At 42.3% G+C, this 56,174-nt stretch carries 60 protein-coding genes, 1 tRNA gene and 1 pseudogene (2 of these 62 running past the window's edge); 40 read left to right on the top strand and 22 right to left on the bottom strand.

The window, feature by feature from the left end:
* From FAI41_01145 to FAI41_01135, 3 genes are all read right to left on the bottom strand, one after another.
* A protein-coding gene (locus tag FAI41_01145; GenBank protein ID QCE32300.1) for a DNA helicase II crosses the window boundary here: on the bottom strand, positions 1-45 show its 5' end (the start). The gene continues 2,142 nt to the left of window position 1, outside the view; only the first 45 of its 2,187 coding nucleotides appear in the window; the start codon lies at positions 43-45; the stop codon falls past the left edge of the window.
* A gap of 101 nt (positions 46-146) precedes the next feature.
* On the bottom strand, positions 147-731 hold the full coding sequence (locus FAI41_01140) for a DUF1013 domain-containing protein (GenBank protein QCE32299.1): 585 nt from the start codon (positions 729-731) through the stop codon (positions 147-149).
* A gap of 33 nt (positions 732-764) precedes the next feature.
* Positions 765-995, bottom strand: coding sequence for a 50S ribosomal protein L31 (locus FAI41_01135; protein ID QCE32298.1), 231 nt, complete (start codon positions 993-995; stop codon positions 765-767).
* 188 nt (positions 996-1,183) lie between these two features.
* Between FAI41_01135 and FAI41_01130 the strand changes: the two genes are divergently transcribed.
* Entirely contained in the window at positions 1,184-1,516 is a 333-nt protein-coding gene (locus FAI41_01130; protein QCE32297.1) for a hypothetical protein, read from the top strand.
* A gap of 70 nt (positions 1,517-1,586) precedes the next feature.
* Here FAI41_01130 and secF read toward each other — a convergent pair whose 3' ends face one another.
* Positions 1,587-2,513: a protein translocase subunit SecF gene (gene secF / locus FAI41_01125; protein QCE32296.1), complete on the bottom strand. Its 927-nt coding sequence runs from the start codon at positions 2,511-2,513 to the stop codon at positions 1,587-1,589.
* 8 nt (positions 2,514-2,521) lie between these two features.
* Positions 2,522-4,060, bottom strand: a complete 1,539-nt coding sequence (gene secD / locus FAI41_01120) for a protein translocase subunit SecD (GenBank protein ID QCE32295.1) — start codon at positions 4,058-4,060, stop codon at positions 2,522-2,524.
* Positions 4,061-4,236: 176 nt separating this feature from the next.
* Here secD and FAI41_01115 point away from each other — a divergent pair, with 176 nt between their 5' ends.
* A complete protein-coding gene (locus FAI41_01115; protein QCE32294.1) occupies positions 4,237-5,190 on the top strand; it encodes a Gfo/Idh/MocA family oxidoreductase in 954 nt (317 codons plus the stop codon).
* A 2-nt stretch (positions 5,191-5,192) separates the two neighbouring features.
* On the opposite strand, the gene FAI41_01110 is transcribed toward FAI41_01115, so the two are convergent.
* Positions 5,193-5,810 carry a hypothetical protein gene (locus FAI41_01110; GenBank protein QCE32293.1) on the bottom strand — a complete coding sequence of 206 codons (618 nt, stop codon included), beginning with the start codon at positions 5,808-5,810 and terminating at the stop codon, positions 5,193-5,195.
* Between the two features lie 129 nt (positions 5,811-5,939).
* On the opposite strand from FAI41_01110, the gene nusB reads away from it, so the two are divergent.
* Both nusB and thiL read left to right on the top strand, forming a co-directional pair.
* Complete coding sequence (nusB, locus tag FAI41_01105; protein ID QCE32292.1) at positions 5,940-6,449, top strand: transcription antitermination factor NusB; 510 nt, start codon at positions 5,940-5,942, stop codon at positions 6,447-6,449.
* 6 nt (positions 6,450-6,455) lie between these two features.
* Positions 6,456-7,433, top strand: coding sequence for a thiamine-phosphate kinase (thiL, locus tag FAI41_01100; GenBank protein QCE32291.1), 978 nt, complete (start codon positions 6,456-6,458; stop codon positions 7,431-7,433).
* A gap of 17 nt (positions 7,434-7,450) precedes the next feature.
* Here thiL and FAI41_01095 read toward each other — a convergent pair whose 3' ends face one another.
* Positions 7,451-8,653: a hypothetical protein gene (locus tag FAI41_01095; protein ID QCE32290.1), complete on the bottom strand. Its 1,203-nt coding sequence runs from the start codon at positions 8,651-8,653 to the stop codon at positions 7,451-7,453.
* Positions 8,654-8,734: 81 nt separating this feature from the next.
* Here FAI41_01095 and FAI41_01090 point away from each other — a divergent pair, with 81 nt between their 5' ends.
* Positions 8,735-9,535 carry an SDR family NAD(P)-dependent oxidoreductase gene (locus FAI41_01090; protein ID QCE32289.1) on the top strand — a complete coding sequence of 267 codons (801 nt, stop codon included), beginning with the start codon at positions 8,735-8,737 and terminating at the stop codon, positions 9,533-9,535.
* Between the two features lie 58 nt (positions 9,536-9,593).
* Complete coding sequence (glk, locus tag FAI41_01085; GenBank protein QCE32288.1) at positions 9,594-10,592, top strand: glucokinase; 999 nt, start codon at positions 9,594-9,596, stop codon at positions 10,590-10,592.
* A 49-nt stretch (positions 10,593-10,641) separates the two neighbouring features.
* Here glk and FAI41_01080 read toward each other — a convergent pair whose 3' ends face one another.
* Positions 10,642-11,175 carry a hypothetical protein gene (locus FAI41_01080; GenBank protein ID QCE32287.1) on the bottom strand — a complete coding sequence of 178 codons (534 nt, stop codon included), beginning with the start codon at positions 11,173-11,175 and terminating at the stop codon, positions 10,642-10,644.
* Between the two features lie 174 nt (positions 11,176-11,349).
* A complete protein-coding gene (locus FAI41_01075; protein QCE32286.1) occupies positions 11,350-11,745 on the bottom strand; it encodes a hypothetical protein in 396 nt (131 codons plus the stop codon).
* Between the two features lie 310 nt (positions 11,746-12,055).
* Here FAI41_01075 and guaB point away from each other — a divergent pair, with 310 nt between their 5' ends.
* Positions 12,056-13,531, top strand: a complete 1,476-nt coding sequence (gene guaB / locus FAI41_01070) for an IMP dehydrogenase (GenBank protein QCE32285.1) — start codon at positions 12,056-12,058, stop codon at positions 13,529-13,531.
* A gap of 44 nt (positions 13,532-13,575) precedes the next feature.
* Entirely contained in the window at positions 13,576-14,958 is a 1,383-nt protein-coding gene (locus FAI41_01065; GenBank protein ID QCE32284.1) for an RsmB/NOP family class I SAM-dependent RNA methyltransferase, read from the top strand.
* Between the two features lie 37 nt (positions 14,959-14,995).
* Here FAI41_01065 and xth read toward each other — a convergent pair whose 3' ends face one another.
* A complete protein-coding gene (gene xth / locus FAI41_01060; protein QCE32283.1) occupies positions 14,996-15,832 on the bottom strand; it encodes an exodeoxyribonuclease III in 837 nt (278 codons plus the stop codon).
* Between the two features lie 82 nt (positions 15,833-15,914).
* On the opposite strand from xth, the gene uvrC reads away from it, so the two are divergent.
* The 4 genes from uvrC to rpmG all read left to right on the top strand — a co-directional run bounded on the left by uvrC (position 15,915) and on the right by rpmG (position 19,429).
* Complete coding sequence (gene uvrC / locus FAI41_01055; protein QCE32282.1) at positions 15,915-17,840, top strand: excinuclease ABC subunit UvrC; 1,926 nt, start codon at positions 15,915-15,917, stop codon at positions 17,838-17,840.
* A 14-nt stretch (positions 17,841-17,854) separates the two neighbouring features.
* Positions 17,855-18,433, top strand: a complete 579-nt coding sequence (pgsA, locus tag FAI41_01050; protein ID QCE33749.1) for a CDP-diacylglycerol--glycerol-3-phosphate 3-phosphatidyltransferase — start codon at positions 17,855-17,857, stop codon at positions 18,431-18,433.
* A gap of 38 nt (positions 18,434-18,471) precedes the next feature.
* Entirely contained in the window at positions 18,472-19,095 is a 624-nt protein-coding gene (locus FAI41_01045; GenBank protein ID QCE32281.1) for a hypothetical protein, read from the top strand.
* A gap of 166 nt (positions 19,096-19,261) precedes the next feature.
* Positions 19,262-19,429, top strand: coding sequence for a 50S ribosomal protein L33 (gene rpmG / locus FAI41_01040; GenBank protein ID QCE32280.1), 168 nt, complete (start codon positions 19,262-19,264; stop codon positions 19,427-19,429).
* A gap of 48 nt (positions 19,430-19,477) precedes the next feature.
* Here the strand turns inward: rpmG and FAI41_01035 are convergent, their stop codons facing one another.
* The 6 genes from FAI41_01035 to FAI41_01010 all read right to left on the bottom strand — a co-directional run bounded on the left by FAI41_01035 (position 19,478) and on the right by FAI41_01010 (position 24,978).
* Positions 19,478-19,828 (bottom strand): septation inhibitor protein, encoded by a 351-nt coding sequence (locus tag FAI41_01035; GenBank protein ID QCE32279.1) that lies wholly within the window; start codon positions 19,826-19,828, stop codon positions 19,478-19,480.
* Positions 19,829-19,922: 94 nt separating this feature from the next.
* Positions 19,923-21,212 (bottom strand): phosphopyruvate hydratase, encoded by a 1,290-nt coding sequence (locus FAI41_01030; GenBank protein ID QCE32278.1) that lies wholly within the window; start codon positions 21,210-21,212, stop codon positions 19,923-19,925.
* A 117-nt stretch (positions 21,213-21,329) separates the two neighbouring features.
* Entirely contained in the window at positions 21,330-22,154 is an 825-nt protein-coding gene (locus tag FAI41_01025; GenBank protein QCE32277.1) for a 3-deoxy-8-phosphooctulonate synthase, read from the bottom strand.
* Positions 22,151-23,779, bottom strand: coding sequence for a CTP synthase (locus tag FAI41_01020; protein QCE32276.1), 1,629 nt, complete (start codon positions 23,777-23,779; stop codon positions 22,151-22,153). Before FAI41_01020 ends, FAI41_01025 begins: the two co-directional genes overlap by 4 nt.
* 14 nt (positions 23,780-23,793) lie before the next feature.
* Positions 23,794-24,099 (bottom strand): preprotein translocase subunit SecG, encoded by a 306-nt coding sequence (gene secG, locus FAI41_01015; protein ID QCE32275.1) that lies wholly within the window; start codon positions 24,097-24,099, stop codon positions 23,794-23,796.
* Positions 24,100-24,165: 66 nt separating this feature from the next.
* Positions 24,166-24,978, bottom strand: coding sequence for a triosephosphate isomerase (locus tag FAI41_01010; GenBank protein ID QCE32274.1), 813 nt, complete (start codon positions 24,976-24,978; stop codon positions 24,166-24,168).
* Between the two features lie 204 nt (positions 24,979-25,182).
* On the opposite strand from FAI41_01010, the gene FAI41_01005 reads away from it, so the two are divergent.
* From FAI41_01005 to FAI41_00975, 7 genes and pseudogenes are all read left to right on the top strand, one after another.
* Positions 25,183-27,099 carry a hypothetical protein gene (locus FAI41_01005; protein QCE32273.1) on the top strand — a complete coding sequence of 639 codons (1,917 nt, stop codon included), beginning with the start codon at positions 25,183-25,185 and terminating at the stop codon, positions 27,097-27,099.
* Positions 27,100-27,308: 209 nt separating this feature from the next.
* A complete protein-coding gene (pdhA, locus tag FAI41_01000; GenBank protein QCE32272.1) occupies positions 27,309-28,328 on the top strand; it encodes a pyruvate dehydrogenase (acetyl-transferring) E1 component subunit alpha in 1,020 nt (339 codons plus the stop codon).
* Positions 28,329-28,384: 56 nt separating this feature from the next.
* Positions 28,385-29,356 (top strand): annotated as a pseudogene (locus FAI41_00995) (pyruvate dehydrogenase complex E1 component subunit beta).
* A gap of 7 nt (positions 29,357-29,363) precedes the next feature.
* On the top strand, positions 29,364-30,632 hold the full coding sequence (locus tag FAI41_00990) for a pyruvate dehydrogenase complex dihydrolipoamide acetyltransferase (protein ID QCE32271.1): 1,269 nt from the start codon (positions 29,364-29,366) through the stop codon (positions 30,630-30,632).
* A 33-nt stretch (positions 30,633-30,665) separates the two neighbouring features.
* Positions 30,666-32,069 carry a dihydrolipoyl dehydrogenase gene (lpdA, locus tag FAI41_00985; protein ID QCE32270.1) on the top strand — a complete coding sequence of 468 codons (1,404 nt, stop codon included), beginning with the start codon at positions 30,666-30,668 and terminating at the stop codon, positions 32,067-32,069.
* A gap of 81 nt (positions 32,070-32,150) precedes the next feature.
* Positions 32,151-33,131: a lipoyl synthase gene (lipA, locus tag FAI41_00980; protein QCE32269.1), complete on the top strand. Its 981-nt coding sequence runs from the start codon at positions 32,151-32,153 to the stop codon at positions 33,129-33,131.
* Between the two features lie 62 nt (positions 33,132-33,193).
* The gene (locus FAI41_00975; protein ID QCE32268.1) at positions 33,194-33,631 is read left to right on the top strand and encodes a type II toxin-antitoxin system RatA family toxin; all 438 of its coding nucleotides are present in this window, start codon (positions 33,194-33,196) and stop codon (positions 33,629-33,631) included.
* A gap of 61 nt (positions 33,632-33,692) precedes the next feature.
* Here FAI41_00975 and FAI41_00970 read toward each other — a convergent pair whose 3' ends face one another.
* Positions 33,693-34,289: a TerC family protein gene (locus FAI41_00970; protein ID QCE32267.1), complete on the bottom strand. Its 597-nt coding sequence runs from the start codon at positions 34,287-34,289 to the stop codon at positions 33,693-33,695.
* 145 nt (positions 34,290-34,434) lie between these two features.
* On the opposite strand from FAI41_00970, the gene FAI41_00965 reads away from it, so the two are divergent.
* From FAI41_00965 to FAI41_00940, 6 genes are all read left to right on the top strand, one after another.
* Entirely contained in the window at positions 34,435-35,790 is a 1,356-nt protein-coding gene (locus FAI41_00965; GenBank protein ID QCE32266.1) for an adenylosuccinate lyase, read from the top strand.
* Positions 35,791-35,893: 103 nt separating this feature from the next.
* Complete coding sequence (locus FAI41_00960) at positions 35,894-36,637, top strand: phosphoribosylaminoimidazolesuccinocarboxamide synthase (GenBank protein ID QCE32265.1); 744 nt, start codon at positions 35,894-35,896, stop codon at positions 36,635-36,637.
* 12 nt (positions 36,638-36,649) lie between these two features.
* On the top strand, positions 36,650-37,066 hold the full coding sequence (locus FAI41_00955; protein QCE32264.1) for a hypothetical protein: 417 nt from the start codon (positions 36,650-36,652) through the stop codon (positions 37,064-37,066).
* A gap of 48 nt (positions 37,067-37,114) precedes the next feature.
* Positions 37,115-37,360 (top strand): BolA family transcriptional regulator, encoded by a 246-nt coding sequence (locus FAI41_00950; GenBank protein ID QCE32263.1) that lies wholly within the window; start codon positions 37,115-37,117, stop codon positions 37,358-37,360.
* Between the two features lie 36 nt (positions 37,361-37,396).
* A complete protein-coding gene (gene grxD, locus FAI41_00945) occupies positions 37,397-37,738 on the top strand; it encodes a Grx4 family monothiol glutaredoxin (protein QCE32262.1) in 342 nt (113 codons plus the stop codon).
* Positions 37,739-37,747: 9 nt separating this feature from the next.
* On the top strand, positions 37,748-38,086 hold the full coding sequence (locus FAI41_00940) for a hypothetical protein (GenBank protein QCE32261.1): 339 nt from the start codon (positions 37,748-37,750) through the stop codon (positions 38,084-38,086).
* Between the two features lie 12 nt (positions 38,087-38,098).
* Here the strand turns inward: FAI41_00940 and FAI41_00935 are convergent, their stop codons facing one another.
* Together FAI41_00935 and hemB are read right to left on the bottom strand one after the other, a co-directional pair.
* On the bottom strand, positions 38,099-38,509 hold the full coding sequence (locus FAI41_00935; GenBank protein QCE32260.1) for a YraN family protein: 411 nt from the start codon (positions 38,507-38,509) through the stop codon (positions 38,099-38,101).
* Positions 38,510-38,529: 20 nt separating this feature from the next.
* A complete protein-coding gene (gene hemB, locus FAI41_00930; protein QCE32259.1) occupies positions 38,530-39,531 on the bottom strand; it encodes a porphobilinogen synthase in 1,002 nt (333 codons plus the stop codon).
* A 110-nt stretch (positions 39,532-39,641) separates the two neighbouring features.
* Here hemB and FAI41_00925 point away from each other — a divergent pair, with 110 nt between their 5' ends.
* Positions 39,642-40,934 (top strand): serine hydroxymethyltransferase, encoded by a 1,293-nt coding sequence (locus tag FAI41_00925; GenBank protein QCE33748.1) that lies wholly within the window; start codon positions 39,642-39,644, stop codon positions 40,932-40,934.
* 25 nt (positions 40,935-40,959) lie between these two features.
* Here FAI41_00925 and FAI41_00920 read toward each other — a convergent pair whose 3' ends face one another.
* Positions 40,960-42,186 (bottom strand): DEAD/DEAH box helicase, encoded by a 1,227-nt coding sequence (locus FAI41_00920; protein QCE32258.1) that lies wholly within the window; start codon positions 42,184-42,186, stop codon positions 40,960-40,962.
* 36 nt (positions 42,187-42,222) lie between these two features.
* Between FAI41_00920 and FAI41_00915 the strand changes: the two genes are divergently transcribed.
* The 10 genes from FAI41_00915 (at position 42,223) to proA (ending at position 52,313) form a co-directional block, all read left to right on the top strand.
* Positions 42,223-43,188: a hypothetical protein gene (locus FAI41_00915; GenBank protein QCE32257.1), complete on the top strand. Its 966-nt coding sequence runs from the start codon at positions 42,223-42,225 to the stop codon at positions 43,186-43,188.
* A gap of 53 nt (positions 43,189-43,241) precedes the next feature.
* Positions 43,242-45,125 (top strand): hypothetical protein, encoded by a 1,884-nt coding sequence (locus FAI41_00910; GenBank protein ID QCE32256.1) that lies wholly within the window; start codon positions 43,242-43,244, stop codon positions 45,123-45,125.
* Between the two features lie 27 nt (positions 45,126-45,152).
* Positions 45,153-45,617 (top strand): hypothetical protein, encoded by a 465-nt coding sequence (locus FAI41_00905; GenBank protein QCE32255.1) that lies wholly within the window; start codon positions 45,153-45,155, stop codon positions 45,615-45,617.
* 96 nt (positions 45,618-45,713) lie between these two features.
* Positions 45,714-46,067, top strand: coding sequence for a colanic acid biosynthesis glycosyltransferase WcaL (locus FAI41_00900; GenBank protein ID QCE32254.1), 354 nt, complete (start codon positions 45,714-45,716; stop codon positions 46,065-46,067).
* Between the two features lie 20 nt (positions 46,068-46,087).
* A complete protein-coding gene (locus tag FAI41_00895; GenBank protein QCE32253.1) occupies positions 46,088-46,348 on the top strand; it encodes an energy transducer TonB in 261 nt (86 codons plus the stop codon).
* A gap of 417 nt (positions 46,349-46,765) precedes the next feature.
* Positions 46,766-47,374: an HNH endonuclease gene (locus tag FAI41_00890; GenBank protein QCE33747.1), complete on the top strand. Its 609-nt coding sequence runs from the start codon at positions 46,766-46,768 to the stop codon at positions 47,372-47,374.
* A gap of 91 nt (positions 47,375-47,465) precedes the next feature.
* A complete protein-coding gene (locus tag FAI41_00885; GenBank protein QCE32252.1) occupies positions 47,466-49,589 on the top strand; it encodes a S46 family peptidase in 2,124 nt (707 codons plus the stop codon).
* Between the two features lie 142 nt (positions 49,590-49,731).
* A tRNA-Val gene (locus FAI41_00880) sits at positions 49,732-49,806 on the top strand.
* A 70-nt stretch (positions 49,807-49,876) separates the two neighbouring features.
* Entirely contained in the window at positions 49,877-51,031 is a 1,155-nt protein-coding gene (proB, locus tag FAI41_00875) for a glutamate 5-kinase (protein ID QCE32251.1), read from the top strand.
* 40 nt (positions 51,032-51,071) lie between these two features.
* Positions 51,072-52,313 carry a glutamate-5-semialdehyde dehydrogenase gene (proA, locus tag FAI41_00870; protein ID QCE33746.1) on the top strand — a complete coding sequence of 414 codons (1,242 nt, stop codon included), beginning with the start codon at positions 51,072-51,074 and terminating at the stop codon, positions 52,311-52,313.
* Positions 52,314-52,357: 44 nt separating this feature from the next.
* Here the strand turns inward: proA and FAI41_00865 are convergent, their stop codons facing one another.
* Entirely contained in the window at positions 52,358-52,867 is a 510-nt protein-coding gene (locus FAI41_00865; protein ID QCE32250.1) for a hypothetical protein, read from the bottom strand.
* Between the two features lie 216 nt (positions 52,868-53,083).
* Here FAI41_00865 and msrA point away from each other — a divergent pair, with 216 nt between their 5' ends.
* Positions 53,084-53,623 carry a peptide-methionine (S)-S-oxide reductase MsrA gene (gene msrA / locus FAI41_00860; protein QCE32249.1) on the top strand — a complete coding sequence of 180 codons (540 nt, stop codon included), beginning with the start codon at positions 53,084-53,086 and terminating at the stop codon, positions 53,621-53,623.
* Positions 53,624-53,637: 14 nt separating this feature from the next.
* Here msrA and FAI41_00855 read toward each other — a convergent pair whose 3' ends face one another.
* On the bottom strand, positions 53,638-54,288 hold the full coding sequence (locus tag FAI41_00855) for a hypothetical protein (protein QCE32248.1): 651 nt from the start codon (positions 54,286-54,288) through the stop codon (positions 53,638-53,640).
* Positions 54,289-54,438: 150 nt separating this feature from the next.
* Here FAI41_00855 and FAI41_00850 point away from each other — a divergent pair, with 150 nt between their 5' ends.
* The 3 genes in view from FAI41_00850 to FAI41_00840 are tightly spaced (at most 2 nt apart) and all read left to right on the top strand, a layout consistent with a single transcriptional unit that may run on beyond the window.
* Entirely contained in the window at positions 54,439-55,089 is a 651-nt protein-coding gene (locus FAI41_00850) for a hypothetical protein (GenBank protein ID QCE32247.1), read from the top strand.
* Entirely contained in the window at positions 55,086-55,838 is a 753-nt protein-coding gene (locus FAI41_00845) for a hypothetical protein (protein ID QCE32246.1), read from the top strand. Before FAI41_00850 ends, FAI41_00845 begins: the two co-directional genes overlap by 4 nt.
* A 2-nt stretch (positions 55,839-55,840) precedes the next feature.
* Positions 55,841-56,174 carry the 5' portion of a hypothetical protein gene (locus FAI41_00840; GenBank protein QCE32245.1) on the top strand. 464 nt of this gene lie beyond the right edge of the window, so only the first 334 of its 798 coding nucleotides appear in the window; its start codon is at positions 55,841-55,843; the stop codon falls past the right edge of the window.

Here is a 56,174-nt window from a genome sequence, read left to right as displayed (position 1 = left end):
AGGATTGAGTCTGTCTAAATAGCACGCTGGATCAGAGGGAAGAATAAGATGTTTCCTTTTTAGAAAAGGGGAGTCCTTAAAATAATTTCATCTTTCCCCATAAATAGGGAAAGACTCAATTATTTTTGAATTTAAAGAATAATGTCTCAGAGGCCAAAATTCTTTAATTCATCAATGATTTCATTTTGCTGATCCAGCTGCCCTTTTTGAGCGGCTTTTTCATTGGCAAGATTGATCGCGGCATTAAGATCCATCTGGGTACATAGTCCCATAATAACAGGGTCTCTAGGCTTAATATTAGGCGTATTCCAATGTTGGCGTGTACGGATTTTATCAATCGTATCCTTGGTTGTGCCTAATAATTTCACAATCTGCTTATCCTCCATATGAGGATATTGTTTCAGCAAAAAGGCAATTGCATCGGGACGATCATGACGACGTGCTAAAGGTGTATAGCGTGCGCCTTTAGTCCGACGGACAACAGGATTATCCGGCTCAATTTTTTTGAGACGGGCTGTCGTATCAGCCTCACAGCGTTGAATTTCACCTGCCGGAAGCTGACGGTTTTTAACGGGATCATACCCGTTAATGCCTTTGCCGACTTCTCCGTCTGCAATAGCCTGCACTTCAAGCGGATGCATTCCGCAGAAATCAGCAATCTGTTCAAAAGTCAGAGCCGTTTTTTCAACTAACCATACGGCTGTGGCTTTGGGCATCAATGGAGCTGTCATAAAAGAACCGTTCAAAGCAGTGCAGAAAAGAAATTATTTGCCTTTTGGGGCGCCAAGCGTACCAAAACGTTTTGCAAAGCGTGCCACTCTTCCGCCACTGTCGATAATACGATGAACACCAGTCCATGCAGGATGGCTGGTTGGATCAATATCTAGACGGATGCTGTCGCCTTTCTTGCCGTAGCAAGAGCGTGTTTTATATTCGCTGCCATCGCTCATAATAACGTTGACTTCGTGATAATCTGGGTGAATACCTTGCTTCATTAGGTCTCTGCTTCGTTGTAGAATAATTAATTTGGGGAAATTCTTCCTTAAAAGAAGAAAAATTTTCTTCCTTATAGCTGAATTTTCCAAAATCGAAAAGGCCAAAAGCAGAAGCTGGTTTTTGTGCTGATTTTACTTCTGTAAAGAAAGCGTTATGTTTTTTCTAAAAATCATTTATGATCTAAAGAATGAAAGATCATCCGCAACATCTCTCTCCTGCGTTTCCTTTTAAGATCGTTTTTTTAACGATTTCCTGTATCACCGTTTTTCTTTTAGGTTGTTCTTTGCATCCTTTTCAGCGGTTAGGGATAGGAACTTCTTCTCCAGAAGCCCGTTTTTACAGCTATTTTATCCTTCACGGTGCAGCGCAAAGTGCATTGGGTCGAGGGAAACTTTCACCAGCACAAATTAAGATTCTTGTTAAGGCTGACGCACAGGCAAAGCAAAATCTGATAAACAAAGCTTTCGAGGGGAAGATGGAAAGGTCGCTTATTCATTATGAACTTTCGATCCATCCTTAAAGTAAAAAACCCCGCTTTATGAAAAGACGGGGTTTTGTTGTCTGGAAAATATTCCTTCCTTTAGATGTTTCTATTTTGCATGTGGCCGTAGGCGTTTTTTTCCCATTAAAAGGAGTAAAGGCGCTGCAATAAAGATCGAAGAGGACGTGCCAATGACGATTCCGGCCAACATAACCCATGCAAAAGCGGTTAGGGTGCTTCCGCCGAAAAGCGCTAAAGGTAAAGCGGCTAAGAAAAGCGTGCTCGAAGTTGCTAATGTTCGGTTCAATGTTTCATTGATTGAAAGGTTTAGAATTTCAATGAGTGGCATTGTTCGATATTTGCGCAGATTTTCACGTACCCGGTCATAAACAACAACTTTATCATTGGTGGAATAGCCAATAATGGTGAGGAGAGCTGCAACCATAATCAGGTCAAACTCAAACCCTGTCAGGATAAGAAAACCGACCATTTTGGTCAGATCTAGAAGAAGGGTTGCCACCGCAGCAATCGCAAATTCCCGCTCAAATCTGATCCAAATATAGATCATAATCATGCCAAGGCTCAGGAAAAGCGCCAGGAGGCCATCACGGAAAAGTTCCTTAGACACAGAGGCACCAACCGAATCAGTACGCAGAATTTTTGTTCCTGCCGTGTGTTCATTTAGGGCAGATTGGATTTGCGTCACAAGATTTTTGCTATTTTCAGAACTCTCTTCACGGGGTGAGTTTGCAGAAATACGATAATCCTGATCCGTTCCAAAAGATTGAACAGAAGCGGAGATCCCTTTTTTTTCTAGAATTTTCTGAATTTCTTCAGGCGGCTCAGCTTTTGGCGAGTGCGCTTCAATGACGACCCCTCCACGGAAATCTAAGCCAAGCTTTAAACCAGGGTGGAAAAAGAGAATGATGGAAAGTGTTGACAGAAAGGCGGACGTGCCAAGGCCTGCCCATCTTCCTTTCATGAAGTTAAAATGTGGCTGTTTAGCAAAAAAATGCAAAAGTGGTTTTAAACGCATGACAGACCTTAAACTGGAAGCTTTTTAGGACGGGTGCGCGAATACCAGCGCATAATCAAAAGCGGTGTTAAAAGAAGGGTTGTGAACAAAGTTGTTCCAATACCGATCGTAATGGTTAAGGCAAAGTTTCGGACAGGGCCTGCGCCAAAGATGAAGAGCATCACATGCGCTAAAAAGGCGGTGACGTTACTATCAATGACGGTAGCTTTTGCATGGGAAAAACCACTTTGGAGCGCTTGTAAGGGTGGTTTCCCTTTTTCCGTTTCCTCTCTAATACGTGCATTGATAAGGATATTCGCATCCAAAGCCATACCGAGGGTTAATAGAATACCTGCCATTCCAGCCAAAGTTAGGGTGGCTTGGAAGAGGGAAAGTATCCCTAACATCAGACCCAAATTCGCAAGAAGGGAAATATCTGCATAAATCCCGAATTGGCCATAAAAGATCACCATAAAGAGGGTCACAAGCAAGAAGCCAACACCAAGACTTGTAATTCCGGCATGGATAGAGGCTTTCCCAAGGCTTGGGCCAATGCTTCTTTCTTCAATAATTTTGAGCGGCGCAGGCAGGGCTCCGGCACGTAGAAGAAGGGCAAGGTCAGAAGCGCTTTGAGAGGTAAATCCGCCCGTGATTTGTCCATTCCCGCCTGTAATTGGACTCATGATGCGTGGTGCTTCGATCACTTTTTGATCTAGAACGATCGCAAATTGTTTCCCAACATTAGCTTGCGTTACGCTAGCAAAAGCATCTGCACCTTTGCTATTAAGTTGGAAAGTTACGGCCCATCCACCACTTTGCTGGTCAATAGAGGCACCTGCATTGGTGAGGTCTGCGCCATCAACGGCGATATGGTCACGAATAAGAATATCCCGACCTGTTTGCTCATCTTTTAGAAGGGCTGTGCCAAAGCTTTCATTAGGCTGTGCAACCAAACGGAAGGTTAGACGTGCGGTTGTTCCAAGGAGCGTTTTAATTCTTTCGGGGTCGCTGACACCCGGAAGCTCAACCATGATTCTGTTGTCACCTTCGCGCGCAATGGTCGGGTCCATAGCGCCTGTCTCATCAATTCTACGGCGAACAATTTCAATAGCACGGCTGACCGCCTCTTTTGCTTTTGCGTCAAAGGCTTCTTTTTCAAAGCTCAGAATAAAATGACCATTGGTTTCACGGAAGGTAAAAACATTGTCATTCGTTTTCATCAGCTTATTGAGCGTTGCAACAACGATATCATGCTCTTGTGGGGCACGAAGTGAAAATGAAATTTCGTTTTTGCTTTCGATTGCCAGCAAATTAACGTAACCGGCTCCTTTAGCAAGAAGAGACTGTTTTAATTGCTCTCGAAGAGAGTGAAGCTGATCTTTTTCAAGGGAGGCTGTATCAAGCTGCATCAACAGGTAAGATCCACCCTTAAGGTCTAACCCAAGGTGAATTTGACGCCACGGCAATTGTGACATGGGCTGTTTTATAATATTTGGCAGGCAGAATAAGATGCCAGCCAGGCAAATAGCGAGAATCCCTAATAGGCGAAGACGCGTGTAGTAAAGCATAGCGTAAAGAATAATCCCCTTAACATTCGGCGTTCGTACAATGCCGCTTTCTCAGCGAAGGCGCAACTCCAAGAATGAAATTCAATTTTCTTCTAAGTCTGGAGGGGTAAAACGTGTAAGAAAGAGGGCAGAAGAAATGTTGCTTAAAATTGCTTGAAAAGGAAGGCAGGGATTTTATGCCTAAAAGCTTGCGCGTTGGCATTATCGGGGTTGGGCATTTTGGGTATTTTCATGCTCAGAAATCGCACGCCCATCCTTTAGAGCAGCTGGTTGGGGTATTTGATCTTGATCGCCATAAAGCATTTTCGGTTGCTAAAGATTTTGATGTTTCTTTCTTTTCGCAACAAAGCGACCTTTTGGAATCTGTTGATGCCGTGATTATTGCGACACCGGCGACAACACATTTTACCCTTGCAAAACAGGCTTTAGAGAGGGGTAAACATGTTTTTTTAGAGAAACCCCTGTCTGTTAGCAGGGAAGAGGGAGAAGCGCTTATTTCCCTTTCTAAAAAGATAGGAAAAGTCCTTCAGGTAGGTCATCTTGTAACATTTTCTCTACCACCGCAAAAAATTTTAAATTTTATTCCAAAACCGATCAAAATGCAGATGCGTCGATCTGTTCCTTTTTTAAACAGAGGGTCTGATGTTTCCGTTATTTTAGATTTGATGATTCATGATCTTGAGTTTCTTTTTTCTCTCATGGGAGAAAAAGGTGTGCTTTTAGAGGCATGCGGCCGGAAATACCAAACACATTATTTAGATGAAGTAAGGGCAAGTTTTCTATTTAAAAAAACGTGCCGTGTTGATTTGTTTGCCAGCCGTGCGGCTTCAAAGCCTGAACGTTTTTTTCTTATTGAGGGAGAAAAAGGTGCTTTGAAGGTTGATTTTGTCGCGCATGAGCTGTTGTTTTTTGAAAAAGATCATTTGGTAAAACAAATTTCATGGCAAAAAAAAGATCTTTTATGGGAAGAGCATGATGCTTTCACGCAGTCCTGCTTATTTGGCAAAGAGAATGTATCATCACTCGAATCTGCCTATCAGGCGCTATGTATGGCAAATCTTTTAGAAAAAGAGATTATAGAGCAAATACAAAATGCGCCTGATTCGTTTAGTCTTTTAAAGACGAAATAAATTTACCCTTCGGCGTTATTATTTTGAACAGTGAAGTTATAGGTTTGATCGCCTTCTTGAAAATGGAAGATGAAGGGGATTGTGGTTCCTTCTTCGAACGTAGAGTCTTTTTTAGGAACGCAGGCAAGATGGAAGCTGTTGAAGGGGAAAGAAATCGTATTGAGATGGGCGATAGGAAGATTTTTAAAAATATTTACAGCAGCATTTGAGGTCTCTTCTGTCGCTTCAATAGAGGCTTGATTATCTTGAAATTGTCCAACAGATTGGCATTTTTCAGCGCTGATACTTTTTAGAAGAAAATCTTTATTGGCTTTATTTTTTAGAATAAAGCTTCCTTCGATGAGGTCATTCGATGATTTTTTTAAAACAGCGTTTTGAATTTCAATACTGCTTACGGGCGCATTAAGAGTCGATTGGTGCTGATAATTATAGGCCTCTGTTTGAATTTTCTTTGCAGAAGCCGCATTTGAGGAATTCGGGGTGGCAGAAAGCTTTGCGCTGTCATTTGCTTTGTCGGCATAGGCCATTGTGGACAGAGAGGGGATGCATAAAGCCGTCACAGCGAGAGAAAAAATGTGAGATTTTATAGAGCGTTGGCGGTATCTCGAGAGAAAAAACATGGTTAGCTATTCCTAATTATTGTTCAGGGACGTTTTTCTTGCAGGCGTATTGCTTTCCCAAAAGCCTTAAAAAAGATAGAGTAGAAGTTACTCTCATTTTGTAGAAGAAGTAAATTTTAAGGAATTTTTATGTCGGATTCTATTTCCGTCTCTCATCATAAAGCAAATAAAAAACGAACCGGACAACCAAGGCAACGCACTATCGCACGGGCAGGCGCCGTTCAGGCACTTTTTCAATATGAACAATCAGGTGATTCTGTTGATCTTATTATTCTACAATTCAACCAGCATCGTGGTGGCGGGCATCTAGAGCAGTTCGAAGAAGGAAGGGTGCCGGAGGCGGATATGCTTCTTCTAGGTAAAATTGTTCGAAAAGCAGCGCTCAATCAAGAAAAAATTGATGCAGAGCTTTCGGAGATTTTGCCAAAACAATGGCCATTGAAGCAAATCGATTCTGTTTTGCGTGCGATTTTAAGAGCAGCGCTTGCGGAATTGAATGATGGTTTACCAACAGCCGTGACAATTAATGAATATATGGATGTAACACATGCTTTTCTCAGTGATGAGACCGCACGTATGCTGAATGGCATTCTGGAAACAGCGGCAAAACGTCGGGAAGCAGTGAGTAAATCAAATTAAAAAATAATGGAAAGCGTAAAAGTCGAATCTCAAGAAAAAATGGGAGAATTTTCCTTTATCCGTCGTTTTTTTGCGCCCTTGGCAGGTAAAACCGCTTGGAATCTTGGAGATGATGCCGCTGCGCTTCCGCCACTCTCCTCAGAGAGTTGTTTTGTTGTCTCTGTCGATAATTTAGCAGAAGGGGTGCATTTCTTTCCCGAGGATTCTCCGAGGCGTGTGGCTCAAAAACTGTTGCGCCGAAATCTTTCCGATATGGTTGCAATGGGGGCTGTTCCAAGGGGATATTTCCTTTCTCTGGCCTTTAATCCAGAAAATCTTGATGTCGAAGAGTGGTTTGAAGCTTTTCAGCAGGGACTTGCTTCGGATCAGGAAAAATATGCTCTTTCCCTGCTCGGTGGGGATACGACACGGATTAAAGGTGGGATTTTTTTAAGCATAACGATTGTTGGCGAGGTTCATCAAAAAGGAATTTTGCGCCGTAACGGTGCGCAAATAGGGGATGAGCTTTGGGTGACAGGAACGATCGGTAATTCGGCTTTAGGGTTGTTATGTCGTGAGGGGAAGATTTCTGATTCGGATAATATTTTTGCTGAAAGTTATCTTTTACCCAACCCCCCTGTGAAATTTTTAGTAGGGGATATTGCTTCAGCGGGAATCGATATTTCGGATGGTTTGCTACAAGATTTAGAGCATATCGCGGAACAGTCTCAGGTAGGCATTTCTGTAGATATTTTAGATATTCCGCTTTTGCCTCAGGCTCAGCCATATTTTGAGACTCATCCAGATATTATTTTAGAAGGCGGAGATGATTATCAGCTACTTTTTACGATAAATCCCAAAAATAAAGCCCGTATGATGGCACGGGCAGAAGCAGAAAATATACAAGTTACCTGCATTGGTGAGGTTATTCAGGGAAAAGGACTGTTTCTAAAGAATACAGAGGGGAAGAATTTGAGTGGAAAAGGGGGCTGGCGCCATTTTTAAAGCCCCCTTTTTTTTCTTTAAGGAAGCTCTTTTTCAAAAAGACGGTGAACTTTATAAGGTTCTGGGACGAGGGAATCTTCAATAAGATTTCGCATCGGACGGTCTTTGCTGCGTATCCAGCCAAGCTCTACCCAATCAAAATTCATTCCGGGCAGGCCTTCTCTTTTAATGAGTTCATGGATAGCAAGTCCTGGAAAAAGAGAGCCGAGAACGGTTCCGCGGATTTTGTTGGAAACACCAAGCAGAATAACGCGTCCAGATTTAAAGCGGCCACGTAATAGGCGCCAGCCAATTTTAACCCAGCCTAAAAGGGATGGGGAGGATCCGATACCAGCTGACAGCTCATAAACATTTGGAATGACGAGTGCAATCGCAAGCGCTTCGCCGCCTTTGTTAATTTGAACATAATTGTTGGTATGAATAATCGGCTTCATACGATGCAGCATATCTTTCATTTCATAGTCCTGAAGCGGAACGAAATTGTAGGCTGCATCCCAAGCATCATTATAAAGATCACGCAAAATCTCAGCTTGTTGTTGAATTTGCTTTTTAGAAACTTTTTCAATGGTAACGTCCTTGAGACGTCCTGCCCCGATCTCAAGATTTCCGGGGATTTTATAATTTTGAACCTGTTCTGTTTTAATTTCCAGGCGATAACTTAAAAGATCTTCGGTTTGTGTATATCCAGAAGCCTCAATGAGTTCTGCCAATCCTGGAGGGTGCCATGGCGTTTCGACCATGATTTCTTCTTGCTGCCCTGTCACCATAACGCCGGATTCTCCGTTGGAGCTCAGAGTTAGAGGCCCTCTAACGGTTTTAGTATCCTGGGTCGATAGCCAATCTTCAGCGGCTTTTAAAAGTGCAGCAACAATTCTCGGATCAGGAATACAGTCCAGAGCGCCAAAATATCCAATTTTTGTTTGGAGATATTCTTGAGCGACATGGTCAATCAGCGCAGCAATTCGCCCAACAGGTTTATCATCAACCCAGGCGATAAAATACTGATGCTCACAGTGCCTAAAAAGTGAATTCTTTTTAGGGTGAAGCAGAGCTTCTTGTTCCATCTTTAGCGCTGGAACATAGTCAGTATATTCTGCATACAGTTTCTGTGGCAGGGTAATAAAGAGATTTAAATCTTTTTTCCCTGAGACGAATTTAACATTTATTTCCTGAGAATCGGAAATAAATGAAGATAAGATATTGGAAATGGAAGATTGCATACAGTAAGCTATACGCTTACAAATGACCCAAAAGCTAGTCTTTTGGTGAAAAAATAATAATAGAAAAAGTGAGGCGTAGCGTTGACACAGGATCTTACAGGTATCAGCCGTCATATTTTAATTACAGGCGGCTCAAGTGGCATTGGGGCAGAATTGGCTCGGCAATATGCGGAGCCTGGTGTTGCGGTGACGCTTTGGGGGCGTAATCGCCGCCGTCTATCTCAAATTGCCGCTGAGATACAGGCAAAAGGGGCAACTGTTTTTACCCGTCAGATCGATCTCGAAGATTCTGCCGAGGCTATTAGAGCTTTTGCAGAGGCTGATGATGAGCTTCCTGTTGATATTGCCATCCTCGCTGCAGGTCTTTCACATCTGCGCTCTGCAGGAAAATTAATTGAAAGTGCTGAAAGCGCCTTGGCGATGTCTCAGGTTAATTTCACAACACCTGTCGTCATGGCGTGTGAAGCAGCGGAAAGAATGGGGCGTCGCCGTAAAGGTTCTATCGCTTTTATCGGTTCTGTTGCTTCCTTCCATGATTTGCCTCAGGCCTCTGTTTATTCAGGAACAAAAGCAGGAATTGGCAGATTCAGCACAGCCTTAGCGGCAGCAATGTCACCGCATAATGTGAGTGTTACGCTTATTATTCCTGGTTTTATTGATACGCCGATGAGCCAGCGTCTTAAAGGGGTTGGACGACCTTTCATGCTGACCGTTGAAAAGGCTTCTCAGAAAATCAAAGCGGCAATTGATAACCGTAAAATTACGGTGATTTTCCCTTGGCCTTTTCATGTTGCTCGTTTCTTAGAAGCGATTGCACCACGTCCATTGGTTCACAAAGTATTGCGCATTTTTCACGTGATGCAACGTCCAGAAAAAAAATAATATTTATTTAGGTATTTTTATACTAGGACATAAAAAATAAGGGGTTCAGATTATTTCTATTTATGAAAACTCAGAAGGTTTCCCTTGTAAAATCGTTGCGGTTGATATTGGGGGAACCCATGCTCGTTTTGCTATTGCTACGATAGAAAAAGGGCAGGTTCTTTACATGGAAGAGCCCGTTACGTTTAAATGTGCGGAATATGAGTCACTTGCTTCTGCTTGGAAAGCATTTGAGCAGCAGTTAGATTCTCCAATGCCTCGTAAAGCTGGGATTGCGATTGCATGCCCACTTTCAGGAGAGATTTTAAAAATGACGAATAATCCTTGGATTATTCATCAAAGTAAGCTGGTGCAGGATCTTCAGTTAGATGATTTTGTTTTAGTTAATGATTTCTCTGCTGTTGCGCATGCTGTTGCGCATTTGGACCACACGCATTTTCGTCATCTTTGCGGTCCTGAAGAGAATCTTTCTGGGCATAATGATATTAGTATTGTTGGGCCGGGAACAGGTTTAGGTGTTGCTTTATTGCTCCGTCCGGAAGGGAGGCCTTATCAGGTTGTTGAGACAGAGGGGGGGCATGTTGCTTTTGCACCTCAGAATGAGATTGAAGATAAAATTCTTCAAATTGTTCGAAAAGGCCTCTGCCGTGTTTCTTCAGAAAGAATTGTTTCTGGTCCAGGACTTGCCGCAATTTATAAGGCGTTAGGAGAGATAAAAGGCGTAGAAGTTTCAGATTCGATAGATAATCGCACGCTTTGGGTATCAGCTGTTGATGGTAGCGATTTACTTGCTCGTGAGGCTCTAGATCATTTTTGTCTTTCTTTAGGTTCTGTTGCCGGGGATCTTGTGCTTGCACATGGTTCTTCTGCGCTGGTTATTGGCGGCGGCGTTGGTTTTCGGATTTCACATTATTTAGAGAAATCCGGTTTTGCACAGCGTTTTCAGGCCAAGGGACGTTTTGAAAATTTAATGCGTAAATTTCCTGTGAAAGTTATCACTCATCCCGAACCTGGATTATTTGGTGCAGCAGCAGCTTACGCAACGAAAAATTCTTGAATTTGTCTCATGATTGAAAAATCCCCTTCTTAGGGGATTTTTTTGTTAACTATTTTGTTGCAAGAGCCTGATTAAGTTGTTCAAGCATGGCTTTTCTTTGTGAGGAAGGTAATTCAGCAAGTTGTCGATCTTCTTCTGAATTATTTAAGTGCCCGTTTTGAATGCGTTCTAAACTATCCCGTAATTTAATGGCTGCTTGGCGCTCCTGCTGGCGGGCGGAAAGAGCTGGGGCATAATCATCTTTTACAGTAGGTGTTGAGGTCACGGTGCCATTGGATGGTAAGCTTGGGTTGGAATTATTTTCCATTGCTGTCGGATCTGGGGGAGATAATGGGCTGATATGATGTAACGGCTGATTCCCTGCAATGACTTTTTCGGGCTCTACTTGTTCTTCTGGTTGAGGGGCGAGTGTTTTCTTTGCAGCTGGGTGCTCTGTCTTATCTTTCAATGCCGTTTTTTCTTGCATCACACTTTGTTTGGGTGGTGCATCTGTCTTGAAATCTTTTTGATCCTGCGAGTGAAAATAGCTACATCCCGCTAAAAAGGGGAGGCATAGAAATGATACACGTAATTTATTCTGCATAAGTGTTCTAGTCATCAAATCTGAAAAATCGGAAAAGTTACCCTTTGGGAAAAGGATTTCTTATTATAGCCATATATAGAAACATTATGAATGATTTTTAAAGGCTGAAAAAGAAATAAGGGATGGCTCACGCCATCCCTTATTGATAATTACCTAATTTTTTAACATTAGGAATTATTTTGCTTCAGAAGCATCTGCTTTTTTGTCATGGCAGCAATGCTTTTTCTTGCTGTGCTCTTTTTTGTCATGACATTTGCATTTGTGGTGATGCTTTGCTTTTTTATCGGAATCAGCTTCGGCTTTCGCAGCATGGTCATCAGCTTTTACAGCTTTCGCATCGAGATCTGCAGCTTTTTCATCGGCTTTTGCAGCTTTTTTTGCTACTTTAGCATGTGAAGCATCGGCTTTTGCAACTTCTTTTGAAGCTTTGGCTTTTTGTGCATTGTCTTGTGCAGCCTGTTCATTTTGCTGAGCTGCATCCGCAGCGAAAGCAACAGAAGTAAAAGAAGCTGGAACAACAAAAGCAGCAGCGGCAACGGCTGCGATCAAGGTCTTGTATGAAAGACGCATGAGATTTCTCCTAATAGAAGATTAAAAACAAGGCCTAACATAAAAATCCGGCCCCCTCATTTCTTCACAATTGTGAAGATTGGTTCTAATAATAGAGAGATAATGTCTAATCGGCAAAGAGAATTTAAAGGAATTTGTAGAGGTTGGAGTTTTTCTCAATTCTCTCTCACTTTATGTTTTCTTTATATTTAGCTAAAAGGGCTTTCACGGCATCGGATTATTGTAAATTCATTTTGAAATGCAGTGTTTAATAAACGAGCCTAATTCAGTTATCCATCATAAGCGGTAAAGCGTAAGAAAAGGTAAGATTATGAGAAATTCAGAAGATAACACAGCCATTCCAATGGCATTAGCCTATGATGATGTTCTAATTTCACCGGCCGCCTCTGAAATTTTGCCCTCTCAGGCAAAGGTCAACTCACGTCTTACAAATAAAATTGCTTTAAATATTCCTTTGATTTCCGCTGCGATGGATACGGTGACGGAAGCGGGAATGGCCATTGCCATGGCACAAAATGGTGGCCTTGGTGTTATCCATAAGAATTTACGTCCAAAAGAACAGGCATCACAGGTGCGCCGTGTGAAGCGTTTTGAGGCAGGCATGGTGATTGATCCTGTGACTGTTGGGCCAGATCAAACGCTTTCTGAAGTGAAAAATGTGATGGAGACGCATGGTATTTCTGGTCTTCCCGTGATCGAAAAAGACGGTATTCTTGTTGGTATTTTAACCAATAGAGATATGCGTTTTGCTAAAAATATGGAAATGCGTGTTCGTGATCTGATGACGAGTCAGAATCTTGCAACCATTTCTCCAGAAGCAACCCCATCAGATGCAAAAGATATTTTACAACAAAGACGTATTGAACGTCTTGTCGTCACCGATGATGCAGGCCGTTGCGTTGGTCTTATTACGGTTAAGGATATGGAAAAAGCGCAAGCTTATCCTCTGGCTGTAAAAGATTCTCAAGGACGTTTATTATGCGCCGCGGCTGTTGGGGTTGGAGATGCAGAGTTTGAACGTGCAAAATTATTGATTGAAGCAGGAGTGGATGCCTTATTTGTTGATACCGCACATGGTCATTCAGCAGGTGTTCTGCGTTCTGTTGCGAATTTAAGAGATCATTACCCTGAGCTTCAAATTGTTGCCGGGAATGTTGCTGTTCCAGAAGGCGCTTTAGCCTTGATTAAAGCAGGGGCAGACTGCGTTAAAGTGGGGATTGGTCCGGGATCAATTTGTACAACAAGAATTGTTGCCGGTGTCGGTGTCCCTCAGTTTTCTGCGGTTAAAGAGGTCGCTGCAGCTTGTAAGGAAATGAATATTCCAACCATTGCAGATGGGGGAATTCGTAATTCAGGCGATATCGTTAAAGCCTTAGGTGCTGGGGCAGATATGGTGATGGTTGGCTCTTTGCTTGCCGGTTGTGAGGAAAGCCCGGGTGAAACTTTCTTATATCAGGGCCGCACCTATAAATCCTATCGTGGCATGGGATCTCTCGGTGCAATGGCAAAAGGTTCCGCAGATCGTTACTTCCAAGGTAATGTGCGTGATACTTTGAAACTTGTCCCTGAAGGGATTGAAGGCCAGGTGCCGTATAAAGGCATGATGGGTGAGGTTATTCATCAGCTTGTCGGCGGTCTTCGTGCCGGTATGGGATATGTAGGGGCCGCAGATTTGGATGCGTTAAAGAAAAATGTGCGCTTTAGACAGATTACCAATGCCGGTTTACGTGAAAGCCATGTACATGATGTTTCCATCACACGTGAATCTCCAAACTACCGCTACTAAGCGAACAGAAAATTAAGTCTTTTAAGCTGAGGCGGGATATTTTTATGACACCTGGTGCACGTTTTTCTACGGCCATTGAACTCCTAAATGAAATACGTTCAGCAGGGCGTCGTCCTGCGGATGCTGTTGCCTCGGTATTCTTTAGACAGCGGCGCTATATCGGGAGCGGTGATCGCCGTTTCATCTCAATAATTGTTTGGGGTGTCTTACGTCATTGGCGTCGTATTCATTGGCATTTGATACAACAAAAATTTAAAGGGGAGGAAATTCTTAAGAATCTCTTCTCTGCTAAAAAAGAAGAAAGCGATGAGGAATCTTTTTTTTCATCAAGAGAAATTTGTCTCGCTTTTTCTGTGATGGGAACGGGTAGCGTAAAAGCGCTTCAAGCTTCTTTCGGAACAGGCAAATATGCTGCGGCACCTTTAAGTAAAAATGAACTGACTTTGCTGTCACGTTTGGAAGGGCTTCCTTTCGATCATCAAGATCAATCACCTGCGGTGAGAGGGGAATATCCGGATTGGCTTTCGCCCCTTTTAGAAGAAAGCTTTGGTTCTCCAGAAAAGATCGCAAAAGAAGTTGCCGCAATGCAGGCGGAAGCGCCTTTGGACATTCGGGTTAATCTTTTAAAGGCAACCCGAGAAGAGGCACTTTCTGTGCTTCGTAAAGCTGATTTTCCTGCCGAGATCTCTCCTTTATCGCCTTGGGGCATCAGACTACCATCAAGAAGTGCCATTATGTCTTTGGACTTCTTTAAAAACGGTATTGTCGAAATTCAAGATGAGGGCAGTCAGATTGTTGCCCTCTTGGCAAATGCTAAGCCTGGACAAAGGGTTGTTGATTATTGTGCAGGTGCCGGTGGTAAAACAATGGCGATGGCGATGAATATGGAAAATCGTGGGAAAATTGTTGCCTGTGATGTTTCTGAAGTTCGCCTAAATGGTGCTGTAAAACGTTTGCGCCGGGCCGGTGTTCATAATGTTGAACGCCATTTGCTCGTTGAAGGGGACAAATGGCTCAAACGTCACAAAAAAGATTTTGATCTTGTTGTGATTGATGCCCCCTGTACGGGAACAGGGACATGGCGCCGTAATCCGGATGCCCGCCGGACACTTGCACCGATTGATTTAGAAGAGATTATGCAAAAGCAGGAGGAGGTTCTTGAGAAAGCCTCAAGCCTGCTTAAAATAGGCGGATGCTTGCTTTATGCAACCTGCTCCATTCTTGCAGACGAGAATGAAAAAAGAATTGAGAAATTTCTTAAAACCCATCCTGATTTTCAAATGAAAGATCCTGCAACTATTTCTGTCGATTTACCGGAAATTTTGAAAAAACAATTACAGGAAAAGGGCTATATTCGTTTAACACCCGCACAGCATGAGACGGATGGTTTCTTTGCCTGTTTGCTGGAGCGAAAAGAAGCGGATTAAATTTTAAAACAGGAGGTATTTACCTCCTGTTTTTATGTTATTTTAATTCGAGATCAATAAAGCAAGGTACATGGTCTGAAGGCCTTTCGAAATCTCTTGCCTCTTTCATAATTTCAAGAGAAGCTAATGATTCCCGAAGATCAGGCGTGATCCAAAGATGATCTAAGCGCCTGCCTCGGTTGGATTTTTTCCAGTCTTTGTTGCGATAAGACCACCATGTAAAGAGTTTTTCCGGCTCTGGATGGAGGGTGCGCATCGCATCTATAAACCCCTCCTGTTGCCAGAGATGGCATCTTTCGGTTTCTTCTGGTGTATGGCTGACAATTTTTAAAAGTTGTTTATGAGACCAGACATCATCTGGTAGCGGTGCAACATTTAAATCGCCCATAAGAACAGCTCTTTTGGGTGGGTTTTTAGCAAACCATTCTTTTGCTTCTTCGAGAAAACCAAGCTTATGGGCAAATTTAGGGTTTTCCTCGGGGTCTGGAATATCACCCCCGGCAGGTACATAAAAATTGTGCAAATCAATGTGGCCAGTGGAACTTTCAAGGCGTGCAGCAATATGTCGGCAATCTTGCAGTCCTTGCCATTCAGGAAAATCGTCTAAAAGAGTCAATGGATATTTGGAGAGAATGGCAACGCCATTGTAAGATTTCATCCCTTTAAAGAGGCAATGTTCAAAGCCAATTTTTTGGACGCCTTCCAAGGGGAAAAGGGCATCTGTTACTTTTGTTTCTTGAAGGCAAATGATATCAGGATTTTTTTCTTGAACAATCTTTTCCAGAAGGGGGAGACGTAAGCGCAGAGAATTGATATTCCATGTTAGAATACGTAAATGCTTTGGAAGAGGCGGAGAAGAGATTGATTTTGTCATAGCAAATCACTTTAATTGGTTTGTTGAGAGATGAAAATCTTTTGTTATAAAAAAGAAACTATTTGTCAGATTATAAAAGTCTATGGAACATCCCATTTTTTTATCAGCGGAAGCGCATTCTGACATTCAGGAAAAAGACTTAAAGGGTGTTGAGGCGATCCAAAATGCGCTGAAGACTATTCCTTTTCTCCCAGGTGTTTATCGCATGTTGGGTGAAAAAGGGGAGGTTCTATATGTCGGTAAGGCTTTAAGTCTTAAAAAAAGAGTCACTTCTTATACACGTTTGAGCGCATTGCCAGATCGTTTGCGTCTTATGGTTTCCTTAACGGTTTCAATGGAAATCGTTATCACGGCGAATGAGGCGGAAGCATTATTGCAAGAGGCGAATTTTATTCGCCGGATGAAGCCTAGATTTAACATTTTATTACGGGATGACAAAAGCTATCCTTGGCTAATGCTTGACCCCGGAAAAAATCCCGATTTTCCAAGATTGCTTCGACAGCGTGGTAAGCAAAAAAAGGGTCTGACATATTGGGGGCCTTTTGCAAGCGCTTGGGCGGCAGAACAAACCTTGCAAGTTATACAGCGAAGTTTTCTTCTTCGTACTTGTTCGGATTCTACTTTAGCCTCTCGAACGCGTCCTTGTTTACTTCATCAAATTAAACGTTGTTCGGCACCTTGTGTCGGGAAAATTGAACCAGAGGAATATGGGCATCTGGTTGAAGAAACAAAAGAATTCTTGGCAGGTGGGGGGGCAACCCTTCAGCAACAGCTCGGAAAGGAAATGGCAGAAGCGTCTGAAAATTTAAATTTTGAAAAGGCAGCTTTGCTCCGAGATCGTTTGCGGGCGTTTGGCAATATTAGATCTTCAAACGCTATTAATCCTGCCAGTATTGTTGAGGCGGATGTGATTGCGATTGCACAGGATAAAGGGCGAAGCTGTATTCAGGTTTTTTTTATTCGGGGTGGCAATAGTAACGGCAATCGTGCATTTTATCCGGAACATGCAGCAGATGCGGAGGCAACAGAAATATTATCTGCTTTTCTAGGACAGTTTTACGAGGATAAAATTCCGCCCAAAGAGATTATTTTGAGTGATTATCCTAAAGATGAGTTACTCTTACTCGAAGCGTTGGAAATTCGAAGAGAAAAGAAATTATTTTTCCGTTTCCCACAACGTGGAGATCGTAAGGCTGTTCTTGATTATGCCATTATGAATGCAAAAGAGGCTCTTGCACGACATTTATCTGAAAAACTTTCCCAAGAAAAAATTTTAAAGCAGCTTCAAGAAGTCGCAAATTTAAAGGCTCATCCTGAACGTATCGAAATTTATGATAACTCTCACATCATGGGGACTTCACCTTATGGGGTTATGGTGGTGGCTGGTAGGGATGGCTTTATGCGGAATGCTTATCGGAAATTTTCAATTCAGACAGCCAAGGCAGGCGATGATTTTGGCATGATGAAAGAGGTCATGCAACGTCGTTTCTTGCGTATGAGCGCAGAGGAAAGAGAAGGTGAGACCGAGGACTGGACAAGGCCGGATCTTTTACTCATTGATGGAGGAAAAGGACAGGTAAGCGCTGTTAAAGAAATTCTGCAATCATTGGGGATTTCAAATATTCCCGTGATGGGAATTGCAAAGGGGCCAGATCGTAATGCGGGAAGAGAATGGTTCTTTGTTGACGGAAAAGATCCTTTTCAACTTCCTTCAGAGGACTTGCTTCTTTATTATTTACAGCGTTTAAGGGATGAGGCGCATCGTTTTGCGATCACAACGCATCGGAAAGGGAGAGGTAAGGCTTTTTTACATTCAAAACTTGAAGATGTTCCAGGTGTTGGGAATAAACGGCGTCGTGCGCTTCTTGCGCGTTTTGGATCTCTTAAAAATATTGGACAGGCGACAGTTGAGGAGCTGGAGCAAGTGCCGGGTGTAAGCAGGCGTCTATCTCAAGAAATTTATGATTATTTTCACATTTCAGAAAGGGAGGGTGAAATAAACCCGTAATGTATAATTCTAACATGCTTCCAAATCTCTTGACACTTTTAAGAGTTGTTGCAATTCCCATTATTATTCTTTTTTTAGCTTTTGAAACGTCTTTTTGGCGTGTGATGTGTTGCGGACTATTTATTCTCGCCTGTGTTACGGATTATCTGGATGGGGCACTCGCAAGACGCCAAAAAGTTCAATCTGAGCTGGGTCGTATTATGGACCCAATCGCCGATAAATTATTGGTAGCATGCTTACTTTTAGTCTTGGCCGGTTTAGGTCATCTTTCGGATTATGGAACGCTTTATGCGGCTATTTTAATTTTATTTAGGGAAATTATGGTTGGTGGTTTGAGAGATTATGCTTCCGCCGCAGGGTCTAAAATTCCAACAATACGTATTGCAAAATGGAAAACAGCCGTTCAAATGACAGGTTTAGGATTTTTGATCGTAGGGAAGTCTGGTGGGGTCTGGCTTGGGCTTCCTCAGGTTCCTGTTACTTTGATCGGTGCTGTTTTATTATGGATCTCTGTTATTCCAACTTGGATTTCCGGTTTGATTTATTTGCGCTACGCTGTTCAAATCTTTCGTCAAGAAGGAGCTAAGCAATAAAAAACGTCTCTAAAAACCCTTATCAGAAATATGTTGGTATGCGCTCTGCTTGTTTAGGGAGAGTTTCTCTTTTATCTCTTTTGCTGTTATCCGGCTGCGGCGGTATAGGGCACTTACTTATGGATATGGTTTGGCCATGGCAGGAAAATGGTCCAAAACATGGTGGAGAAAATTTCAAGAGATCTCACGGCAAAAAGGAAATTGCTGTGACACCTATTCTACCGCAGTCAGGTAATATTTGGAACGATCATCCTGAATCGGTTCCAACCTTGATGGATGTCGATAATCCGAATAGTGAATTTAATCGCAATTACGGAAAAACGACAAAACATTTAGATAATGACCTCAATAAAATTTTTCCTGAAAATCAACTCCCTGTTGGTGGAAAGCTTGCGCTAGGGGAAGATGAAGATATACGATTAGGCAATCGGCAGGATCCTTTACCAGATGCGGCTTCAAAATATATTGAAGGGCCGAACACCCATGTTGTTGCTATTCCAAACGGTGATGGAACTGTAACGATGGTTGCGCCGGATGGATCTGTTAAAGTAATTTCTGAAAAAGAATTTTTAGATACCGCACCGCCAGGCTCAGATATCCCACCCGTTAAGAAAAAAACATCGAATGTTAAGAGGAAGAACCCAAATCGCAAAACAAAGTAAAATCTGAGTATTTTAATAGGTTAAATTTGGTCTTTGTTTTTCTCCGGACTTGACCTTTTGCTGGAAAATCTTCATTAATCAGACATTAACCGAATGTGAAGGCTGAATAAAAAGAGGCCTAATATCTTTAATATTCGGACTCTATAAGAATTCAGGTAAGAAAATTATGGCCAAAACGAATGTAATCAAAATCCGCCTCGTATCCTCTGCTGATACAGGCTACTTCTATGTAACACGCAAAAATGCACGTTCTGCAACAGGCAAAATGGAACTTAAGAAATATGATCCAGTTGCACGTAAGCACGTGATTTTTAAAGAAGCTAAAATCAAATAATTTTAGCACTTTAAATTTGAAGTATTCTCAAAGGGGATAGTCGGTTGATTACTGACTTATCCCCTTTGTGCCACCTGGCGCAGTTGCTGGATAGGGAATGAGGATTTCATCCATGGTGCTGTGATTAAGCATCGCCCGGCTTCGCTCATCAAGAAGGTCTCGATCGAGAGCCTGAGATCCAAGTGACTTGACGTGATTAAGCCAGTTCTCTTCTTCTCGTTTTGATTTAGCGAGCTGTTTTTCTGCGTCTTCAAGCTGATGCTGGTAAATGAGGGAAGCTCTGCTGCCATGTAAGCCTTCGCTTCGACTCCAAATAAAATAAAATGCTAGAAGCAAAAAAAAGCAAGCGGGCAACAAATTCTTGCAAAGGTGACCCAAGAAAGTAAAAATTTTTTTCATTTCTAGACACACAAAAAACGGCAGAGATGAATTTCCCTGCCGTTCCTTTGTAGTGATTCTCTACTGAAAAATCAAAACCAAATCAATTTAAAGCTTATGCTTTGAATTTTTTAGGCAGAATTGATTTCCCTGCATAGGCTGCATCTTCTCCCAATTCTTCTTCAATACGGAGAAGCTGGTTGTATTTTGCAACACGGTCAGAGCGAGAGAGAGAGCCTGTTTTGATCTGGCCGCAATTTGTAGCGACAGCCAAGTCTGCGATGGTTGTGTCTTCTGTTTCACCAGAACGGTGGCTGAGGACACATTTATAAGCAGAAAAATGAGCCAACTGAATAGCATCAAGTGTTTCTGTTAATGTACCGATTTGGTTAGGTTTAACCAAGAGCGCATTTGCGACTTCTTTTTGAAGACCTTCTTCAAGGCGTTTACGGTTTGTAACAAAAAGATCGTCACCGACAAGGTTAACCCTGTCTCCTAAGCGATCTGTAAGCTCTTTCCAGCCTTCCCAATCATCTTCGGCCAAACCATCTTCAATGGAGGCGATTGGAAATTCTTCAACCAACTTTTCAAGAAGGTCAATCAACTGAGAGGAGGTTAGGGAATCTTTCCCTTCATTAATGACGTAGCGGCCATCTTTGTAGAATTCGCTTGCAGCGCAATCTAAAGCAAAGGTGACATCTTTACGTGGTTCGTAACCAGAATCTTTAATTGCTTCGGTGAGGAAGTTAAGAACTTCACTTGGGGAAACAATGTTAGGAGCAAAACCGCCTTCGTCACCAACATTGGTGTTGAGGCCAGCGGCTTTAAGCTTGTTTTTCAGACTTGCAAAAATTTCTGCACCCATACGAAGGGCATCCGAAAATGTTTTGGCACCAACAGGCTGAATCATAAATTCTTGGAAATCAAGAGGATTATCAGCATGTTCACCGCCATTGATGACATTCATCATTGGAACAGGAAGAATGTGGGCAAAAGTACCGCCAACATAACGATATAATGGCTGAGCTGTGAGTTCAGCGGCTGCTTTTGCAACGGCTAAAGAAACGCCCAATGTTGCATTTGCACCTAAACGGTTTTTATTATGGGTACCGTCAAGCTGAGAAAGGATTCGGTCAAGGCCAACTTGATCTAAGGCGTCAAGACCTAGAATATTTTCGGCAATTTCACCATTCACAGCGTCTACTGCTTGAAGAACGCCTTTACCATGGAAGCGTTTTTTATCACCATCACGTTTTTCAACAGCTTCATGCTGTCCTGTGGAAGCTCCTGAAGGAACGGCGGCGCGGCCAGAAACGCCAGATTCCAAAATAACTTCAACTTCTACTGTTGGATTTCCTCGGCTATCCAGGATCTCACGTCCTGTTACGGATATAATTGAGCTCATGAAATTATCCTTTTCATATATCTAATAGAACCTGAACTGGGGAACCGATTTATATACACCAGTTAAGGGTGCCTAAAGCATAGTCCTTCTAGGCTTTTTTTTATAGATATATCTGACTTATAGAGAGATTTTTTTTACGCAGTGATCAAGCATTTGTAATTCTTGAAGAAGAGGGAAAAGTGCTTTTAAAGGAAGCATACAGGCCCCATCACTTGGCGCTTTATCAGGATCTGGATGGGTCTCAAGAAAAAGGGCGGAAATGCCTATAGCAACAGCGGCTTTTGATAGGGGAGCAATAAATTCTCTTTGCCCACCGCTTTCGGAGCCACGCTCACCCGGCATTTGAACAGAATGAGTTCCGTCAAAAACGATTGGGCAGCCTGTTTCTTTCATAATTGAAAGGCTCCGCATATCTACAACGAGATTGCCATAGCCAAAACTTGTGCCACGTTCGCAAAGAAAAATATTTTGATTGCCTGTTGTTTTTATTTTTTCCACAGCACCTTGCATTTGCCAAGGTGCCATAAACTGACCTTTTTTAATATTTACAGGTTTTCCCGTATGCCCCGCAGCTAAGAGCAGATCTGTTTGACGGCATAAAAAAGCAGGAATTTGAAGAATATCAACAACAGAGGCAACTTCAGCGCATTGTTCGGGCAGATGAACATCTGTCAAAATAGGTAGGCCTGTTGTTTCTCTGACCTCGTGAAGAATATCTAGACCTTTAGAAAGTCCTACGCCTCTTTTTGAGGAAATGGAGCTACGATTTGCCTTATCAAAACTGCTTTTGTAAACAAGGCCAATTTTTAAGGCTGTGCAAACTTCCTTAAGGGAAAGAGCAACCTCTAAAGCGTGTTGGCGTGATTCAATTTGGCAAGGGCCGGCAATTAAAGAAAAGGGAAGATTTTCCCCAATCTCTAATTGTCCGAGAGTAACTTTCATCCAGCGTTTTTCTCTAAATGATGTTTTGCCGCAGCTTGGATAAAGCTTACAAAAAGAGGATGGGGATCAAATGGTTTTGATTTAAGTTCAGGGTGATACTGAACGGCAATAAACCAAGGGTGATCCGGATACTCAACGGCTTCAGCCAGGCATCCATCAGGGGACATGCCGCTAAAAATAAGACCTGTTTTTTCCAGTTGGTCTTTATAGTCGCTATTAACTTCCCAGCGATGGCGATGGCGTTCTGAAATTTTTTCAGAGCCATAAATTTTGGCAATATGGGAATCCTTTTGCAATTGTGCAGGATAGGCACCAAGACGCATTGTGCCGCCAAGATTTTGAGGAGCATTTTCCTTGCCGTGGTAAGCCTGTTCCAACTCAACGATCATAGGTGTTTTTTGCTGATCAAATTCTGTTGAAGAGGCATCTTTAATTCCGGCAAGGGATCGAGCGCATTCGATCACACTGAGCTGCATGCCAAGACAAATTCCGAAAAGCGGAATCTTGTTTTCACGTGCAAAACGGATAGATTCGATCTTTCCTTCTGTCCCACGCTCTCCGAAACCACCTGGAATAAGAATGCCATCTGCATCTGAAAGTTGCTTTTGGCATTCTTCTTGACTCGTGAGATCTTCTGCATTGACCCAGATGATCTCAACTTTTCGATTGTTGGCAACGCCTGCGTGTAGAAGGGCTTCGGACAGAGATTTATAACTATCAAGGAGGGAAGTATATTTTCCTGCAATCTTAATGGTTACTTTTTTGCTCTCATTGCGGAGAACGGAAACAAAACGATCCCATTTTTCTAAATTGGGTTCAGATTTAGATTCAAGATGGAAATATTTTAGAACTTCATTATCCAGACCCTGTTCATGATAGGCTGAAGGGCAGGCATAAATGGTATCAACATCCCTTGCGGCAATCACAGCACTTGGAGAGACATTGCAGAAATTTGCAATTTTCTGGCGTTCGCTCTCAGGGATAGGCCTGTCGCAACGGCAGAGAAGAATTTGAGGCTGAAGACCAACATGCTGTAACTCTCTGACAGAATGTTGCGTTGGCTTTGTTTTTAGTTCACCGGCGCTTGGGATATAAGGCAATAAGGTTAAGTGAAGGCATAAAGAACGTTCGGCACCGATTTCGTTACGGAGCTGGCGGATTGCCTCAAGAAAAGGTTGGCTTTCAATATCGCCAACAGTTCCACCGATTTCTGTTAAAACGAAATCATAGCCATCCGTATCACGTAAGATAATATCTTTAATGGCATCCGTAATATGTGGAATAACCTGAACGGTTGCACCCAGATAGTCGCCACGGCGTTCTTTTGCAATGACGTTGGAGTAAATACGGCCTGTCGTTGCATTATCGCTCTGCTTGGCATTTACACCTGTAAAACGTTCATAATGACCGAGATCTAAGTCTGTTTCAGCACCGTCATCGGTAACAAAAACTTCTCCATGCTGATAAGGACTCAAGGTGCCTGGATCAACATTGAGATAGGGATCGAGTTTGCGGATGCGGATTTTGTAGCCACGGCTCTGAAGTAAAGCGCCAAGGGCAGCAGCAGCAATTCCTTTTCCAAGCGAGGAAACAACACCGCCGGTGATAAAAATAAAACGTGTCATAATTCTCTATATTTTTAAGAAGATTTAGATGGGGTTGTATTTTGATGCTGCACAGGTGCAGGTGGAGATGAAAGAATATCTTTCTGGTGATTAACAGCACCACGATTAAGCACTGCAAGCGCTAAACACAGGCACATAAAAATAGTCGCTAAGATTGTTGTGGCATGTGTTAAAAGATTCGCCGCTCCACGTCCGGTCATCAGACCGCCACTTCCACCGCCGCCGATACCCAAGCCGCCCCCTTCACTACGTTGGAGGAGGATAAAGCCGATTAAGGCAATGGTAACAATAAGATTGATAATAAGAAGTGCTGTAGTCATTGTGAGCTGGTTATACCTAAAAAAAGAGAGAAGGCAAATGAGGCAAGATGAAGGCGCATCCGTACTTTAGTTTGTATTTTGCCTTTTCAGAGCAACTGTCGCAACCGCTTGATGATAAACTTCTAAAAAAGAATCAACATGCAAACTGGCCCGTCCCAGAAGAACGCCATTAATTTCTTTAAGACTTAAAATATCGGAGACATTTTGTGCATTTACGGATCCCCCATAAAAGACAACAGGTGCTGCTTCAGGATTTTTTTTAAGTAAAATTTCTTTAATTTCTTTTGCCGCTCTTGCGATTGCAGGGATCGGCGCCGCATTTTTTTGTCCGATAGCCCAAATGGGTTCATAAGAAAGGAATCCCGAAAAATGCTCAGGAACCGAATCTTCAATTTGTTTTTTTAAAAACTCAGATGTCTTTCCGCTGTCTCTCACAAGAGAATTTTCACCGATACAGATAATCGGTTTTATCCCAGCGGCCTGTGCTGCTTGCGCTTTGCGACAGATTTCATCGCAACTTTCTCGATTATGTTTTCGACGCTCGGAATGTCCCAGAATGACAAAATCAACCCCTAGATCTGCGAGCATTGTTGCTGAAATAGAGCCTGTTCTTGGGGTATCTGTTGGATAGGAGCAGTTTTGCGCACCAAGCGGAAAATTGTATTCTCCCTGCTCTTCTTCCTTTGAAAGAAACGTTCCGATTCGATCTAAAAGGGTAAAAGGAGGGCAGATAATCGGAGAAAGATCTGGGGCATATATTTTTTTGATCCCGTTTATAATACCTGCCGTAACCTGATCTGCTTCATGGCATGTGCCATTCATTTTCCAGTTTCCGATTATGTAATGCTTTGATAATGGGGTATGAAGAGAGGCGGGCATGAACAGGGAGTCCTTGTCAGGTTTGCTTACTTATATACAGAAGAAAAATCATGGGTCATTGTTTCCCAGTCACGGATCGTCATATATTTTCAAGGAAACATATCGTATTTTCAAAACAAAAGGCAGGGGGTCCCTGTCTCTTTGTGCGTGTTTGTATATAGTAGATCTTTCTCTAAATTTATTGGACTTAATTGAGTTTCATTGATGATTACGGCTCTGCGGCATTTATTTGTAGATTCTTGGTTGGGACGTCTTATGGCGTTACTGACTTTTTTTGCCTTCGTTGTGTGGGGAGGGAATAGTATTTTCAATCTCTCAACAGGAACATCGGAGGATGCACTTGTTTCTGTGGGGGACGAAGTTGTTAAAGCATCGGATTTTGAGCGTCTTTTAGATCTCAGGCAAAAAATTCTGGCCGATAAATTCCAAAATGCAAAATGGATTTACAGTCAGGAAAGTGTTGCCCAACTTGGGCAAGTGACGCTCTCTTCTATGGTTAATTCTTTGGCTTCTATGCAAGCTGCTAAATCGGCTGGCTTTATCGTCAGTGATGAGCGTGTCAGAGAACGTGTTTTTTCAGACCCACAATTCAAAGGGGAAGATGGAAATTTTGACCCTGTGAAAATGAATATGCTTTTGCAGGCGAATGGTCAGACCCATGAAGATCTTATTAAGCAGGTTCGTCAAGAACTTTACGAGGAAGCTGTTTTAGAAGGGCTCGGAAACTCTGTTCAAAGTTCTAAAGTGATCTCTGACTATTTAAGCCGTTATTTTGGAAGAAGTTACCAGATCGACGCGGTTCATTTTTCGGTCAACATGTCAGATGCCTCTTCTATGACTCCGAAAGAGGCACAGTTGAAACGTTTTTATCTGAATCATGCTTCTTTATTTCGGGTGCCAGAATACCGCCATATTACAGTTGCTGTTTTGACAAAGGAAAAGGCCGCTTCATCTATAGAGGTTTCTTCAGAAATGTTGCATCGTCTATATGATGAGCGCCAGCATTTATACAATGTGCCGCAAACACGTGATGTGAATATTTTGACCTTTAAAAATGAAAAAGAGGCAAGGGAATGCAAGAAACATTGGCATAAAGGTTTAAGTTGGCAAAAATTGAGTCAGGTATGCTCTGAAGGCGTTTCTGCTTCTTTGTCCAAAGCAAGGAAGTCAGATATTCCTTCTGACCATTTGGCTGAGACGGTCTTTACAGCTCAGGTAAACGTTCTTGAGGGGCCGATCTCTCTAGATAGGCAGTTTGCTATTCTTTTAGTGGATAATGTTTATGCGCCTAAAAACCGTTCCTTTGAGGAGGTTCGTCCAGAATTAACAAAGGAAATTCAGGTCTCCGGCACAGCGGAAGCTTTTCGTCAGAAATTAGGAGAGTTTGAAGAAGCAATTGCCGGCACAGGCAATTTGAACAAATTATCGCCAAAATTAGGTCTGGAAATTTTTTCAGCGACCTTAGATTCTGAAGGGAAGACACCTGCTAATCGAGAAGTGGTTATTCCTGGTGGCGCAACGCTTCAAAAAGAAATCTTGAGAGAGGCATTTGTGCATAAACAGGGGGATATGCCTCAGGTTATCAGTAATGATGAACGGGCTTATGCGATTTCTGTTGATGAAACTTCGCCCGCACGTTTACAGGAATTTCAAGAAATTAAAGAGGATGTGATCCAAAAATGGCGAGAGGCCGAGGCATTACATTTATCTGAGGTTCAGGCTACAAATTTGCTCCAAGATGCTAAGACACATTCCTTAAAGCAAAGCTTGGATCAGTCTGGTATTAAAGGGGGAGAATATCGTAAAGATTTAACTGTTTCTCGGATGAAGTCATCCTCAGGAATTTCCAATCGTTTAGCGAATCGTATTTTGACATCAGATTCAGAAAAAGTTGTTATGGATCAGGATGGATCAGAATTTTGGATCGTAAAAATAACAAAAATTGTCCCTTTGCCGTCTCAGGAGGAATCAAAGATGTCTTCTGACCTTCAGCAAAAGGCAACAGAGTCGCTTCGAGGAGATATTACAGAGAATTTAGGTAGATTTTACATTGGTAAATATCAGCCTAAAAATTTCAATGTTAAACGTTATCAAGAGATAATTTCCCATTTTGTACGTTAATTCTTGCCGACTTAAGGGATCGTAAAATCTTTTTTATGATGATTTTACTTGAGAAAGCTGTTGTTGCTCGGCAAGAAGGAAGCGATCACTCTCGTTTTGAAAGAAATGAAACAGAAAATCTTTTAAAATGAGAAAAAGTTTTAGGAAGGGTTAGACGGAATGAGAAGGCTCTCCGTAAAGAGAATGGATTTTTTAGGAAAGGCATATCAATGATTAAAAAATCATCAGCTAAGGGGAAAGATTCTCAGCATAAATTTGTCTTGAGTTTAGATGAGAAAAAAGAAGCATACCGAAAAATGCTTCTCGTTCGCCGTTTTGAAGAAAAAACAGCCCATCTTTATGGTATGGGAGAAATCCACGGTTTCTGCCATTTATATAGTGGACAAGAAGCGATCGCTGTTGGTATCAGCATGGCGATGAAAAAAGGGGATCGCTCTGTTACTTCTTACCGCGATCATGGACAAATGCTGGTTGCCGGCATGGAGCCTCGCCGTATTATGGCAGAATTAACCGGCCGTGCAGATGGATATTCTCATGGTAAAGGCGGCTCGATGCATATGTTTTCTCGTAAAGAAGAATTTTACGGCGGGCATGGTATCGTTGGGGCACAGATTGCAATCGGTACAGGTCTAGCATTCGCTAGTATGTATAGAAAAGATAATACGGCAGCCGTTGCTTATATGGGGGAAGGTGCCTCTAACCAAGGGCAGGTTTATGAGTGCTTTAACTTGGCAGCCCTTTTGAAGCTTCCAGTCGTTTTTGTGATTGAAAATAACCGTTATGGGATGGGAACAAGTCAATCTCGTGCCTGTGCCTCTAAAGACCTTTCTCAAAATGGTGCACCTTGGGGTATTCCAGGTAAAAAAGTGGATGGCATGAATGTTGAGGCTGTCTTTGCGGCGGCTGCGGAAGCTTTGGAATATTGCCGTTCCGGTAATGGACCTTACTTGTTGGAGATGGACACCTATCGCTATCGTGGACATTCTATGTCTGATCCTGCCAGATATCGTGCCAGAAGTGAGGTGGATGAAGTTAGAAAAACACGTGACCCTCTCGAAGCAACGAAGAAACTGCTTTTAGATGAATCTGTTCCGGAAAACTTCTTTAAGGATTTAGAATCTACTATTCGTAAGCAAGTCGCTGAGGCTGCCGATTTTGCTGAAAAAAGCCCATATCCAGATGCGTCTGAACTTTGGACGGATATTATTGCAGAAGGAGAAACTGTCTAATGTCAGAAGCTGTAACACAAAATTCTTCAGAAGCACTGCCTGACGGTAAGGTCATGATTACGGTACGTGATGCCTTGCGTGATGCGATGGCCGCAGAGATGAAGCGAGATAAAGATGTCTTTCTTTTAGGGGAAGAGGTTGCTGAATATCAGGGAGCCTATAAGGTTAGCCGTGGATTGCTTCAAGAGTTTGGGGATCGTCGTGTCTTTGATATGCCCATTACCGAACATGGTTTTACTGGTATGGCCGTTGGTGCAGCAATGACGGGGCTTAAGCCGATTGTTGAGTTCATGACAATGAATTTTTCGATGCAGGCGATGGATCAGATTATTAATTCTGCCGCTAAAACACGTTATATGTCCGGTGGACAGATCTCATGCCCAATCGTTTTCCGTGGACCAAATGGTGCTGCTGCGAGGGTCGGCGCACAGCATTCACAATGTTATGCTAGCTGGTATGCGCATGTCCCGGGTTTGAAAGTGGTTGCCCCATATTCTGCAGAAGATGCAAAAGGGCTTTTGCGTGCGGCCATTAGAGATCCCAATCCTATTGTTTTTCTTGAAAATGAAATTCTATACGGTAAAAGCTTCCCGATTCCTGAGGACGAAGATTTCATTTTACCTTTGGGTAAGGCAAAGATCGAAAGAGAGGGGAAGGATGTTACCCTTGTTGCCTATTCGATTGCTGTTGGCTGGGCACTTGAAGCTGCTGAAATTCTTGCAAAAGAGGGCATTGATGCCGAGGTTATTAACCTTCGTACCTTGCGTCCGCTAGATAAAGAAACTGTCTTAAAAAGTATTCGTAAAACGGCGCATGTTGTTACTGTCGAAGAGGGCTGGCCTTTTGCCGGTATTGGTTCGGAAATCAGTGCGATTGCCTGTGATGAGGCCTTTGATTGGCTAGATGCCCCTCCTGTACGTGTTACAGGAAAGGATGTCCCATTGCCTTATGCGGCAAATTTAGAGAAATTAGCCCTTCCAACAGTTGAAGAGGTTGTTGAAGCTGTCAAAGCTCAGATAAAAGGATAAAAATTTAATGGCACATGAAATTCTTTTGCCAGCGCTTTCACCAACAATGACAACAGGCAATTTAACGCGTTGGCTCAAAAAAGAGGGCGATCGTATTGAAATTGGTGACGTTATCGCTGAAATCGAAACAGATAAAGCAGTTATGGAAGTCGAAGCGCTGGATGAGGGCATTCTAGGCAAGATTTTGGTTGCTGCGGGTACAGAAGATATTGCGATTAAAACCCCTATTGCTATTGTTATCGAAGAAGGGGAGGAAGTGCCTGCACAGGCTTCTGCTTCAACAGAAAAGTCCTCTGCGCCAGCTGAAAAGCCAGTAGAAGCAGAAAAGACGAAAGAAGTACCTGCAAAGGCGGCACAAACAGCACCGGAAAAAGAGGAAGAATCTTCTCAAAAGCGTGTATTCGCCTCTCCTTTGGCACGTCGTATTGCGAAAGAAAAAGATGTTGCGCTTGCCACCATTAATGGCACAGGTCCAAACGGACGTATTGTTCGCCGTGACGTCGAAACCCATTTAAAATCTTCTGAGGTGCAGGCGCCAAAAGCGATGCCGCAAAAAGTTCAGGCACCTGCTGCTTCTGAAAAAGCAGAAGATTCTATGGTACCGCATTCTCTTATGCGGAAAGTAATTGCCCGTCGCATGGTTGCTTCTAAGCAAGATGCGCCGCATTTCTATGTTTTTGCAGATGTTAAACTTGATAAGTTGCTTGCCTTGAGAAAAGAGCTCAATCATTTGGGTGACGAGGAAGGCTTTAAAATTTCTGTCAATGATATGATTATTAAAGCGGCTGCTCTCGCTTTGAAAAAAGAGCCGGGCATGAATGTTATTTTTGAAGAAAATCACATGCGTCGTCTTGCCAATATAGATATTTCTGTTGTCGTTTCTGTGCCAGACGGTTTGATTACACCAATCGTTCGTAAGGCAGATACAAAGTCCCTACGTCAGATTAGCGCAGAGGTTAAGGATCTTGTTGCGCGTGCACGTATCAGCAAATTGGCATTTGAAGAATATCAGGGGGGAAGTTTCTCAATTTCCAACTTGGGGATGTTCGGTGTGAAAAAATTCACCTCCATTATCAATCCACCGCAGGCTGCTATTATGGCAGTTGGCGCAGGGCAGAAACAGCCTGTTGTCAAAGAAGACGGTCAGCTTGGTGTCGCTACAGTGATGTCTGTTAGTATTGCTGTCGATCATAGAGCCGTTGATGGGGCAACAGCAGCGCAATGGCTCAATGCCTTTAAGAACTTTCTAGAGAATCCGCATTCTTTGGTTCTTTAATTTCAAAAAAATATACAAAATAAGGGATAAAAGATGCAAGATTTTTTTGATATTTTAGTGATTGGTGGCGGCCCGGGTGGATATGTTGCAGCATTGCGTGCCTCTCAGCTTGGGATGAAAGTGGGGCTGGTTGAACGTGCAGAGCTTGGTGGAGTTTGCCTTAACTGGGGATGCATCCCAACAAAAACATTATTGCGTTCCGGTAGTCTTTACCGTCAGCTTTTTGATTTAGAAGAATTTGGTATTTCTGCGGAAAAGCCCGCTTTTGATCTTTCTAAGATTGTTGCTCGCTCACGTGGTGTTGCCAACCGTATGGAAGGCGGCATTAAAACGCTTCTTCGTAAGGCAAAGGTTGATGTATTTAAGGGAGAAGCAAACCTTCTTGGCCGCAAAGAAGAGTTACAGCATGTTAATGTTGCACAAGAGGGGAAAGAGGTTACGCTTAAAGCCGCCCATGTTATCCTTGCAACAGGCGCTAGAGCCCGTTATCTCCCAGGGTTAGAGCCTGATGGGAAGTTGATTTGGGGCGCTCGTGAGGCGATGACGCCTAAATCGTTTCCAAAGCGTCTTTTGGTTGCCGGTGCAGGTGCTATCGGAATTGAATTTGCGTCTTTTTACCGTGATCTTGGGGCAGAGGTCACCATTATTGAGGCACTGGATCAAATTCTTCCCAATGAAGATGAAGAGGTTGTCAAGCTTCTTCAGCGTGAGCTTGAAAAGCGTGGGATTAAAATTCAGACGTCTACACGGATTGAATCTGTTGAAAAACACGATGACAGCTTGACAGTGAAAGCAACCGAAAAAGGCAAATCTATTCATCTGGAAGCAGACCGCTTAATTATGGCGATTGGTGTTCAGGGGAATATTGAAAATATTGGCCTTGAGAAAACTTCTGTTGAAACAGATCGCAGTTTTGTCAAAGTTGATGCCTTTGGCCGTACAAATGAGCCTGGAATTTATGCAATTGGTGATTTGTCAGGTCCGCCATGCTTGGCGCATAAGGCAAGCCGTGAAGCCGTTATTACGGTAGAAAAAATTGCCGGTCGTATGCCACAGGAATTGGAAAAAACAAATATTCCCGGTTGCATTTATTCAACGCCACAAGTTGCTTCTATTGGTTTAACTGAAAAGGCTGCAAAAGAGGCTGGTTATCATCTAAATGTGGGGCGTTTCCCTTTCATGGCGAATGGCAAGGCTGTTGCAATGGGGGAAAGTGAGGGTATGGTCAAAGTCATTTATGACGAGGCGACCGGAGAACTTTTAGGTGCCCATATGATCGGTGCAGAAGTGACAGAAATGATTCAAGGTTTCTGTCTGATGAAAACAGGTGAATTGACAGAAGCAGAAGCTTCGTCAACCGTTTTCCCACATCCAACAATGTCTGAGGCAATGCTAGAGGCAACATTGGGTGCAATGGGTGAAGCCATTCATATCTAAAACATATTATCTCTGACTTTCCTCATCGAAAGTCAGAGATAATATAAAGTCAAAACAAAAGCAAAAGGTTAGGGCTCTCGCATGACACGGCGTATTATAGTGCGACATGGTGAAAAGCAGGAAAGGGTTCGTCATCCTGAGAAGATGAAAAATCCGTTACAGCCTTCACCTCCCAAGCCTGATTGGCTACGTGTTCGGGCACCAGCTGGGAAAGGCTATGAACGCTTAGTAAAGGATATGCGAAAGCGTACACTTTCGACTGTTTGCGAAGAGGCGGCCTGCCCAAATATCGGTGAATGCTGGAATGCCGGGCAGGCAACCTTTATGATCATGGGAGAAATCTGCACGCGTGCCTGTGCATTTTGCAATGTCACAACGGGTAAACCACTTCCTTTAAACGACAAAGAACCTCAAGAAGTTGCAGAAATGACGGCGCAAATGGCGCTCAGCCATGTTGTGATTACTTCGGTTGACCGGGATGATCTTTCTGATGGTGGGGCAGAACATTTTGCTTTGGTCATTGATGGTATACGTAAAGCGAGTCCTAAAACGACCATTGAAGTTTTAACGCCTGATTTTTTAAGAAAAAAAGGGGCTTTAGAACGTTTGATGGAATCTCCACCGGATGTGTTTAATCATAATATTGAATGCGTTCCGAGATTATATCCTTCCATCCGCCCTGGCGCACGCTATTATCATTCTTTAAGAGTGCTCCAAAAGGTGAAAGAGTTAAACCCATCTATTTTTACAAAATCTGGCATTATGGTTGGATTAGGGGAAACAGATGAGGAGATTTCACAGATTTTAGATGATATGCGTTGTGCAGATATCGATTTTTTGACAATGGGGCAGTATCTTCAACCAACTTTGCGCCATGCGCCTGTCAAAGAGTTTAAAAAACCGGAATGGTTTGAAGCACAGGCAGCAACGGCGAAAAGAAAAGGTTTTTTGTTAGCCAGCTGTTCACCGTTGACAAGATCTTCTTATCACGCAGGAGAAGATTTTGCTGAATTACAAAAAGAACGCCAAGAGCGGATTTTAAATAAAACGATTACACTTTAAAGAAAGTGTAGAATACTAATTTAATGAGGATTTCAGGGCCTCATAGAAGGGAGAAAGACCATATGGCCACCGTTAAAGAAAGTAAAGTTACGCCATATAGCGCTGAGGAGTTTTTTGCGCTTGTCGCCGATGTTGGGACTTATCCTGATTTCTTACCTTGGTGCATAGGGGCAAAGATTACGCCGATTAAAGAAGATGAGTTCCTCGGCGCAATGACAATTGGAAATGGCATGCTTAAAGAATCCTATGAAAGCCATGTTCATCTTTATCCACATGAAAAAATCATTTCGACATCTAAGGATGGCCCTTTTAAAAGTCTTCGAAATGAATGGTGTTTTAAAGATCTTCCAGAAGGAGGATGCTTGGTTGAGTGTCGCGTTGATTTCGAGTTTCGCTCGATTATTCTTGGAAAACTTGCCGGTGGTTTATTCGCTGAGAATAGCCGTAAAATGATCCAGGCTTTTATTGACAGGGCGGTCGAGAAATACGGTAAAAGATAAGATTGATTTTTAGAAAACCTGCTTTTTTAATAAAAGCAGGTTTTTTTATGAGGGGAATATTTTAGCTGAAATAATTCATGAGTTCCGGCACAGAATGCCAGAGAAGTTGAATAGCAATATTGGCAATCAGGATGAGTGCGCCCCATCCAAGCCAAGGGTAACGTTCTAAGAGTTTTGCCATAAATTCAGCCCCAATTGCCATCACCAAAACACTAAAGACAAGCCCAATTGTGAGAATGATTGGATGTCCTTCAGCAGCGCCAGCAACACCGACCACATTATCAATACTCATGGAAAGATCGGCGATAACAATTTTAAGAATAGCATCAAGTAGATTGCCTGTGCTTGGCAGACTATCTTCGTGTGTGTCTTTTTTGAGAAGGTCCTTGGCAATTCCCCAGCAGATCCAAATGAGTGCCAAGGCACCAAGAAAGGAAACAATAGGGTAACGAAGAATTTCAATTGCAATAAGCGCCAAGCCGATCCGTAAGATAGCACCGAGACCGATCCCCGAATAAATGGCGGGACGTTTTTGCCTCTCAGGAAGGCCTCTGACAGCCATGCCGATAACAACGGCATTGTCGCCTGCAAGGGAAAGGTCAAGTAAAATGACTTCAACGAAAAGGGCAAAATTATTCAAAAGGTGAAAATGGTCCACAGAATTGACTGACTTTTTGTTAAGGAGAAGATAATATGTTTTCCTTTATTCTTTAGCGGTTTATCTATTTATTATCTATTCTAAGTCGCATTTTTATAAATCTTTTCCATGCAGTTTACTCTTTTAAAGAAGGTTATCTTTTAAAATGATCCCACGCTATATTCGTCCTGAAATGTCTAAAATCTGGTCAGATACAAGCCGTTTTAAAATTTGGTTTGAGATTGAAGCGCTCGTTTGCGAGGCAATGGCGCAAGAAGGGCGTATTCCAAACAAGGCGGCTTTGGAAATCCGTCAAAAAGGGCAAGCGGCGATAGATCAGTTTAGTGAGGACGATCTTAAAGAAATTTCCGAAATTGAACGTGAAACCCGTCATGATGTCATTGCATTTTTAACGTGGCTGGCAAGACGTGTTGGGGAAAATGGCCGTTTCGTCCATCTAGGTTTAACCTCTTCCGATATTTTAGATACTTGCCTTTCTGTTCAATTGACGAGAGCAACCGATTTGCTTTTAGAGGATTTGGATCATTTGCTGGAAGCGTTACGCTTGAGGGCAGAAGAGCATAAATATACAAAAATAATGGGACGTAGCCATGCTATTCATGCAGAGCCGACCACTTTCGGGATAAAATTGGCAGGTTATTATGCCGAGTTTGAAAGAAATAAAAAACGTTTACAGCAGGCCCGTGAAGAAATTGGGATTTGTGCCATTTCCGGCGCTGTTGGCACTTATGCCCATATTGGCACTAATATTGAAAAGGAAGTGGCAAAGAATCTTTCTCTAAAACCTGAAATGGTTTCGACGCAAATTATTCCAAGAGATCGTCATGCTGCTTTTTTCTGCACTTTAGGCGTGATTGCTTCTTCCGTTGAACGCTTGGCGGTTGAGATAAGACATTTACAGCGTTCTGAAGTTTCAGAAGTGGAAGAGTTTTTCCATAAAGGGCAAAAAGGCAGCTCTGCGATGCCGCATAAACGCAATCCTGTTTTGTCGGAAAATTTAACAGGTCTTGCCCGCTTAGTTCGTTCTGCTGTAACGCCTGCATTGGAAAATGTGATTTTATGGCATGAAAGGGATATTAGCCATTCCTCTGTTGAGCGCAATATCTGTCCGGATGCGACAGAAGCACTTGATTTTGCCTTGGTTCGTTTAACCTCTGTGATTAAAAATTTACAGGTTTATCCGGATAAAATGCTTTCTAACTTAGAAAGTCAGGGAGGACTTTACCATTCGGGGCAGGCGCTTTTGGCCTTGGCAGAGAGTGGTCTCTCACGAGAGGATGCCTATAAAATTGTTCAGGAAGCAGCTATGCAGACATGGAATGGCTTAAAACCGGCAGAGACAGAGGAGGAACGAGAGGTAAATCGTTTTGAAACCCGTCTGAAAAAACATCCAGTCCTTCAATCCGAAGAGAAACAAAAATTTTTGGCTGATGTTTTTTCCTCTGAGGGACATTATAAAGCTGTCGATGAGATTTTTAAGCGTCTCTTTGGCACTGCATAAAAAATAAAAGGGAATAGGGAGGAAAACTTCTTTCTTTTTCCTATTTTTTTCAACGAAATTTCTTTAAAATGGTTTCCTAGAACGACAAGCTGAGGAGGATTGGGTGAGTCCAACGTCGAGACGTCGCCCTGTGTTCGAAGGGGATACAAAGATTTTATTTGCAGGCCCCGAACCTGGCACGTTAATTCAATATTTTAAAGATGAATTCCCATCTCGAATCCCTTCGAAAGAAAATGTGATTCCGGGCAGGGGGGTTATCAATAACCGTTTAAGTGAATTTTTAATGAATGGCCTTCAGAGAATGGGGGTAGAGAATCAATTTCTTAAACGTTTGAATATGCGTGAGCAGCTCATTCAGGAAACAGAAATTATTCCCTTAGAAATTCAAGTGCGGAATATGGCTTATGGGGTCTTTGCAAAACATTTTAGTCTGCTCGAAGGCGGTTATTTACCAAGACCTTTGGTAGAGTATAGCTATTGTGAGGAGAATGAAGAGACGCTTTTAGTGAATGAAGAGCATCTTTCACTTTTTGATTGGGTCTGTCCGCATGAGCTTGAAGACATGAAGGCTATGGCGCTTAAAGCAAATTATTTTCTCTCAGGACTTTTTTTTGGCGTTGGTATTGATCTCGCCGCTGTTCGTTTCCGTTTTGGAAGATTATGGGATGATGAAGATTTCTCTTTAGTTTTGGCAGATGAAGTTTCTGCTGATAGTTGCGATCTTGTGATCGGTGAGACGCTTTTGTACCAAGATCGCTCTGCTGAGTATTATCAAGCAGTTGCGAATAGATTAAATTTATTTTCGCCGTCTTTTTCCCCTTCTCAGGGATCGTCGGTTTTCCATTGAGGTAGAGATATTATGAAAAAATCTATTCAAAAATCCATTTTTTTAACATCTTTGGCAGCCTGTGTGCCTGCTTTGTGTTTTTTCTTTTCCTCTCCGCAGGCTTCTGCTCAGCGTATTTCAAAAATAAATGGTGCAACTTTGGCACATTTATGTACAACGCAACAGCAGTTTAAAATTTGCGATGCCTATCTTTCAGGACTGACAGATAGTGAGGTTTGGGCAGGAAAATATGATGAAAAAGTTACACAAAAAGCTGTTCCTCAGGCTTTCTGCATAGAGCCATCACAGGGTATAGGGCAAATTAGAGGTTTAGTTTCTGCTTGGTTGCAAGCGCATCCAGAAGCTGGAAAGATGCCGGCAGGAAAGGCTGCTTATTTAGCCCTTCATGGTAGCTATGCTTGCAAGTCAGCGGCGGCACCATCTTCCTAAATAGTGCAGAAAAGTCAGTAATTTAAAAGAAAAAGGACTATCATTCCTATGGCTATGGAAGAAGATGAAATTGTAAGAATGATTAAAATTGCTTTGCCAGATGCTGAAGTGCGTATTCAGGATCTAGCAGGTGATGGCGACCATTATAGTTGTGAAGTGTGCAGTGAGGCTTTTAAGGGAAAGAGCCGTATTGCACAGCATCAACTTGTTTATGCTGCTTTAGGTGGAAAAATGGGAGAAGAGTTACATGCAATGGCATTAAAAACCTACCTTCCTCCCGAAGAAGACGCATAAGTTTTTATTCAGTTGTTAAAACATTAAGGTATTAATATGTCAGAAGTTGCTTTCCCTTTTATCGAAAAATTCATTACAGAAAATCCGGTCATGCTTTTCATGAAAGGGAATAAAAATTTTCCGCAATGTGGTTTTTCTTCTCGAGTCGTTCAAATTCTTTTGCGTCTTGGAGTCGATTTTGAAACATGTAATGTTCTTGAGGATGATGCCATTCGGCAGGGAATCAAGGATTTTTCAAATTGGCCAACCATTCCGCAACTCTACATTAAAGGTGAATTTGTCGGTGGATGTGACATTTTGACAGAAATGTATCAGAATGGTGAACTGAAAACTCTTCTGGAAGAAAAAGGTATTCCTTTAAACCCTTCCAAAGCTTAGGATCAAACGATGGTTAAGAGATCTGTTTTGTCATTTGTGATGTTTTCCGCTATTGGCGGAGGATTTGGGCTCATGCTCGGAACACATGCTGTCGCCCGAAGCCTTGATAATATGGAAGCTGAAAAGCTGACATATTCAGCACTCGTGAGTGATTCCTATCATGTCTCTTCCCATACGGCGCAAGCTTCGTACCTTCCTGAAAAGTCATCTCGTCCTGCGGCCAAACGTGCCGCAGTACATCGCGCTGCCTATCATCCAAAACGAAGAGGGGCGGTGGTTAAGCGTGCCGTTTATCATCAAATAGGTTCACACTTGCTCAGTAGCCTTGGCCGTTTAAGGCTTGGCTAAAAAAATTACTGTCTAGTCCTGAAGGATATTTGGGACGTGGCAGTAATTTCCCTGATCGTCAAAAGCAAACATATCAAAACGGATATTCTCCCGCATCCATTCAGGATTCAGGGTTATGGCGATGTTGAGCGCATTTTGAAGGCGTTTGCATTGACGGGGACGGAGTGAAAGTTGTCCTTCCTCCAAAGTCTTACGTTTTTTAACCTCTACAGCGATGAGTAATTTCTTATTTGCCGCAAGAAGGTCAATTTCTCCCATTTTTGTTTTGAAGCGCTGGGCTAAAATCTTAAATCCCATTTGTTTCAGCAGAATTTCTGCATTTTTTTCCGCTTCTAAGCCAATTTGGTATGCCTCTTTCCGAGAGTTGCTCTGGAGAGAGGTTTTGATTTTTTGGAAAGAGAAGCGGGATAAAAAGTGAAACATTTAAGAGATGAAACTTTCGATCATTTTTGGAGCAGGCGAGCAGCCTCTGGTGCAAAATAGGTGAGAATACCGTTGCATCCTGCACGTTTAAACGCAAGAAGACTTTCCAGAATAGATTTTTCACGATCTAGCCAGCCATTGTCAAAGGCGGCATTGAGCATCGCAAATTCGCCGGAAACCTGATAGGCGAATAAAGGTGCCGTGAAATTATCCCTGACACGGCGGATAATATCCAGATACGGCATGCCTGGCTTCACCATAATCATATCGGCCCCTTCTTGAAGGTCAAAGGCAACCTCGCGCAATGCCTCATCCGAGTTGGCAGAATCCATTTGATAGGTTTCTTTGCCACTGCAAAGACGATCACCTGCGCCAACTGCTTGACGGAAAGGACCATAAAAAGCAGAGGCATATTTTGCTGCATAAGACATAATACAGGTTAGCTCCAAGCCGGCCTCATCAAGTGCCTTTCGAATAGCGCCGATGCGCCCGTCCATCATGTCAGAGGGGGCAATGATGTCAACGCCTGCTTTAGCTTGGTTAAGTGCCTGTTTTACAAGGATTTCAACTGTTCCATCATTTTCAATTTTGCCATTTTTAATGATACCGTCATGTCCATGAGACGTGTAGGGATCAAGGGCAACATCGCCAATTAAAGTGATTTCAGGACAGGCGGCTTTGAGCGCTTTTGTTGCACGGCAAATGAGATTATCGGGATTAAGAGATTCTGAGCCTGTTTCATCTAATAATTCTTTTGGCGTAACGGGGAAAAGCGCAATGGTAGAAACACCAAGCGACAATATCTCTTTGACAGCTTCGATGGCCAAGTCGATTGAGAGTCGATTCACACCGGGCATGGAAGGAACAGGATTTGTTTTTTGCTCGCCTTCTTGAATAAAAATTGGCCAGATCAGATCTTTCGGGCTGAGATGATTTTCCGAAACCATAGATCGAATAGCTGGATTTTGGCGGGTACGACGTGGACGGGAAAGTGGAAAAGCAGGGGTGTAAGGAATCGTCATCGTAAAATAAATCCAAGAAGAATTTTAAATAAAGAGCATCATCTTGTAACATAAAAGAATATATCTTGCTTATAGATTTCTTTGTCATTGCTGAAGGATGCGCTTATCTTATGACCAATGTTTCCACCCCCGAATGCCAGACTTTCTTTGAAGGTTCTTTAAGAGCAGAAGATTCAGAAATTAGCGATATTATCCTTCAGGAACTGCATCGTCAGCAGGATGGCATTGAGCTTATTGCTTCTGAAAATATGGTCTCCCGTGCGGTTTTGGAGGCGCAAGGCTCTGTTTTTACCAATAAATATGCCGAGGGGTTACCGGAACGCCGCTATTATGGCGGATGCGAGGCGGCTGATCTTTTAGAGAATTTAGCAAGAGAGCGTCTAAAAAAACTTTTCAAAGCTGATTATGTCAATGTGCAACCGCATTGTGGTTCCGCAGCGAATATGGCGGCCTATATGGTGACCTTAAAACCGGGGGATAAAGTTCTTGGTATGTCTTTGAACGCCGGTGGACATTTAACTCATGGGGCAAAACCTAATTTTTCTGGAAAATGGTTTGAGGCGATTAGCTATGGTGTGAAAGAAGAAGATGGAACCCTTGATTATGAAGAGCTGGAGTCAAAGGCACGTGCCGAACGTCCGGGACTAATTATTGCCGGTGGGTCTGCCTATGCCAGAGTGATTGATTTTAAGCGTTTTCGTAAAATTGCCGATGAGGTCGGGGCCTTTCTAATGGTCGATATGGCCCATTTTGCAGGTTTGGTTGCTGCGGGACTTTATCCAAATCCGCTGGAATATGCTGATATTGTAACTTCGACAACGCATAAAACATTACGTGGCGCGCGTGGCGGTATTGTCCTTACGAATAATGCAGATCTTGCTAAAAAAATGAATTCTGCTGTTTTTCCGGGTCTTCAAGGCGGGCCATTGCTCCATGCGATTGCAGGGAAGGCTGTTACTTTTGGTGAGGCTCTTAAGCCTTCTTTTAAAGAATATCAGCAGCAAGTTTTGGACAATGCCAAAGCCTTGGCAGACGGTTTAATTGCGGCAGGGTTTGATTTGGTGACAGGGGGAACAGATACGCATCTATTGCTTGTTGATCTTCGTCCAAAAGGAATCACAGGTAAAGAGGCTGAGGATTTGCTTGGAAAAGCAGGGTTAACAGTAAATAAAAATGCGATTCCTTTTGACCCGCAAAAGCCAATGATTACTTCGGGTATTCGTCTTGGAAGCCCGGCGGCGACGACAAGAGGTTTTGGTGTTGAAGAATTTACACAAATTGCAAAATGGATTGATGAGGCTCTGACCGAAGGGCGTCATAAGGATTCCGTGATTGGGAAAATCCGTAAGGAAGTGAGTGAACTTACACGGAGATTCCCAATTTATTCGAGACCTTGGGGCTAAGAAAGTAGAGGATGAAGGAGCGCCTTTATTTGGTAAGCTTCTTCATTTCTTGTGAAAATTGTTCCGGCGTAATGGCTCGAATGCGCTGGGCGAGCGTTCTTTCTAGTTCGAGAAGGGTTTTACGATCCTCAGGGGCGATAAAGGAAATGCTTTCGCCCCTTTTGCCAGCACGTCCTGTTCTGCCAATCCGGTGAATATAGGCATCAATAATGTGCGGCAGATCATAATTTAAAATCAACGTCACTTTCGAAAGATTTAACCCTCTTGCGGTGACATCGGTTGTAATGAGCCAAGAGGCTTTGCCATTTTCAAAAATCTTCATAGCGTTCTTACGCTGTCCCTCTGTCAGACCGCCATGGAGAAGAACAGGCTGTGCTTTATCATCAGAAATTTTGTGTAATTCTTTAAAAATTTCTTCTGTTTCTTTGCGTGTATTGGCAAAAATGACAGTTCCTCTAGGGAGCTGTTTTTGCGCGGCTTGCTCAAGAAGCAATGGAAATTTCTCGCGCTTTGTACCAAGGATCACTGCCTGCTGGCGAATGGGGGGAAGCTTCTTTTCTTTTTCCGCTTCGTTGAGCGTGAAAAATTTCATTTCTCCAAAAAGATTTTTAATCTCTTTTTTGACTTCAGGTGAAAAAGTTGCTGAGGCGCAAAAAATGGAGACATTCTCTGCTAAGAAACTGTGAAGAATATAGGTCTCATCTATAAATTCTGATGAGAAAAGCCGATCGGCCTCATCCAAAACGATAAAGGAAAGGCGTGATCCGGAAATTGTCCCTTTTTCTAAGAGGTTTAGAATCCGTCCGGGAGTTGCAACAATAATATCCGCTTCTGAAATCGGAAATTCTTTTGGGGCGAGACTTCCTGCGAAAGAAATCAAGACATTTAAATTTAAATCCTTACAGAGCTTTTTTAATGTTGTGCCTGTTTGCCGCACAAGCTCCCGTGTTGGAGAGACGATGAGGAATAAAGGGGCGTCTTCTGCATAGGTATGGCAGTCTTCAGTATAAAATTTAAGAAGATGCTCAATCCCCGGTAAAAGAAAAGTCAGTGTTTTTCCGGTGCCTGTTGGCGCTTGGAGCAAAGCACGATGATTTTTCAAAAGAGAGGGTAATAATTCCGCCTGCGTATTGGAGGGATGCTCAAATTTATTTTTCTCCAACGCATCCGTAAGCGCAGGGGAAAGGTTAAACGCCTTAAAGGAAAGAGTCGTTGTATGAGAGTTGTTTTTTTTATTTATTTTTAAAGTCATAAGCGCAATATTGAGTCAGAAGAAAAAGGGGGATATATGGGGAAGAACAAAAGGCTTCTGGCCGCTTTGGTCGGAGAAGATTTTGCCGGAATGCGAGCGCAACTCTTTGGTTTATCGGGGCGTCTCGGCTGGAAAGGACAATTCTATCCTGTTCAACGAAATTTTTCCAGATTAAGCCTTTTTCTCTTACGGCATTTACCCTTGCCCCTGACATTACTCTTTTTAAAGAAGAAACTCCCGGTTCTGCCAAAAGAAACAGCAATGATTATTTCTGTGGGTGGCGTGGGCGGATGGGTCGGCGCACTTTTAGCCCATGCTTATCATTTGCCAATTATCCAAATTCAAAATCCCAGAGCCAGTTTCTTCCGCTATCATTTTATCATCACCTGTGAGCATGACGGCGTTGCGGGTAAAAATATTCTTTCTTTGCCAACGGCCCTTCACGGCATTACGAGCGAGATTTTAGAAAACGAAAAAAACAAATGGCAGGTGCTTCTTAATCCCATGCAAAAAGCGCCTTTTTTAGGGGTTCTTTTGGGCGGAAATAATGGACGCTATAAATTCGGCGCAGCAGAGGCACAAAAATTAGCCGAAGAGATCAGAGGTTTTTTAGAAAAAAATAATGGACAGGCCTTCATTCTTCGTTCACGGCGAACGGATGAAAAAATCTTAGAAATTTTAAAGGCGCAGTTACAAAATTTACCGGTGTCATTTTGGGAAGGAAAAACAGAAAATCCCTATAAAGGCGTTCTGGCTTGTGCAGATATTTTATGCGTGACGGGGGACAGCGTTTCGATGCTTTCCGAGGCAGCGGCAACGACAGCGGCTTTAGGCGTTTTTCCCCTCAAAGGACAGAGCAAAAAACTGGAAAAATTTCATAAATTGCTGTTTAGTACAGGGCGGGCGCAAGCTTTCACGTCCGATATGAAGCCGAATATATTTCAGCCGCTTGATGCAGGAGAGAAAGCGGTTAGAGAAGTTAAAAAACGGTTTCGCCTTTAAAAGTCTCTCAAAGACTGATGGAAAGCATGAAATAGATTTTAGGAAATAAAAAAATGCTTCACCTTCAGACTTTTGGCCCTAAAGGCGGTAATATTCTCTATAAGGCGCTGACCCATCCGCTTGCAACGTCTGCTTTATTTGAGCTTGAGGCGTTCTTTAAAGATCAAATTTTCTACCTTTTTGATCCGCATGGCTATTTTTCGGATTTAAAAGCAATCTATCCAAATTTTTCACCAGCAAAAATCTTTACGCAGGAGATTGCGGAAATTGGCAAAGAGGATGGACAGGGTGGTCAGTTACTTCCCCTTTTCGAAATCAATCAGCAAGTAAAGCGTCCTTTGTTGGTGTTGGATTTTGATAAAGAGAAGGTTAAAGCCCGTCTCGGAAATTTTCTAAAGGGCTGGGAAATTTATGATCTCGGTCAGGCACGCCTGCCACAAGAATTTTTAAGAGCAGGCCGTCCTTATCTTGATAAATGCAATTTTGTGACAAATTTTGCCTTTTTTCGAGAAGATGGCAAATTTCATACCAGATTAACGACAGCCAATTATTGGCCTGGCTATGGCGGACAGGAAATTGCCTATTGGTGTCGTCTGTTTGCAGAGGATGGGACGATCTTAAAAGACTGGATTGAAACGCCAGAAGCACCGAATGCAGGTGTTGTGATAGATAGTCGGGAAATTAAAGAGCATTTTAATCTTCCAAATTTTACAGGACAGCTTTTTATCCATGTTCAAGGTGCCGCTGGGCATGATGTGCTCAAATATGCGCTGGATGTGTGGGGAAAGGGAAAAAACCCTTCTTTATCGGTGACGCATGATGCCAATAGCTGGCCTTCAAATTATTTTGCCTCATTGCCTGCGCCCGATAAAGATGAAAAGCTGATTGTCTGGATACAGAACAGCCATGCAATCAAAATCCTAAAAGGCGGGATTGGCTTTTGTCCGATAGGACATCGTGAGGCGATGAAATTCATTGGGGAGCTTGAACCCTACGCGACAAAGGCTTTGGATATTGGTGAATTGTTCCCAGAGGTAAAATGGCCGGCACAATTTGAAATGAAGGGTGGGCATTATGTTGTTCGCCCACGCTATGAAATCATTAAAGGTGAGAAAACACGCATTGCGCATTTAAATGTTGAGCGTCACGATTTAATCCCGGAAAAAAATATTGGCGAACCGCCGAAAGAAGTGGGTAGAGGCTTTATCCTGCCATTCCCGATTTTAGATCCCGAAGAATATGAAACCTGGTTACAGCCCAGCGCTATGTCTGAAAAGGTAAAATCCTTACCTTTAAGCGTGGCTTTGTTCGATCATGAAGGGCAAGAAAGTTCTAAGCATTTCCTAGGTAATCTTCCAAGGGATTTTGAGGATGCTTTTCCTTTACATGAATGGGCACAAAAAGCAGGGCACGGCGATCTATTTTATGATTTAAAAGAAGGTGGTGAGCCTGATGGGTGGCTCCATGCAACGATCCGCTTTAAGCATAAAAAAACAGGACATATGGCGGAAACGAGCTTTGGCGGCCATGTTTATAATACGCAAATGGTCTGGCGGAATGAACCACAATCTTACGCAGGGCCAGCTCCCGGGCTAAGCACACGGATTTTCTTGAAACTCGGCTTTGAAACGGCAAAAGAAAATCTGAGAAGCTTTTGCTGGCTTATCTATCCCTGCTCAGGAAAAGGGAACTTCAAATCTGAAACGAGCCTGCTCCTATATGATGAAACAGGCAAGGAAATCGCTGAGAAAGAAATTAGCCTAAATCCGAATGGCTCTTTCTTGATCTGTCCGGATAAAATCTTTGGCGAAAAGCTAAAAACAGCAGGGGAGGCGGGATATATTATTATCAGAGATAAAACCGTCCGCCTCTTTGGTTACCACGGCATCCAAGGAGAAAAAGATCGCTTCTCCCTAGATCATATGTTTGGGTTTTAAAGTGAATTTCATTGTAGGGATTTTAAAATGTTAAAAGATGAAGCAATAAATCCTGTTATATCTCGTAATAAATGGATGGAAATCTTAAATTTTTTACATCGCTATCAGTATCAGCCTCTATACGGAAGTAAATTATTTGAAGCTTTGGATATGGATGGGGATACCATTTGCGCTAATCTGTATTATTTAAAAGAAAATTCTCTCATTGAGGTAGAGATGCACAGAGCCAATGATGGAAAGTTTCTATTTGGTGGCTATGCCGAGCTTACTCCAAAAGGCATTGATTATCTTTCAGAAGATGGTGGATTAAGCGCTGAATTAAATGTGATTTCTATTAAATTTGATGTTTCACAGATTCAAATGCTGATTGAGACGCATATTAATGCTTCTGATGCGCCAACAATAATGAAGAAAAAACTTCAGGATGCCTTAAAGCAATTACCAGCTGATAGCTTAAAATCAATTTGCAAAAATAAATCGGAAATAAAATGAAAAAATTTAAAGTATATTTTTATTTATTAGCAAAGCTTAGAGCTTTTTACGCCGTTTTACGTACATGCATACGTGCAGGAAGTTTCACCTGACGAAATGTCAGAGAATTCTATTTATTCAAGTTTGTTTGATAACTTTAGTAAAAAATTAAAGAAATCTTCTTTTGTTAATAGGAATATAAATCTTGGCGTTGGATGGAAACTCGTAAATATTTCTTATTCTCCCATAGTAGAGAGTACAAAGCCTTTTAAGGGAAGGCAATTGCCCTGGGGTAAAATCAAGATAACAACAAAATGGATAAATCAAGATGAGGGCGAGTACAAAAACACTTGTGCCTTTATATCAGGAGCAGTGGATAAAGAATTCTCACGCTGGCGCTATTTAAAGTTTGTTTCATGCAAGAAAGAGGCTACTAACCTACAAAAGGTTCACCACCTACTAAAAAATTAAATGATCGCGCCGCAGGTGCTGTGCCAATCAATGGTGCTGATCCAGAATATCCTCTAAATGCAGAAGATAATAACCGTGAGGGTAAGGTTGTGGCTTCTTGTGATATTTTACCTTCTGGGAAAACTGAAAATTGTAAAATTGTTTCACATATAGGGGGACCAGAGTTTATTGTTAGTGCGATGGATTTCTTGGCTCGTGCAAGATACCAGCCAAGCGTTAAAAATGGTGTGCCTGTGACAGAGTATGGCCATACGCTGACTATTGATCTTACATTCTATTGATTTTACATTGAATGATTAAAAAAACAGGTGAGAGCGAATACATACACTAATTCTCTCTTAAGTAAACATGTAGGCCTAAACATTAAGGAAATCTTTATTGTGTCTTTAGAATTGATAGAAAAAGAAGAGCAATTGATTAAGAATATTGAATCTTTATTTAGATCATTATCAGATTTAAAAGAAAATGATCGAGCGAAGAAAGCAATTAAAAGTGGTGAAAATTTTGTGGTAATAAAAATTGATGGATTAGATTTTTTCTCTCCATCAAGGTTTGTAGGTTATTATCGTAATGGTAAGCCTAACTCTATTAGGGAGCATTTCCCTGAACTGTATAATCCTGATGTGCGCGGAGATGGTGGAGTAACGACCAAAAGAATTTCAAAAATCTTCAAAAAAGACTGTACACCAGATTTAGAGATGGAAAAAAGGTATGGAGAATTTTGTAAGAGAATAGGCGTTGATTTATCAAAAAGTAAAAGGACAAAACCAAGAAAATTTTGGGAGTTAAAAGAGAATATTTCTTTTAATAAAAATCCTAAAAACAGCATATCTAGCCAAGATGATTTTTTTGAAGATAAATGTTTAACTGAAGAAGATCATGATTGTTTAAATCAGTTATCTACTAAAGAGGTTTCGATCTTTAAAGAAGCTCTTATTAAAGTAAGAAGAGGGCAAGCTAAGTACCGAGAAGATTTAGAAAAAGTTTGGGATAATGCGTGTGCTGTTTCAGGCATCTTTAAAAGGGAAGTTTTACGTGCTTCTCATATTAAGCCACATTCAAAGTGTAACCCAGGCGAACATAATGATGTAAATAATGGTTTGCTCTTGAGAGCAGATTTGGATGCTTTGTTTGATAAAGGTCTGATAACCTTTTCAGATGAGGGTAATATGAAAATTTCCCCAAGTCTTGAGCAAGCAGATAGGGATAAATTAAACTTCCATTTGCCACATAAATTGAGAAAGTCGCTGAATTCAAAACAAAAAGAATATCTTGCTTGGCATTTTAATAATCTTTTTCAAAAATAATTGAGCCATTTCCTTCCCCTCATTAAAATTATCTGTAACGCTGGGCGTAAGCTATATTTATGATTACGATTCTATTATGAGGGGAAATTAGATGTCGTTTATCTCCGTTCCTTTAAAACGGCGCTTTCTTACAACGCTTTTAGGGGCGTCTTTTCTATCTACTGGTCTCTTAGGCGCTTTTGGCACAGTACATGCCGAGGAGGGGATGTGGACATTCGACCATTTGCCCTTTGCTCAGTTAAAGGCGCAGTATGGCTTTTCCCCCGATAAGGCATGGATTGACCATTTAACGAAATCTTCTGCCCGTCTTTCGATTGGCTGTTCTGCCTCTTTTGTCTCCGGTGATGGGCTGGTGATGACAAATCATCATTGTGCTGTGCCGTGCTTAGGTGATATTTCTGATAAAAAGCATGATTATTTCACGGACGGTTTTTCTGCGAAAAAGAATGCTGATGAGCGCCAATGTCCTGCTTTGGAAGTCGATCGTCTGGATCAAATCACCGATATTTCAGATAAAGTTGCTGAAATCACGAAGGGCAAAGAAGGGGATGCCTATAATAAGGCGCTTGAAGCCTATAAGGCCGAGGCAACCAAAGCCTGTGTTGGCGGTGAAAAGGAAAAATGGCGCTGTGATGTTGTGACGCTTTATCATGGCGGCCAGACAGCGCTTTATCGTTACCGCCGTTATAATGATATTCGCTTGGTGACTTCCCCAGAGCAGGCCATTGCGAATTTTGGTGGAGATCCCGATAATTTCACCTTCCCACGATATGATCTCGATTACTCCTTCCTGCGGGCCTATGAGAATGGCAAGCCTGTACACACGGAATATCTTAAATTTGATCCAAAAGGGCCAAAGACAGGTGACCTTCTCTTCACTTCCGGCAATCCCGGTCATACACAACGTGAATATAGCGCCGATCAATTAAAATATGAGCGTGATGTGAATAATCCACGTTTGTTAAATTATCTTAATTTAAAACAGGGCATGTTGTGGCAATATGGGAATGAGAGTGCAGAACATCGTGTTCAGTCTCAAGATAATTTATTCTTTATCTTAAATTCTCTTAAAGCCATTAGCGGTACAAGAAATGCTCTGATTGATGAGAAATTTGTCGCGGGGCGTGCCAAAGAGGATGCAGATCTTCAAAAATGGATTGCGGCTTCGCCGGAGCGTGTCAAAGCCTACGGTAAGCCTTTCGATAAGATTAAAGAGATTATCGCGGAACAGGCAAAATCCGGTGATGAGATTTTTATTTGGGCTATAACGACAAGAAGCGGGGCTTTGCATGAGGCACTCTCTTTGGTGGAAAGTGCAGCACAACGTGCAAAACCGGATGCGGAACGTGAGGCAGGTTTCCATGATAGTGAATTACCGGTTTTAGAGGCGAATTTGCTCGCACAGAAACCTTTCTATCCTGAATTTGAAACAGCTAATCTCGCTTTGGATTTAACCTATGGGCGTCAGCTTTTAGGGCCAAATGCAGATCTGCCACAGCTTTTATTGGGGAAGGATAATCCTGATAAATTGGCAAAAAATCTCATTTCAGGAACAAAACTTGGCGATGCGAAAATGCGCCGGGCGCTTTATGAAGGCGGACAAAAGGCGATTGAGTCTTCAAAAGATCCTTTGATTGCGTATGCACGGCGAATTTATCCTGCTTATCATGCGTTTAAAACGCAATCCCGGAATAAGATCGAAATTCCTTCACGGAAAGTCGGGGAAATTATCGGAAAGGCACGTTTTGCACAGGCAAAAGCTTTGAAAAAAGAAGATAATCTCTATCCGGATGCCACTTTCTCGCCACGTCTTTCTTATGGGAAAGTCCAAGGCTGGATAAATGCGCAGGGTAAAGAAGTGCCGGCCTTTACGCATATTTCAGGTCTATATACCCATGCGACAGGCGAGGAACCTTATAAACTGCCGGAATCTTGGGTGAAAGCAAAATCGCATTTGAGTGGCAATGTGCCGGTAAATTTGGTTTCGACCAACGACATTATTGGTGGAAATTCAGGTTCACCCTTGATTGATAAAAACGGCAATGCCGTCGGCTTGATCTTTGATGGGAATTTAGAGGGCTTGGTTGGCGATTACTATTATGATGGTAAGGTCAATCGTGCGGTTTCCGTCGATACTGGGGCGATCACGGAGGCTTTAAGTAAAGTCTATGGCGAGGAGCGCCTTGTCAAAGAACTTGAAAATGGAAAGCAATAACCCGTTTTCAGAAACTTGATTTCAAAAAGAGGGGCGATATCTTCGGATGTCGCCTCTTTTTATGGAAAAAGCGCTTGCTTTTTTCGGTATTCAACTGATAAAAGCAACCTATAAATTCTCTCTTAAAAAAAGATCGAGATGAGGACGCATAGCTCAGCGGTAGAGCACTGCCTTCACACGGCAGGGGTCACAGGTTCAATCCCTGTTGCGTCCACCATTTTTCCTTATAAAATCAAATGATTTTGCTTTTAGCGGATGTTTTTTAAATCAGAAAAATCCGCTATGTTATGCCCAGATTCTCTTTTAAAAAACAAAGCATCTTTTCTGGGGATAATATGAAAAACGGCAAGCAGACTCTCGTCATTAAATTAGGAACTTCTGTCTTGACCGGCGGATCTTCTTGTCTCAATCATGCCCATATTCTTGAAATTGTTCGGGAATGCGCACCGCTGCATAAAGCAGGGCATCGGATTGTCATTGTGACCTCCGGAGGTGTTGCCGCAGGACGTGAAACCCTGAAAGATCAAGGCTTCCAAAAAGGATTTGGTACTAAGCGTCTTTTAGCTGCTGTCGGGCAAATCCGTTTGATGGGATTTTGGGAAAAATTATTTTCCATTTACGGAATCAATATCGGGCAGATGCTTTTGACTCGTGCCGATATGGAGGATCGTGAGCGTTTTCTCAATGCGAGAGATACGCTGGATGCGCTCCTTGATAATGGCATTATTCCGATTATTAATGAAAATGATGCGGTCGCAACGGAAGAAATTAAAGTCGGGGACAATGATAATCTTTCCTCTTTGGTGGCGATTTTAGCTGATGCTGACAAACTCCTTCTTCTCACAGATCAAGAAGGGCTATTTTCTGCTGATCCCCGTAAAAATCCGGACGCAACCTTGATTGAAGAAGTTGATGAAGTTGATGATAAATTAAGGGAAATGGCGGGAGACAGCATTTCAGGCTTGGGAACAGGCGGCATGATGACAAAGCTCCAAGCCGCACAGATTGCCAATCGTGCCGGTACAGAGGTCATCATTGCGGCAGGAAGTAAGGCAGGGGTCATCGGCGATGTCGTTGCCGGCCGTTCTGTCGGGACACGTTTCCATATTCCGAAAGTGCCTGTTGAAAGTCGCAAGAGATGGCTTTTTGGCCCGCCGCCTGCCGGGGATATTTTTATTGATGATGGCGCTTTAGAGGCGATTTTAAAACAGGGAAAATCGCTCTTGCCGAAAGGAATTACTAAGGTTGACGGTGATTTTTCCAGAGGCGTTGTGGTTCGTATTCGTAGCTCTTCAGGGAAAGATATTGCCCACGGGATCAGCTGTTATGCCAGTGATGGCTTAAGGCGCGTGGCAGGTAAACATTCGAAAGATATTAAAGAAATTCTCGGATATGATTATGGCAAGGTGGCCATTCATCGAGATGATATGATTATAAGCTAGGGAGAGGCTGTCAATGTCTAAGGTAATAAATTTAGAAGAGATGGGCAAAGCGGCAAAAGAAGCTTCTTGGCAACTTTCAGCTCTAAGCAGCGAAGCTAAAAATAAGGTTTTATCTGCTATTGCAGATTTTTTAGAGGAAAATGCAGAAGAAATTTTAGCGGCGAATGCGCAAGATATGGCAGATGCGGATCAAAATGGTTTGTCAGAGGCTTTAAAAGACCGCCTGCGTCTCAATCCGGAGCGGCTTTCCGGTATCGCAAAGGATGTTCGGCAGGTTTGTAATCTTGCAGACCCTGTTGGGGAGGTTATTGACGGTCAGAATCTTGATTCAGGTTTAAAAATAGAGCGTCGTCGTGTGCCGCTTGGTGTTGTTGGGGTTATTTACGAGGCACGTCCAAATGTGACAGTTGACGTGGCTTCGCTATGTTTAAAAACAGGTAATGCCGTGATTTTGCGAGGCGGTAAAGAAACTTACCGGACAAATGCGGCAACAGTAAGTGTCATTCAAAAGGCACTCAGGGCCAGTAACCTGCCTATTGCTGCTGTGCAGGCGATTGATAATCCGGATCGAAAATTAGTTGCTGAGCTTCTAAAGCTTGATAAATATGTGGATATGCTGATTCCACGGGGCGGCGCAGGCTTGCATAAATTATGCCGTGAGCAATCTACAATTCCTGTGATTACGGGCGGGATTGGGGTGTGTCATATTTATATGGATGAAACGGCTGATCTTGAAAAATCGTTGCCCATTATCGAAAATGCAAAAATTCAGCGTCCAAGTGCCTGTAATTCACTTGAAACCTTATTGATTCATCGAGAGATTGCTGAACAATTCGCACCGCTTTTGGCCGAAAAAATGGAAAAGTGCGGAGTGACTTTGCATTTAGATGAAAATGCAGAAAATTTTTTCCAAAAGACATCTGCTAAAACAGTGCCTGTTACTGAAAAATCATATTCAGAGGAATCTCTTTCTCTGGATTTAAATGTTAAAATTGTGGATGATTTCGATCAGGCTTTGGCGCATATCCGTCATTATGGCACCCAGCATTCGGATGCTATTTTAACGCAATCTATTCGCAATGCGGAGCGTTTTATGCAGGAAGTTGATTCTGCCGCTATCTATGTTAATGCCAGTACCCGTTTTTCTGATGGTGCCCAATTTGGTCTTGGTGCAGAGGTAGCTGTTAGCACGCAAAAACTTCATGCAAGAGGGCCGATGGGTTTAGAGGCGCTGACAACATATAAATGGATTGCTGTGGGGGATTATCTTTCCCGTCCGTAAAAAAGCAAAAGGCTGAACATAAATTTGTGTTCAGCCTTTTGCTTTTAGCGGTGTTTTTCTTTTGTGAGATCAGCAAAGGCCATCGAGGTGACGCATTTTCTAAAATATTTTAAAACATGTCGTCCATGAGAGAGGGGAATATTAAAATTTTCATCATTTTTAATGTCTATTTTAGCAACGCCGCCTTTTTCAACGGCCTCTAAAATATGAAGCATTTCTTGATGAGAAGGACGTAAAAAAATACGGTTTTTGGCATAGTAATATCCCATCCCTTTAAAGGTGAAATCGCCAATTTTCAGAGAAATGGAATCTTCAAAAGATCTGGGTAAAGACCATTCATCATTAGAAATCCACATTTCAACGCCTGTTTTACTTCCACCAAAAACCAGACGGTAGGGGGAGGAACTCACACGTGCAGCGCAGGCATTGATAATATGTGTTTTTGCGTCAGAATGGTGAATAGCTTCCCAAGGTGGGGAAGAGATGTCTGTAAAAAAATTATTCTGTTCTTTTGTAGCGCTTTGCGCTGACGCATTTTGGGGAAAAAATACCAAAAATCCGTACGAAATCAGGGCAGGGGCAATATATTTTTTCATAAGTACAAAAGAATTAAGAGGTTAAGAAAGTTTCAGCATAAATGAAATCCGTAACATTTTTTATAAAAAATGAATATTTCTTTTTCACCATTGTAAAATGGGCTCTTTGATAAAATATAAGAAATGTTTTCTATTTGGAAATTGAAAAAAAATTATACAAGAAAGATATTTAATATGTCAGATTTACCTTCTATTTTGCTAGGTGCAGGCTGCTTTTGGTGTGCTGAAGCCATCTTAAAAGATTTGCAGGGTGTTCAATCTGTTCAGTCAGGTTTTGCTGGGGGGAAATTGGAAAATCCTTCTTATAAAGAGGTCTATACAGGCACAACAGGTCATACTGAGGTCGTAAAAGTTGTTTATGATCCTAAAAAAATTACGGATGAGGATTTAATTGGGATTTTCTTTACCATTCATGACCCAACACAGTTAAACCGCCAGGGCGATGATATCGGCACCCAATACCGTTCTGTTATTTTTGGGAATAACACTCAGCAAGAAGTTGCCAAAAAACTTATTAGAACATTAGAGGCTGAGAAATTGTGGGAAAATCCCATTGTGACAGCGATTGAAGATGAAACTGTTTTTTGGCCAGCGGACGAAAGTCACGAAGATTATTTCGCCCGAAATCCAGAAAATCAATATTGTTCTGCTGTCGTTGCGCCAAAAGTGGCAAAAGCAAGAAAAATGTTTAGAGATCGTTTAAAAAATCGCTGAAACAAAGGGGATTATTATTTAATCCCCAATTTTCTTAAAAAACCGTTCACACGAGGGGTAAGGTCTTTGGGCGTGCTGGGATCGGCACAATAATGCCAAGCCTCAAACGGATATTCCTCTTCGAAACCCTGCGCTGTCACACGGGCAACACAAGTGGAAAGGAAAGGATCTCCAAAACGGGGATGTGCCTTTTCTTTACCTTCACTCGCTTGTCTTGAAGCCTCATCTTCTTTGGAAAGATGCGCCAAGATCTCTGAGTCGGGCACCCAATAAATGATGGGGCCGTGGCCAACACCAGCTTCAACTTCGGTTAAAACGCCACCTTGGTGTGCATCGCCTTGAAATTCGAGTTCCGCATAGCGGCTCATAAGTTCTGAACTGTTCTTGCCAAAATTGATTCCAATCTCACTTAAGCGTGTTAGACTGACGGAACCGAGTTTGTTTACACGGATAACACCTGCAGGAACGCCATTTTCCTTGCCAACAGAGTCGTTAATCAGGGCTAAAAATTCAGGGCTTTTAAAATAGGCATTATGTGCAGATCCCGGATCTTTCTCCTGATCGGAAACCATACAGCCTGTTAAAGAAAGCGAACAGGAAAGAGCAAGAGCACTTAACCCAAGTTTCTTTAAGGAGGAGTGGGCAGAGAAATATTTTAAAAGCATAGAAAAACGCTCATGACAAAGAAGTGGCGCAAAATTTAATTCCTTAAAAGATGTAAGTAATATTTTGTAGCTTGTGAAGAAATAGATAAAAATAAAAATGTTCGTCTCTACTTTAGCAGATTTAGAAGCAAGAAAAGGTCAATATCTCTTATGTTAAAAAAAATATGGCAAAAATCTCCTTATTTTTTTCTGTCCGCTTGTTTCTTTTTACCCTCTTTAAGTTACGGCGACGTACAAAATCCTCATCATGAGGCCAGAACATCTCCAAAAGAGAAACCAGAACCTGATCTTATTGCCAAAGATAGTCCCTTGGGAAAGATGAATATTTTTGCTCAAATGACAGGGGTTTGGGGGAAGCCATCTAAAAAAATGGATGTGAAAATAAAATCAAAATTGCCAGTGCTAACATGGCACTCAGAGCAAGGGGGGGATATGGTACTTTCTTTGAGCTCAAAATCGCCTATCGGCTCTGCTCAGAAAGCTTTGGTTCAAATTAGTGGAGATTTTTTTAGTTGTGGCGGCGAATCATTGCGTTTGTGGTTTAGTACGCAAGAATATATTGATTTGACACCTCCTGTTTGCGATAAAAATAACGTGTTGAATCAACAATCTTCTACCAAAGATGAAGAAAAACTCGCTGTTATTACAAATCATGGCGGACTTCCCGTTTTATTGTCGCAGGGAAATCTCGGTGTCATTGTCAGAAGTCAACTAGCTCCCAAAGAGGTGCGTGACATTAATTGGTATCGTATGGTGACAAACCCTAAGGTGAATAAAGATCTTATGGGGGAAGGGAAATGAAATTTTTAAAAAATTTCTCTTTAAGCTTACGGATTGGCGTAACTCTTTCTTTTTTGAGTGGCTTTCTAATCGTTACGCCTCTTTATGCAGCACAGCCTTCTTTAAAGCCGCCATCAGAATCTGAGGTGTTGAGTAAGGCCTCTCAAGGTTTAGATTCAAATTTTTGGCGCCGTTTTAATATTTTTCGGACAAAAGAAACCCAGTGGCAGCGTGAAAAAGCGAATGATTTTGCATCTCTTGTTGGATGTTCTTTGCCTTCATTGGATTTTATTGCGGATTATCCACTTGTTGTTTTTCAGGTAATGCCTCTTCTGCATATTGGGATTGGACAGCAGGTTGTTTTATTTTTAGGACGGGCTGATTTTCATCCGACAGGTAATGTGCCTATTCGTCTTTGGTTCGATAATGGAGAATCTATCGGTTTTTCTCAGGTAAAATGGGTGGATCGCCCAGTATTTGCTGTCCTTAGTGATGAAAATGAGAGTCTGAAACTTAGCAAAATTATTCAGACGGGTGCGTTACCTGTTTTGATTTCACAGGGAAAAGCAGGGTTACGGTTGCGTTATAATGAAACGCCGGAAGGAAATGAGGCGCTTCTTTGGTATCAAAAGGCAAGCAATCCTCAGAATAATATGAGCCTTCAAAAGCATATTCTTTCGAAAATGGAAGCATTAGATAAAAAACGTGTAAAAGAAGAAAAAAAACAGCGCAAAAAAGTGTTAAATCGTAAGGATATGAAGAGGGGTTAAGAATGGCTGTCAAAAAAATAAGAGGCTATTTTTCTTTTTTATTGGTTATTTTCGCCTCTTTAACTTTATGTGCCTGGGTCGTTAGTTTTGGTCTATGGTCTTCTTATTCACGTTATGAAAGTAAGCTGGAAAAGCATCGTTCTGCGAGGCATTTTCAAACGCAATCTCAGGCACCACCGCCCAAAGTTTTGGGAGATTCTTTTTGGAAACAGTTTGAGATTGTTTCCGAAGTTCATCTTGAGGGATGGCAACATGGAATCAATGATTTTGCAGGGCAGGTTGATTATTCGCTCCCAGCGATCATGTCACTTTCGGAACAGGTAAAGCTCCGCTGGG

The sequence above is a fragment of the Acetobacteraceae bacterium genome (genome assembly GCA_004843165.1).
Taxonomy (GTDB): Bacteria; Pseudomonadota; Alphaproteobacteria; order Acetobacterales; family Acetobacteraceae.
Note: the sequence above shows the minus strand (reverse complement) of the source record. Positions and strands in the feature narration are given on the sequence as shown.

Bases quoted from the DNA above. Each gene is read 5' to 3' on its own strand.
- FAI41_00900 (QCE32254.1), top strand. From the start codon at position 45,714: ATGTCAGAGAATTCTATTTATTCAAGTTTGTTTGATAACTTTAGTAAA.
- guaB (QCE32285.1), top strand. From the start codon at position 12,056: ATGAGAAATTCAGAAGATAACACAGCCATTCCAATGGCATTAGCCTAT.
- FAI41_00965 (QCE32266.1), top strand. From the start codon at position 34,435: ATGATCCCACGCTATATTCGTCCTGAAATGTCTAAAATCTGGTCAGAT.
- FAI41_01140 (QCE32299.1), bottom strand. From the start codon at position 731: ATGACAGCTCCATTGATGCCCAAAGCCACAGCCGTATGGTTAGTTGAA.
- lpdA (QCE32270.1), top strand. From the start codon at position 30,666: ATGCAAGATTTTTTTGATATTTTAGTGATTGGTGGCGGCCCGGGTGGA.
- FAI41_00920 (QCE32258.1), bottom strand. From the start codon at position 42,186: ATGACTTTAAAAATAAATAAAAAAAACAACTCTCATACAACGACTCTT.
- FAI41_01035 (QCE32279.1), bottom strand. From the start codon at position 19,828: ATGAAAAAAATTTTTACTTTCTTGGGTCACCTTTGCAAGAATTTGTTG.
- thiL (QCE32291.1), top strand. From the start codon at position 6,456: ATGGAAAGCGTAAAAGTCGAATCTCAAGAAAAAATGGGAGAATTTTCC.
- pgsA (QCE33749.1), top strand. From the start codon at position 17,855: ATGCTTCCAAATCTCTTGACACTTTTAAGAGTTGTTGCAATTCCCATT.
- FAI41_00855 (QCE32248.1), bottom strand. From the start codon at position 54,288: ATGCTTTTAAAATATTTCTCTGCCCACTCCTCCTTAAAGAAACTTGGG.
- FAI41_01025 (QCE32277.1), bottom strand. From the start codon at position 22,154: ATGAAAGTTACTCTCGGACAATTAGAGATTGGGGAAAATCTTCCCTTT.
- FAI41_00955 (QCE32264.1), top strand. From the start codon at position 36,650: ATGAAAAAATCTATTCAAAAATCCATTTTTTTAACATCTTTGGCAGCC.
- FAI41_00990 (QCE32271.1), top strand. From the start codon at position 29,364: ATGGCACATGAAATTCTTTTGCCAGCGCTTTCACCAACAATGACAACA.
- FAI41_01045 (QCE32281.1), top strand. From the start codon at position 18,472: ATGCGCTCTGCTTGTTTAGGGAGAGTTTCTCTTTTATCTCTTTTGCTG.
- FAI41_00905 (QCE32255.1), top strand. From the start codon at position 45,153: ATGTTAAAAGATGAAGCAATAAATCCTGTTATATCTCGTAATAAATGG.
- FAI41_00935 (QCE32260.1), bottom strand. From the start codon at position 38,509: ATGTTTCACTTTTTATCCCGCTTCTCTTTCCAAAAAATCAAAACCTCT.
- FAI41_01095 (QCE32290.1), bottom strand. From the start codon at position 8,653: ATGCAATCTTCCATTTCCAATATCTTATCTTCATTTATTTCCGATTCT.
- FAI41_01115 (QCE32294.1), top strand. From the start codon at position 4,237: ATGCCTAAAAGCTTGCGCGTTGGCATTATCGGGGTTGGGCATTTTGGG.
- msrA (QCE32249.1), top strand. From the start codon at position 53,084: ATGTCAGATTTACCTTCTATTTTGCTAGGTGCAGGCTGCTTTTGGTGT.
- secD (QCE32295.1), bottom strand. From the start codon at position 4,060: ATGCTTTACTACACGCGTCTTCGCCTATTAGGGATTCTCGCTATTTGC.
- nusB (QCE32292.1), top strand. From the start codon at position 5,940: ATGTCGGATTCTATTTCCGTCTCTCATCATAAAGCAAATAAAAAACGA.
- FAI41_00890 (QCE33747.1), top strand. From the start codon at position 46,766: ATGGAAAAAAGGTATGGAGAATTTTGTAAGAGAATAGGCGTTGATTTA.
- proA (QCE33746.1), top strand. From the start codon at position 51,072: ATGGGCAAAGCGGCAAAAGAAGCTTCTTGGCAACTTTCAGCTCTAAGC.
- FAI41_00910 (QCE32256.1), top strand. From the start codon at position 43,242: ATGCTTCACCTTCAGACTTTTGGCCCTAAAGGCGGTAATATTCTCTAT.
- FAI41_01065 (QCE32284.1), top strand. From the start codon at position 13,576: ATGACACCTGGTGCACGTTTTTCTACGGCCATTGAACTCCTAAATGAA.
- FAI41_01010 (QCE32274.1), bottom strand. From the start codon at position 24,978: ATGCCCGCCTCTCTTCATACCCCATTATCAAAGCATTACATAATCGGA.
- uvrC (QCE32282.1), top strand. From the start codon at position 15,915: ATGGAACATCCCATTTTTTTATCAGCGGAAGCGCATTCTGACATTCAG.
- FAI41_01030 (QCE32278.1), bottom strand. From the start codon at position 21,212: ATGAGCTCAATTATATCCGTAACAGGACGTGAGATCCTGGATAGCCGA.
- FAI41_01005 (QCE32273.1), top strand. From the start codon at position 25,183: ATGATTACGGCTCTGCGGCATTTATTTGTAGATTCTTGGTTGGGACGT.
- FAI41_00925 (QCE33748.1), top strand. From the start codon at position 39,642: ATGACCAATGTTTCCACCCCCGAATGCCAGACTTTCTTTGAAGGTTCT.
- FAI41_01080 (QCE32287.1), bottom strand. From the start codon at position 11,175: ATGCAGAATAAATTACGTGTATCATTTCTATGCCTCCCCTTTTTAGCG.
- FAI41_00940 (QCE32261.1), top strand. From the start codon at position 37,748: ATGGTTAAGAGATCTGTTTTGTCATTTGTGATGTTTTCCGCTATTGGC.
- FAI41_00950 (QCE32263.1), top strand. From the start codon at position 37,115: ATGGCTATGGAAGAAGATGAAATTGTAAGAATGATTAAAATTGCTTTG.
- rpmG (QCE32280.1), top strand. From the start codon at position 19,262: ATGGCCAAAACGAATGTAATCAAAATCCGCCTCGTATCCTCTGCTGAT.
- xth (QCE32283.1), bottom strand. From the start codon at position 15,832: ATGACAAAATCAATCTCTTCTCCGCCTCTTCCAAAGCATTTACGTATT.
- lipA (QCE32269.1), top strand. From the start codon at position 32,151: ATGACACGGCGTATTATAGTGCGACATGGTGAAAAGCAGGAAAGGGTT.
- grxD (QCE32262.1), top strand. From the start codon at position 37,397: ATGTCAGAAGTTGCTTTCCCTTTTATCGAAAAATTCATTACAGAAAAT.
- secF (QCE32296.1), bottom strand. From the start codon at position 2,513: ATGCGTTTAAAACCACTTTTGCATTTTTTTGCTAAACAGCCACATTTT.
- secG (QCE32275.1), bottom strand. From the start codon at position 24,099: ATGACTACAGCACTTCTTATTATCAATCTTATTGTTACCATTGCCTTA.
- FAI41_00845 (QCE32246.1), top strand. From the start codon at position 55,086: ATGAAATTTTTAAAAAATTTCTCTTTAAGCTTACGGATTGGCGTAACT.
- FAI41_00975 (QCE32268.1), top strand. From the start codon at position 33,194: ATGGCCACCGTTAAAGAAAGTAAAGTTACGCCATATAGCGCTGAGGAG.
- FAI41_00850 (QCE32247.1), top strand. From the start codon at position 54,439: ATGTTAAAAAAAATATGGCAAAAATCTCCTTATTTTTTTCTGTCCGCT.
- FAI41_01020 (QCE32276.1), bottom strand. From the start codon at position 23,779: ATGACACGTTTTATTTTTATCACCGGCGGTGTTGTTTCCTCGCTTGGA.
- FAI41_00885 (QCE32252.1), top strand. From the start codon at position 47,466: ATGTCGTTTATCTCCGTTCCTTTAAAACGGCGCTTTCTTACAACGCTT.
- FAI41_01130 (QCE32297.1), top strand. From the start codon at position 1,184: ATGAAAGATCATCCGCAACATCTCTCTCCTGCGTTTCCTTTTAAGATC.
- FAI41_01135 (QCE32298.1), bottom strand. From the start codon at position 995: ATGAAGCAAGGTATTCACCCAGATTATCACGAAGTCAACGTTATTATG.
- FAI41_00915 (QCE32257.1), top strand. From the start codon at position 42,223: ATGGGGAAGAACAAAAGGCTTCTGGCCGCTTTGGTCGGAGAAGATTTT.
- proB (QCE32251.1), top strand. From the start codon at position 49,877: ATGCCCAGATTCTCTTTTAAAAAACAAAGCATCTTTTCTGGGGATAAT.
- FAI41_01110 (QCE32293.1), bottom strand. From the start codon at position 5,810: ATGTTTTTTCTCTCGAGATACCGCCAACGCTCTATAAAATCTCACATT.
- hemB (QCE32259.1), bottom strand. From the start codon at position 39,531: ATGACGATTCCTTACACCCCTGCTTTTCCACTTTCCCGTCCACGTCGT.
- pdhA (QCE32272.1), top strand. From the start codon at position 27,309: ATGATTAAAAAATCATCAGCTAAGGGGAAAGATTCTCAGCATAAATTT.
- FAI41_01075 (QCE32286.1), bottom strand. From the start codon at position 11,745: ATGCGTCTTTCATACAAGACCTTGATCGCAGCCGTTGCCGCTGCTGCT.